The organism is Brevundimonas intermedia (assembly GCF_027922165.1).
In the GTDB taxonomy this organism is placed as follows: Bacteria; Pseudomonadota; Alphaproteobacteria; order Caulobacterales; family Caulobacteraceae; genus Brevundimonas; species Brevundimonas intermedia.
Map to the genome: position 1 here is coordinate 300,932 of NZ_BSFD01000001.1, position 55,847 is coordinate 356,778.

54 protein-coding genes, 1 tRNA gene and 1 riboswitch (2 of these 56 running past the window's edge) are annotated in these 55,847 nt (G+C 68.3%); of the genes, 30 read left to right on the forward strand and 25 right to left on the reverse strand.

The features are described from left to right. From PKE72_RS01425 to PKE72_RS01435, 3 genes are all read left to right on the forward strand, one after another. On the forward strand, window positions 1-1,621 hold the 3' portion of the coding sequence (locus tag PKE72_RS01425) for an Hsp70 family protein (protein WP_271163690.1). It extends 86 nt beyond the left edge of the window; the window shows 1,621 of its 1,707 coding nt (coding positions 87-1,707); the start codon falls outside the window, past its left edge; it ends in the stop codon at window positions 1,619-1,621. Further along, on the forward strand, window positions 1,612-3,405 hold the full coding sequence (locus tag PKE72_RS01430; protein ID WP_271163691.1) for a J domain-containing protein: 1,794 nt from the start codon (window positions 1,612-1,614) through the stop codon (window positions 3,403-3,405). The genes PKE72_RS01425 and PKE72_RS01430 overlap by 10 nt, the downstream gene beginning before the upstream one ends. A gap of 67 nt (window positions 3,406-3,472) precedes the next feature. Then, complete coding sequence (locus tag PKE72_RS01435) at window positions 3,473-5,299, forward strand: ABC-F family ATP-binding cassette domain-containing protein (protein ID WP_271163692.1); 1,827 nt, start codon at window positions 3,473-3,475, stop codon at window positions 5,297-5,299. 10 nt (window positions 5,300-5,309) lie between these two features. Here the strand turns inward: PKE72_RS01435 and PKE72_RS01440 are convergent, their stop codons facing one another. Then, complete coding sequence (locus PKE72_RS01440) at window positions 5,310-5,501, reverse strand: hypothetical protein (protein ID WP_271163693.1); 192 nt, start codon at window positions 5,499-5,501, stop codon at window positions 5,310-5,312. Here PKE72_RS01440 and PKE72_RS01445 point away from each other — a divergent pair. The 7 genes from PKE72_RS01445 (at window position 5,500) to PKE72_RS01475 (ending at window position 12,908) form a co-directional block, all read left to right on the forward strand. Further along, window positions 5,500-6,567 (forward strand): alpha/beta hydrolase, encoded by a 1,068-nt coding sequence (locus tag PKE72_RS01445; RefSeq protein ID WP_271163694.1) that lies wholly within the window; start codon window positions 5,500-5,502, stop codon window positions 6,565-6,567. The genes PKE72_RS01440 and PKE72_RS01445 overlap by 2 nt on opposite strands. Before the next feature lie 85 nt (window positions 6,568-6,652). Further along, window positions 6,653-7,645 carry a sensor histidine kinase gene (locus tag PKE72_RS01450; RefSeq protein ID WP_271163695.1) on the forward strand — a complete coding sequence of 331 codons (993 nt, stop codon included), beginning with the start codon at window positions 6,653-6,655 and terminating at the stop codon, window positions 7,643-7,645. A gap of 646 nt (window positions 7,646-8,291) precedes the next feature. Beyond that, window positions 8,292-9,335: an ABC transporter substrate-binding protein gene (locus PKE72_RS01455; RefSeq protein ID WP_271163696.1), complete on the forward strand. Its 1,044-nt coding sequence runs from the start codon at window positions 8,292-8,294 to the stop codon at window positions 9,333-9,335. Next, window positions 9,328-10,095, forward strand: a complete 768-nt coding sequence (locus tag PKE72_RS01460) for an ABC transporter ATP-binding protein (protein ID WP_271163697.1) — start codon at window positions 9,328-9,330, stop codon at window positions 10,093-10,095. Before PKE72_RS01455 ends, PKE72_RS01460 begins: the two co-directional genes overlap by 8 nt. Continuing rightward, entirely contained in the window at window positions 10,092-10,847 is a 756-nt protein-coding gene (locus PKE72_RS01465; protein WP_271163698.1) for an ABC transporter permease, read from the forward strand. The genes PKE72_RS01460 and PKE72_RS01465 overlap by 4 nt, the downstream gene beginning before the upstream one ends. Before the next feature lie 64 nt (window positions 10,848-10,911). After that, window positions 10,912-11,796, forward strand: a complete 885-nt coding sequence (locus tag PKE72_RS01470; protein ID WP_271163699.1) for a hypothetical protein — start codon at window positions 10,912-10,914, stop codon at window positions 11,794-11,796. Beyond that, window positions 11,793-12,908 carry a DUF2336 domain-containing protein gene (locus PKE72_RS01475; RefSeq protein WP_271163700.1) on the forward strand — a complete coding sequence of 372 codons (1,116 nt, stop codon included), beginning with the start codon at window positions 11,793-11,795 and terminating at the stop codon, window positions 12,906-12,908. Before PKE72_RS01470 ends, PKE72_RS01475 begins: the two co-directional genes overlap by 4 nt. Before the next feature lie 251 nt (window positions 12,909-13,159). On the opposite strand, the gene PKE72_RS01480 is transcribed toward PKE72_RS01475, so the two are convergent. The 5 genes from PKE72_RS01480 to PKE72_RS01500 all read right to left on the reverse strand — a co-directional run bounded on the left by PKE72_RS01480 (window position 13,160) and on the right by PKE72_RS01500 (window position 17,042). Continuing rightward, window positions 13,160-13,588, reverse strand: coding sequence for a Ros/MucR family transcriptional regulator (locus PKE72_RS01480; RefSeq protein ID WP_271163701.1), 429 nt, complete (start codon window positions 13,586-13,588; stop codon window positions 13,160-13,162). 148 nt (window positions 13,589-13,736) lie between these two features. Further along, on the reverse strand, window positions 13,737-14,954 hold the full coding sequence (locus PKE72_RS01485; protein ID WP_271163702.1) for a DUF2336 domain-containing protein: 1,218 nt from the start codon (window positions 14,952-14,954) through the stop codon (window positions 13,737-13,739). Between the two features lie 53 nt (window positions 14,955-15,007). Next, on the reverse strand, window positions 15,008-15,988 hold the full coding sequence (gene cysK, locus PKE72_RS01490) for a cysteine synthase A (RefSeq protein ID WP_271163703.1): 981 nt from the start codon (window positions 15,986-15,988) through the stop codon (window positions 15,008-15,010). A gap of 113 nt (window positions 15,989-16,101) precedes the next feature. After that, window positions 16,102-16,227: a hypothetical protein gene (locus PKE72_RS01495; RefSeq protein WP_271163704.1), complete on the reverse strand. Its 126-nt coding sequence runs from the start codon at window positions 16,225-16,227 to the stop codon at window positions 16,102-16,104. A 53-nt stretch (window positions 16,228-16,280) separates the two neighbouring features. Then, on the reverse strand, window positions 16,281-17,042 hold the full coding sequence (locus PKE72_RS01500; protein ID WP_271163705.1) for a LytTR family DNA-binding domain-containing protein: 762 nt from the start codon (window positions 17,040-17,042) through the stop codon (window positions 16,281-16,283). A 160-nt stretch (window positions 17,043-17,202) separates the two neighbouring features. On the opposite strand from PKE72_RS01500, the gene PKE72_RS01505 reads away from it, so the two are divergent. Continuing rightward, window positions 17,203-18,174, forward strand: a complete 972-nt coding sequence (locus PKE72_RS01505) for an alpha/beta hydrolase family protein (protein WP_271163706.1) — start codon at window positions 17,203-17,205, stop codon at window positions 18,172-18,174. A 1-nt stretch (window position 18,175) separates the two neighbouring features. Here PKE72_RS01505 and PKE72_RS01510 read toward each other — a convergent pair whose 3' ends face one another. Next, window positions 18,176-20,089 (reverse strand): HAMP domain-containing methyl-accepting chemotaxis protein, encoded by a 1,914-nt coding sequence (locus PKE72_RS01510; RefSeq protein WP_271163707.1) that lies wholly within the window; start codon window positions 20,087-20,089, stop codon window positions 18,176-18,178. A gap of 149 nt (window positions 20,090-20,238) precedes the next feature. Here PKE72_RS01510 and PKE72_RS01515 point away from each other — a divergent pair, with 149 nt between their 5' ends. After that, window positions 20,239-21,453: a carbohydrate porin gene (locus tag PKE72_RS01515; RefSeq protein ID WP_271163708.1), complete on the forward strand. Its 1,215-nt coding sequence runs from the start codon at window positions 20,239-20,241 to the stop codon at window positions 21,451-21,453. A 17-nt stretch (window positions 21,454-21,470) separates the two neighbouring features. Here PKE72_RS01515 and PKE72_RS01520 read toward each other — a convergent pair whose 3' ends face one another. Both PKE72_RS01520 and PKE72_RS01525 read right to left on the reverse strand, forming a co-directional pair. Then, window positions 21,471-22,199: a CPBP family intramembrane glutamic endopeptidase, BDIM_20840 family gene (locus PKE72_RS01520; protein ID WP_444979382.1), complete on the reverse strand. Its 729-nt coding sequence runs from the start codon at window positions 22,197-22,199 to the stop codon at window positions 21,471-21,473. A gap of 70 nt (window positions 22,200-22,269) precedes the next feature. Then, window positions 22,270-23,349, reverse strand: a complete 1,080-nt coding sequence (locus PKE72_RS01525; protein ID WP_271163710.1) for an AraC family transcriptional regulator — start codon at window positions 23,347-23,349, stop codon at window positions 22,270-22,272. Window positions 23,350-23,499: 150 nt separating this feature from the next. Here PKE72_RS01525 and PKE72_RS01530 point away from each other — a divergent pair, with 150 nt between their 5' ends. The 5 genes from PKE72_RS01530 to PKE72_RS01550 all read left to right on the forward strand — a co-directional run bounded on the left by PKE72_RS01530 (window position 23,500) and on the right by PKE72_RS01550 (window position 28,814). Further along, entirely contained in the window at window positions 23,500-25,200 is a 1,701-nt protein-coding gene (locus PKE72_RS01530; RefSeq protein WP_271163711.1) for an FAD/NAD(P)-binding protein, read from the forward strand. Next, a complete protein-coding gene (locus tag PKE72_RS01535) occupies window positions 25,200-25,706 on the forward strand; it encodes a DUF1543 domain-containing protein (RefSeq protein ID WP_271163712.1) in 507 nt (168 codons plus the stop codon). Before PKE72_RS01530 ends, PKE72_RS01535 begins: the two co-directional genes overlap by 1 nt. Before the next feature lie 107 nt (window positions 25,707-25,813). After that, on the forward strand, window positions 25,814-27,157 hold the full coding sequence (fliI, locus tag PKE72_RS01540) for a flagellar protein export ATPase FliI (protein WP_271163713.1): 1,344 nt from the start codon (window positions 25,814-25,816) through the stop codon (window positions 27,155-27,157). Window positions 27,158-27,164: 7 nt separating this feature from the next. Continuing rightward, entirely contained in the window at window positions 27,165-27,575 is a 411-nt protein-coding gene (locus PKE72_RS01545; protein WP_271163714.1) for a flagellar export protein FliJ, read from the forward strand. 183 nt (window positions 27,576-27,758) lie between these two features. Next, the gene (locus PKE72_RS01550) at window positions 27,759-28,814 is read left to right on the forward strand and encodes an endo-1,4-beta-xylanase (protein WP_271163715.1); all 1,056 of its coding nucleotides are present in this window, start codon (window positions 27,759-27,761) and stop codon (window positions 28,812-28,814) included. A gap of 221 nt (window positions 28,815-29,035) precedes the next feature. Here the strand turns inward: PKE72_RS01550 and ctrA are convergent, their stop codons facing one another. Then, window positions 29,036-29,737, reverse strand: coding sequence for a response regulator transcription factor CtrA (gene ctrA, locus PKE72_RS01555; protein WP_166622771.1), 702 nt, complete (start codon window positions 29,735-29,737; stop codon window positions 29,036-29,038). 367 nt (window positions 29,738-30,104) lie between these two features. Here ctrA and PKE72_RS01560 point away from each other — a divergent pair, with 367 nt between their 5' ends. From PKE72_RS01560 to PKE72_RS01570, 3 genes are all read left to right on the forward strand, one after another. Further along, window positions 30,105-30,458, forward strand: coding sequence for a chromosomal replication initiator DnaA (locus tag PKE72_RS01560; protein WP_271163716.1), 354 nt, complete (start codon window positions 30,105-30,107; stop codon window positions 30,456-30,458). Then, a complete protein-coding gene (locus PKE72_RS01565; protein WP_271163717.1) occupies window positions 30,455-31,168 on the forward strand; it encodes a DUF6456 domain-containing protein in 714 nt (237 codons plus the stop codon). Before PKE72_RS01560 ends, PKE72_RS01565 begins: the two co-directional genes overlap by 4 nt. 95 nt (window positions 31,169-31,263) lie before the next feature. Then, window positions 31,264-32,004: a hypothetical protein gene (locus PKE72_RS01570; RefSeq protein ID WP_271163718.1), complete on the forward strand. Its 741-nt coding sequence runs from the start codon at window positions 31,264-31,266 to the stop codon at window positions 32,002-32,004. Between the two features lie 4 nt (window positions 32,005-32,008). Here PKE72_RS01570 and PKE72_RS01575 read toward each other — a convergent pair whose 3' ends face one another. Together PKE72_RS01575 and PKE72_RS01580 are read right to left on the reverse strand one after the other, a co-directional pair. Beyond that, window positions 32,009-32,677 (reverse strand): hypothetical protein, encoded by a 669-nt coding sequence (locus tag PKE72_RS01575; RefSeq protein WP_271163719.1) that lies wholly within the window; start codon window positions 32,675-32,677, stop codon window positions 32,009-32,011. Window positions 32,678-32,747: 70 nt separating this feature from the next. Continuing rightward, window positions 32,748-33,200, reverse strand: coding sequence for a SufE family protein (locus PKE72_RS01580; protein ID WP_271163720.1), 453 nt, complete (start codon window positions 33,198-33,200; stop codon window positions 32,748-32,750). Between the two features lie 306 nt (window positions 33,201-33,506). Here PKE72_RS01580 and PKE72_RS01585 point away from each other — a divergent pair, with 306 nt between their 5' ends. Next, complete coding sequence (locus PKE72_RS01585) at window positions 33,507-35,108, forward strand: sensor histidine kinase (protein WP_444979383.1); 1,602 nt, start codon at window positions 33,507-33,509, stop codon at window positions 35,106-35,108. Here PKE72_RS01585 and PKE72_RS01590 read toward each other — a convergent pair. Continuing rightward, entirely contained in the window at window positions 35,105-35,962 is an 858-nt protein-coding gene (locus PKE72_RS01590) for a hypothetical protein (protein WP_271163722.1), read from the reverse strand. The two genes, PKE72_RS01585 and PKE72_RS01590, sit on opposite strands and share 4 nt — an antisense overlap. A 56-nt stretch (window positions 35,963-36,018) precedes the next feature. On the opposite strand from PKE72_RS01590, the gene PKE72_RS01595 reads away from it, so the two are divergent. Next, window positions 36,019-36,348 (forward strand): DUF1491 family protein, encoded by a 330-nt coding sequence (locus tag PKE72_RS01595; RefSeq protein WP_271163723.1) that lies wholly within the window; start codon window positions 36,019-36,021, stop codon window positions 36,346-36,348. A gap of 151 nt (window positions 36,349-36,499) precedes the next feature. Here the strand turns inward: PKE72_RS01595 and PKE72_RS01600 are convergent, their stop codons facing one another. After that, on the reverse strand, window positions 36,500-36,901 hold the full coding sequence (locus PKE72_RS01600; RefSeq protein ID WP_271163724.1) for a winged helix-turn-helix transcriptional regulator: 402 nt from the start codon (window positions 36,899-36,901) through the stop codon (window positions 36,500-36,502). Window positions 36,902-37,011: 110 nt separating this feature from the next. On the opposite strand from PKE72_RS01600, the gene PKE72_RS01605 reads away from it, so the two are divergent. Then, window positions 37,012-37,758 carry an SDR family oxidoreductase gene (locus tag PKE72_RS01605; protein ID WP_271163725.1) on the forward strand — a complete coding sequence of 249 codons (747 nt, stop codon included), beginning with the start codon at window positions 37,012-37,014 and terminating at the stop codon, window positions 37,756-37,758. A gap of 169 nt (window positions 37,759-37,927) precedes the next feature. On the opposite strand, the gene PKE72_RS01610 is transcribed toward PKE72_RS01605, so the two are convergent. Then, complete coding sequence (locus tag PKE72_RS01610) at window positions 37,928-38,875, reverse strand: aspartyl protease family protein (protein ID WP_271163726.1); 948 nt, start codon at window positions 38,873-38,875, stop codon at window positions 37,928-37,930. A gap of 188 nt (window positions 38,876-39,063) precedes the next feature. Here PKE72_RS01610 and thrC point away from each other — a divergent pair, with 188 nt between their 5' ends. Next, complete coding sequence (thrC, locus tag PKE72_RS01615) at window positions 39,064-40,446, forward strand: threonine synthase (RefSeq protein ID WP_271163727.1); 1,383 nt, start codon at window positions 39,064-39,066, stop codon at window positions 40,444-40,446. 180 nt (window positions 40,447-40,626) lie between these two features. Here thrC and PKE72_RS01620 read toward each other — a convergent pair whose 3' ends face one another. The 6 genes from PKE72_RS01620 to PKE72_RS01645 all read right to left on the reverse strand — a co-directional run bounded on the left by PKE72_RS01620 (window position 40,627) and on the right by PKE72_RS01645 (window position 45,419). Then, window positions 40,627-40,935, reverse strand: coding sequence for a CsbD family protein (locus PKE72_RS01620; protein WP_183196147.1), 309 nt, complete (start codon window positions 40,933-40,935; stop codon window positions 40,627-40,629). Window positions 40,936-41,102: 167 nt separating this feature from the next. Then, window positions 41,103-41,552, reverse strand: coding sequence for a hypothetical protein (locus PKE72_RS01625; protein ID WP_271163728.1), 450 nt, complete (start codon window positions 41,550-41,552; stop codon window positions 41,103-41,105). A 251-nt stretch (window positions 41,553-41,803) separates the two neighbouring features. Continuing rightward, a complete protein-coding gene (locus PKE72_RS01630) occupies window positions 41,804-42,109 on the reverse strand; it encodes a hypothetical protein (RefSeq protein WP_271163729.1) in 306 nt (101 codons plus the stop codon). 367 nt (window positions 42,110-42,476) lie between these two features. Further along, window positions 42,477-43,433: a homoserine kinase gene (thrB, locus tag PKE72_RS01635; RefSeq protein WP_271163730.1), complete on the reverse strand. Its 957-nt coding sequence runs from the start codon at window positions 43,431-43,433 to the stop codon at window positions 42,477-42,479. A 3-nt stretch (window positions 43,434-43,436) separates the two neighbouring features. Next, the gene (locus PKE72_RS01640) at window positions 43,437-45,173 is read right to left on the reverse strand and encodes an amino acid kinase family protein (protein WP_271163731.1); all 1,737 of its coding nucleotides are present in this window, start codon (window positions 45,171-45,173) and stop codon (window positions 43,437-43,439) included. Between the two features lie 102 nt (window positions 45,174-45,275). After that, on the reverse strand, window positions 45,276-45,419 hold the full coding sequence (locus PKE72_RS01645) for a hypothetical protein (protein ID WP_271163732.1): 144 nt from the start codon (window positions 45,417-45,419) through the stop codon (window positions 45,276-45,278). A gap of 169 nt (window positions 45,420-45,588) precedes the next feature. Then, window positions 45,589-45,701, forward strand: a riboswitch (SAM riboswitch). A 79-nt stretch (window positions 45,702-45,780) separates the two neighbouring features. Between PKE72_RS01645 and metX the strand changes: the two genes are divergently transcribed. The 4 genes from metX (at window position 45,781) to PKE72_RS01665 (ending at window position 48,605) form a co-directional block, all read left to right on the forward strand. Next, window positions 45,781-46,821 (forward strand): homoserine O-succinyltransferase MetX, encoded by a 1,041-nt coding sequence (gene metX, locus PKE72_RS01650; RefSeq protein ID WP_271163733.1) that lies wholly within the window; start codon window positions 45,781-45,783, stop codon window positions 46,819-46,821. Then, window positions 46,818-47,996: a cystathionine gamma-synthase gene (gene metB, locus PKE72_RS01655; protein WP_271163734.1), complete on the forward strand. Its 1,179-nt coding sequence runs from the start codon at window positions 46,818-46,820 to the stop codon at window positions 47,994-47,996. Before metX ends, metB begins: the two co-directional genes overlap by 4 nt. 52 nt (window positions 47,997-48,048) lie before the next feature. Beyond that, a tRNA-Glu gene (locus PKE72_RS01660) sits at window positions 48,049-48,123 on the forward strand. Window positions 48,124-48,338: 215 nt separating this feature from the next. Beyond that, entirely contained in the window at window positions 48,339-48,605 is a 267-nt protein-coding gene (locus PKE72_RS01665) for a hypothetical protein (protein ID WP_271163735.1), read from the forward strand. Here PKE72_RS01665 and PKE72_RS01670 read toward each other — a convergent pair. The 4 genes from PKE72_RS01670 to PKE72_RS01685 all read right to left on the reverse strand — a co-directional run bounded on the left by PKE72_RS01670 (window position 48,602) and on the right by PKE72_RS01685 (window position 54,044). Next, window positions 48,602-49,546 carry a hypothetical protein gene (locus tag PKE72_RS01670; protein ID WP_271163736.1) on the reverse strand — a complete coding sequence of 315 codons (945 nt, stop codon included), beginning with the start codon at window positions 49,544-49,546 and terminating at the stop codon, window positions 48,602-48,604. The genes PKE72_RS01665 and PKE72_RS01670 overlap by 4 nt on opposite strands. A gap of 4 nt (window positions 49,547-49,550) precedes the next feature. Continuing rightward, on the reverse strand, window positions 49,551-50,711 hold the full coding sequence (carA, locus tag PKE72_RS01675; protein ID WP_271163737.1) for a glutamine-hydrolyzing carbamoyl-phosphate synthase small subunit: 1,161 nt from the start codon (window positions 50,709-50,711) through the stop codon (window positions 49,551-49,553). Window positions 50,712-50,811: 100 nt separating this feature from the next. After that, window positions 50,812-53,031 (reverse strand): glycoside hydrolase family 3 N-terminal domain-containing protein, encoded by a 2,220-nt coding sequence (locus PKE72_RS01680; RefSeq protein WP_271163738.1) that lies wholly within the window; start codon window positions 53,029-53,031, stop codon window positions 50,812-50,814. A gap of 230 nt (window positions 53,032-53,261) precedes the next feature. Then, a complete protein-coding gene (locus tag PKE72_RS01685) occupies window positions 53,262-54,044 on the reverse strand; it encodes a ZIP family metal transporter (RefSeq protein ID WP_271163739.1) in 783 nt (260 codons plus the stop codon). Window positions 54,045-54,108: 64 nt separating this feature from the next. On the opposite strand from PKE72_RS01685, the gene proB reads away from it, so the two are divergent. Both proB and PKE72_RS01695 read left to right on the forward strand, forming a co-directional pair. After that, the gene (proB, locus tag PKE72_RS01690) at window positions 54,109-55,266 is read left to right on the forward strand and encodes a glutamate 5-kinase (protein WP_271163740.1); all 1,158 of its coding nucleotides are present in this window, start codon (window positions 54,109-54,111) and stop codon (window positions 55,264-55,266) included. Further along, a protein-coding gene (locus tag PKE72_RS01695; protein WP_271163741.1) for a glutamate-5-semialdehyde dehydrogenase crosses the window boundary here: on the forward strand, window positions 55,263-55,847 show its 5' end (the start). Its footprint extends 678 nt past the window's final position; the window shows 585 of its 1,263 coding nt (coding positions 1-585); it begins with the start codon at window positions 55,263-55,265; its stop codon lies off the right edge, out of view. The genes proB and PKE72_RS01695 overlap by 4 nt, the downstream gene beginning before the upstream one ends.

A 55,847-nucleotide genomic window follows, 5' to 3' on the forward strand; every position in this document is an offset into this window, starting at 1 on the left:
GGGTCATCTCCTCACGCCCTCGGCGGTCAGCCTGGATGAGACCACGGGGGAGGTCCTTGTTGGCTTGGCGGCTCGGGAACGACAATCGACCCATCCGGCCCTGACGGCGACCGCGTTCAAACGTTACATGGGCTCCAACCGCGTCACACGCCTGGGCAAAAAAGGCTTTTCACCGGAGGAGCTGTCGGCCCTGGTCTTGCGCCGCTTGGTCGACGACGCCCAGGTCTTCCTGGGACAGCCGGTGACCGAGGCGGTCATCACCGTGCCGGCCTATTTCAACGACAAGCAGCGAAAGGCCACGCGGCGCGCCGGCGAACTGGCCGGGCTCAAGGTCGAGCGCCTGCTGAACGAGCCCACGGCCGCCGCCCTCGCCTATGGCATCCATGAGTTGGACGACCAGAGCATGTTCCTGGTCTTCGACCTCGGCGGCGGCACCTTCGACGTCTCCGTTCTGGAAATCTTCGAGGGCGTGATTGAGGTGCGCGCCTCTACCGGCGACAATCGCCTGGGCGGCGAAGACTTCAACCAGGTCCTCATCGAGGACTTCGGCAAGGCGATCGGAGATCGCATTTCGACCGAAGACAGGGCCGATCCCGTCCTGCGCGAACGCATCCGGGCGGCGGCAGAAAGGGCGCGGCGCGGCCTGACCGACAGCGCCGAGGTCATCATGTCCGTGACCTGGAAGGACCAGGTGTTCGAGCATCGCTTCACCGCCGACCGTTTCGACACCCTCTGCTCTGGTCTGGTGACCCGAATGCGGGACCCGGTGCTGCGCGCGCTGCGCGATTCCGGTCTGCACGCCGGTCAGCTGAAGGAGATCGTCATGGTCGGCGGGGCGACCCGCATGCCGCTCGTTCGCCGCGCCGTGACAAAGATGTTCGGCCGCTTCCCCTCCAACGCCGTTGATCCGGACCAAGCCGTCGCCCTGGGCGCCGCCGTCCAGGCCGGCTTGAAGGCGCGCGACGTCGCTCTCAAGGAAGTCGTCCTGACCGACGTCTGCCCCTACACCCTGGGCGTAGAGGTCAGCGAACGCGGGCCCGGCAACATGATCCGCGGCGGCGTGTTCTCGCCGATCATCGAACGCAACACCGTCATCCCGGCCAGCCGGGTCCAGGTCTATTCGACCATGGAGGCGAACCAGAAGTTCGTGAAGTTGCCGATCTATCAGGGCGAGTCCCGCGCCGTGTCGGACAACATCCGCCTGGGCGAGGTGGAGATCGCGGTCCCTCCCGCCAAGGCCGGCGAGATCGCGGTCGAGGTGCGTTTCTCCTACGACATCAATGGCCTGCTTGAAGTGGACGTTCATGTCCCCGCAACGGGCGAACGGCGGGAACTGGTCATCGCCGACGAAGAGACGATGACGGCGCCCGAGTTCTCCCGACGCCGGGCCGAACTCGCCGAACTGAAGCATCACCCGCGCGACGCAGACCTGAACCGCGCCGCCTTGGCCCGAGCCGCCCGCTGCTACGAGGACTCTCTGGGCGATCAGCGGCAGTTCATCGGCCAGCACATGGATCGATTCAGCTTCATCTTGGAGCGACAGGACCCGCGCGAGATCGAGCACGCCCGCAAGGAACTGCTTCAGGTTCTCGACCAGTTCGAGGGCGCCACATGGCTGTAGATCGTTCGATCTGGCGCGAACTGGCGATTTCGCCGTCCACCGATGAGCGTGAGATTCGTCGCGCCTATGCGCGCCGGCTGAAGATCGTCCATCCCGAGGACGATCCCCAAGGCTTCCAGGCCCTGCGGGACGCCTACGAACAGGCGCTGCACCGCGCCCGACATGCCGCCTGGCAAGACCTGCAAAGCGCGGCGCCCGAAGCTGGACCAGATGCCGATCTCCATCAACCCGTCGATGAGGACCAGCCGGCGGACAGGGGCGAAACGCGCTTGGACGCCGTCGCGACGGATGATGTTCTGGCCGGAGAAATAGCGCGCGATCAGGCGGACCGTACCGAGCACCAACGACGCTGCGACGCCTTGTTGGCCGCCCTCAATCGCCCGACCGTGGACGAGGAATCGATCCTCAACGCCCTGATCGACGTCTTCCATTCGCGCGCCCTTGGCGCCTTGGACACCCACCAGTCGACGGAACACTGGCTCGGACAACTGGCGGCCCAGCGCAGCCCCGCCTTCGCCGTTCTGGTTGAACCCACCGTGGCCTTCTTCGGCTGGGATCGCCGCCCGGTCGGCGAACATTGGAGCCCAGGCCTCGGCGCGCTTCAACATCGCGAGGATCTGGATACGCTCAAGCGCCTGAGAAGTCCCGGCCACCCGGCCCACGCCTCCTTCGTCGCCCTGGCCAAGCCCATGAGGTTCAAGGATCGCGTGGCGGCCCGCTTCAGCCCAGATTTCCGCAAGCAGATCGGCGATCTTCTGGCCCGGATCGACTACGAGACGCCTTACGTCCTCAACTATCTGAACCCCAACTCCATCGCCTGGTGGCGCCAACACCTGTCGCGACCGCGTTTCGGCCTTTCCAGCCTGGCCCTGGTCATCATACCGGTCGCGATCTGCGCACTCATAGCTGCGGTGCAGAATGGAGCGGGGCGTTCGACCGTGCCTCCCCTAATCATGATTGCGGGCGGCCTGATCGGCGGCCTCCTTTCCGTTCTGGCCGGCCATTACTTCCTCATTCTGCCGCGCTGGAGACTATTGCAGTCCGGGCGGAGCTCCGACTTCTGGATTTCCTGCGGTTGGGCGGTCGCGGCGGCCGGTCTTGTGCTTCTCGCCGCTCTCGTCCCCCCCGGCCTGTCCGACGCGACCACTGGGGTTCTGGTCGTCAGCGTCGGCCTGATCGGTGCGGCTCTTGTCTGGTGGGCCGCGATCGTCCTGGACAACGACGGCTTCAAGACACGCCTGCAATGGCTCTTCACCTGGCCGCCGGTTTTCCTGCCGCTGTGGATCGTCGCCCAGTCCGCCTTGCTAGGCCGCCCCATGCTGTGGGTCTCTCTCTGGCTGTTGTTGCTGCTGTTCGCCATGGGCGCCGTCCACCTGGCCCGCCGCGCGTCGTCGACGCCCCAGACGCGCCGCACCGCCGACATCGGCCTTATCAGCCTGGCGGCGACCGGCGCCGCCCTGGCCCTGGCCTCCGATGTCCTTCCGTCCGCGCCCCTGGCGGTCGCCGTCCTTTATCTAGCGGCCGCTGGGGGCATCCTGGCCTCAGCGCACCAGTCGCTCCCCATGCTGCGGATAAGGCGCTGGGCGACGCCGATCGGCGTTGTCTTTCTTGCCCTCGTATCCTTTTCCGGGCCGGATACCGATGTTCAGACCACGGGGTCCACTCTCTTCGTCTGGGGCGGCGCCTGGATCGGCGGGCTGATCGCCCTGACCACCCTGGGCGACCGGATCGGTCTGTTCGTCAAAAAGAAGAAAAAGCCGAGACCACGTTCGCTCGCCGCCTGATCGACGACCACGGCCTATCCAAGTCAGCGGATGGCGGATTGACCTTCCCTCCTCTATATGGCCGCCCATGGCAGCCAGACCCCCCCTCGTCGCTCTCAAGGACGTCCGCCTTCAGGACGGCCAGCGCCCCCTCTTCGACGGCGTCGACCTCGCGGTCGAACCGCGCAGCCGCGCGGCCCTCGTCGGTCGCAACGGCGCCGGCAAGTCCACTCTAATGAAGGTGGTCATGGGTCTGATCGAGCCCGACAGCGGCGACCGCTCGATCCAGTCCGCCGTCCGCTTCGCCTATGTGCCGCAGGAACCCGTCATCACCGGCGAGACCCTGCTCGACTACGCTTCGTCCGGCGAGGCCGAGAGCTGGACCGCAGAAGCCTGGCTCGCCACCTTCGGTCTCGACCCCGAAAAATCCACGCAAGGATTATCCGGCGGCGAGACCCGCCGCGCCGCCCTGGCCAAGGCCTTCGCAGAAGAGCCCGATCTGCTGCTGCTGGACGAGCCGACCAACCACCTCGACATCCTGGCCATCGAACTGTTGGAGAACGAGCTGCTCCAGGCCCGGCTCGCCCTTCTGGTCGTCAGCCACGACCGCGCCTTCCTGAACCGCGTCACCAACACCGTTCACTGGCTAGAGAACCGCCGCGTCCGCACCCTGAACAAGGGCTTCGTCGAGTTCGACGAATGGTCGACCAAGGTCATGGAGGAAGAGGCCGAATCCCTGCGTCGCCTGACCAAGACCATCGAGCGCGAGACCGCCACCTTCTACAGCTCCATCACGGCCCGCCGCAGCCGCAACGAGGGCCGCGCCCGCTCGCTGAACGCCCTGCGCGCGGAACGCGCCGAGAAGATGAAGGACGCCCCGCGCGAGCTCTATCTCGGCGTCGATTCCGGCTCGACTTCGGGCAAGCTGGTCGCCGAGATCAAGGGCGTGTCCAAGGGCTTTAACGGCCGCACCCTGTTCAAGGACCTGACCACCCGCATCATCCGCGGCGACCGCCTGGGCATCGTCGGCCCCAACGGCGCGGGCAAGACCACCCTGGTCAAGACCCTGCTGGGCGAACTGCCGCCTGACGAGGGCACGGTCCGCATGGGCTCCAATCTGGAATCCGTCTATCTGGACCAGTCGCGCGAGGGGCTGAAGTCGGACATGACCCTGTGGGACGCCCTGACGCCCGGCGGCGGCGACAGCATCCTGGTGCGCGGCGTGTCCAAACACGTCGCCGCCTACGCCAAAGACTTCCTCTTTTCCGAAGCCCAACTGCGCCAGCCGATCTCGACCCTGTCGGGCGGCGAGCGCAACCGCCTGCTGCTGGCTCGCGCCCTGGCCAAGCCCGCAAACCTGCTGATCCTCGACGAACCGACCAACGACCTGGACATGGATACGCTCGACAAGCTGGAAGAGCTGCTCGAGAATTATGACGGCACCCTGATCCTGGTCTCCCACGACCGTGACTTCATCGACCGGCTGTCGACCTCGACCCTGGCCCTCAACGGGCGCGGCGACATCGTCGAGACCCCCGGCGGCTGGACCGACTTCATTCGCCAGAACCCCGGCTTCCTCCAGCCGGGCTCGAACCCTCGCCCCCAGGACAAGGCCGCCGCCCAGCGCGCCGCCGACAACCCCGCGCCCGCCGTCGCCCAGGCCGCCGTCAAGAAAACCGTCAAACTCTCGTTCAAGGACGCCCACCGCCTGAAGGAACTGGAGGCCCTGATCGACAGTCTTCCCGCCGTCATCGCCAAACACGACGTCACCCTGGCCGACCCCAACCTCTACACCCGAGACCCCAAGGCCTTCGACGCCGCCATGAAGGCGGCCGACAAGGCCCGCGCCGACCTGGAAGCCGCCGAATTGGAATGGCTGGAGCTGGAAGAGAAAAAGGCCGCCCTGGCGGGGTGAGGGTCGCGGCCTAAACCTCCGTTTCGCCGTCTTTCGCCTCACCGTCCTGTTCGGCAGGCTTCGGGGCCTCGCGCCGGTTCTGCATGACGCCCACGACGATGAAGGCGACAATCCCGAAGGCGAACCAAAGGCCGAAATTCTTGGTCAGCAGGCCGATCAGGCCAAAGATCAGCAAGACGCCAAAGGGTGTGAGCCGTTTCATGGCGCCGACCTTACGGCGGCTTTCGGCGTTTGGCGAATTGGCCGACGCCCGCGCCCTTGAAACCAAACCCGCCCTCGCCCACTCCAGCAGCATGACCCTGCGCACACACGTCGTCGACTTCCCCCCGCCCCAGCAGGCGGCGGTGCGGCGCATCAACGCCGTCCTGGCCCGCGCGCCGCGCCTGCGCACCGACGCCTGGCGCATCGAGGCCGGCCAACGCCTGTCGGTCTGGCTGGACGCCGCCGCCGGCGCCGTGACCGTGCCGCGCCTGCGCAAACGCGGCGTCGCGGTAGAGATCCTCCAGACCGACGGCGACCACGCCGTTCCCCTTCGCATCCTCCGCCCCGAGGGGCCGCCTCGCGCCGTTGTTCTGGACATCCATGGCGGCGGCTGGGTCCTGGGCAGCGCCGGCCTGAATGATCGGCTCAACGCCCATCTCGCCCGCCACGGCTTCTGCGTCGTTTCGGTCGATTACCGTCTGCTGTCCGAGCGCCGCCAGGTCTATATCGACGCCGCCATCGCCGATTGCTTGGCCGCCGCCCACTGGACTGTGACCCATGTGGACCGCCTGGGCGCCGCGACCGTCTTCCTGACCGGCGAGTCCGCCGGCGCCCATCTGGCGGCCCTGACCGCCGTGGCCCTGCGCGACCAGGGGCTGATTGATCGGGTGGCGGGCTGCGTCTTCACCTATGGGGTCTTCGACCTGTCAGGGACCGAAAGCGTCCGCTCCGCCGACCCGGACACCCTGTTGTTCAACGGCCCCACCATGCAGGCCGACCTTGCCCGCCTTGCCCCCGACCGCGACGAGGCGGGCCTTCGTCGGCCCGACGTCTCGCCCCTCTATGCCGACCTGACCGGCCTGCCTCCCGCCCTTTTCCTGGCCGGCGAATACGACCCCCTGTTCGAAGACAGCCTCTTGATGGCCACGCGATGGGGAGAGGTCGCCGAGGCTGACCTGATCCGCGTGCCCGAGACGCCGCATGGCTTCCTCCACTTCGGCGGCCCCGCCGCCCGTGGCGCACGGGGCGCCGTTCGCGCCTGGTTGAACAACCGGCTCACAAGCTGAACCATTTCACGATTGTCGCAACGACGGATTTCCCTTACCGCAGAAACCTTCACCGCCGCGCAGTCCATACGCAGGAAAGAAGAGGATGCGGCTTTTGAGTTCGGCGTGGTTTCGCAGCAATCCGATCTATGGCTACGGCTTGGCGATTTGCGCCTGGCTAACGGCCTTCGGCGTCCGCATGGCTCTGGCCGACTGGTTTCCGCCCGGCTTCCCCTACCTGACTTTCTTCCCGGCAGTCGTCGTCGCCACCTATTTCGCGGGCCTGAAGCCCGCGGTGCTGACCGCCGTCCTGTCAGGTCTCAGCGCCTGGTGGTTCTGGATTGGCGCGCCCGGTTTCGACTGGAGCTTGGCGACGGGGATGGCCCTGGCCTTTTACGTCTTCGTGGTCGCCGTCGACATCTTCTTCATCATCGGCATGAACTCCGCGACCGACAATCTACGGCGCGAGGTGGCGCGCAACGCCGCCTTGGCCGAGAGCCGCGACCTGCTGCTGAAAGAAGTCCAGCACCGCGTCTCTAACAACATCCAAGTCGTCAGCAGCCTGCTGCGGCTCGAGGCCGGAATGTCGAAGGATCCCGCGGCCCGCCGCGCCCTGTCTGAGGCCTCGGCCCGCACCGCCATGATCGCCAATGTCCAGCGCAGCCTGCTCGACGCCGACGGCGCGGCCGCGCCCTTCGACGACCTGGCGCGTCGCCTGGTCTGTGACGCCCTGAACGCCGCCGGTCGCACCGACGTGACGGTGGTGGTCGAGGACGCCCGCCACGCCCTGACGGCGGAAGAGGCGACGCCGGTCGTGCTAATCCTGCTGGAGTGCGTCAACAACGCCCTGGAACACGCCTTCCCCGGCCGCCCCGGCCGGATCGACGTCCGCCTGTATGAAGAGGGGCCCGAGCGTCGGCTCGAGGTGCGCGACGACGGCGATGGCCCCCCGCCGAACTTCGATCCCGCCAAGGGGGGCAGCCTGGGCCTGCGGATCGTCCTGGGTCTGGCCGAACAGTTGCACGGCCGCTTCAGCATCATCGACGCCGGTCCAGGCGCGCTCTGCGTTCTCAGCTATCCCAGAACGCCAGAGCACTGACATCCCGTTTCTGTGGACAAGACAAAACACTGATCCGCAAAAGCGAATTCAATCCGTCCACCGATGTTCACAGGTTTGTCCACCGCCGCCGGGCCAATCATGCACATAGGGGCGAGTTCGGGCGCTTGCCTCATACCGGGTTTCGCGAGAACGTCAACAGGCCGAGGGACACGGCGGCGCGGAAATCGGGGGAGACCCCGGCTTCAAGCGAACCGGCCCGGCTCTACGACCCGGCGCGAACGGGCGGTCTTCGGATCGTAACGGGCGACGGGCGGGATCCACGGCCCAGGCTTTAGACGATCTTCGGATCGACGGCGGCAGGGGAACCGGATCGGGATCGACGGACGACGCGGACGCAATGCCGTGGGACGCCTGAGACCCGGAGCGCGACAGGATACAGCCGACCGTCCTCGCGGGTTCGCCCCCGACGACGCCCAGGCCGAGGCCCTGACCCAACCGGCCAAGTCCAACCCGGACTTGGCGAGGGGACGAAGTTCACGGGTTCCCCCTGAACGCTTCGTCCCCTCGCTCAATTCGGGCCTGCGTCACGCCAGACCGCTTCCCTTGAGGCCCTCAGCCCCCAATCAATGCGCCGTCGCTCGCCCCCCGCCTTCCCAAGGCCGTCGTCCCCTCGTAAAGCAGGGCCATGATCCAGCGTGGGAATCGCCTGCTGACCCGACGCCGCGCCCTGCTCGCGGGCGGCGCGGCCGTGGTGGGGGGGGCGGCGCTCGGCCTGCGCGCCTGCACGCGGTCCGAAGCGCCGGTGGACGAACAGGGCCGGGTAAGGTTGCGCTTCGCCACCGACTGGCGCGCCCAGGCGGAACAGGGCGGTTTCTATCAAGCCCTGGCGACCGGCGCCTATGAGAAGCGCGGGCTGAACGTCGAGATAATCCAGGGCGGGCCCGGCGTGAACGTGCCGCAGCTGCTGGCCTCGGGCGCCGTCGAACTGGGCATGGGGTCCAACAGCTTCATCCCGATGAACCTGGTCGCCGCCGGCGCCCCGGTGAAGGCCGTCGCCGCCTTCTTCCAGAAGGATCCCCAGGTCCTGATCGCCCACCCCGATCCAGCGCTGGAAACCATCGCCGATCTGGCCGGCCGGCCGATCCTGCTGGCCGACGCCTCGATCAACGCCTTCTGGGTCTGGCTGAAGGCCAAATACGGCTTCACCGACGACCAGGTGCGCAAATACACCTTCAACCTGGCGCCCTTCCTGGCCGACGAGCGGGCGGTGCAGCAGGGCTATCTGACGAGCGAACCCTACACCATCGAACAGGAGGCGGGGTTCGAGCCCAAGGTCTTCCTGCTGGCCGACGAGGGCTATCCGTCCTACGCGACCATGGTCCTGGCCCCCAACGCCTTCGCGCGGGACAACGCCACCGCCCTGCGCAGTTTCATCGCCGCCTCGGCCGAGGGCTGGCGCGACTATCTGCGGGGCGATGCGGCGCCGGGCGACGCCTTGATCCGCAAGGACAATCCGGAAATGACCCAGGCCATCCTGGATCAGGCCCGGCAAAAGCTGCGCGACAACGCCATCGTCGACGGCGGGGATGCGGCCCTTTACGGCCTGGGGGCCATGACCGCCGACCGCTGGCAGGCCTTCTTCGAGGTCACCAGCCAGGCGGGCGTCTTTGATCCCGGCCTGAACTGGCGCGAGGCCTTCACCGACAACTACCTGCCGGGTCGTGGCTGAGTTCATCGCCGCGCTGCGGGGGGTGACGGTCGATCTGGCCGGTCGCGCCCCGCTGGGCCCCATCGACCTGACCGTGGCGCGGGGCGAGATCCTGGCCCTGGTCGGCGCCTCGGGCGCGGGCAAGTCGACGACCTTGCGGCTGCTGGCCGGGCTTCAGACCGCGAGCGCCGGCGAGCTGACGCGCGCCGCCGGCGTCGGCCGCACCGGCTTCGTCTTCCAGAGCCCCACCCTGACGCCCTGGGCCGACGCTCTGTCCAACGTCGCCCTGCCGCTGGAGCTGGCGGGCGTATCCAGGTCCCAGGCCCGCGACCGCGCCGCCGCCGCCCTGGCGGCCGTCGGCCTGAGCGACCGGCTGAACGCCCCCCCGTCCCAGCTGTCGGGCGGCATGGCCATGCGCGCCGCCCTGGCCCGCGCCCTGGTGACGGCGCCCGACCTGCTGCTGCTCGACGAGCCCTTCGCCGCCCTGGACAGCGTGACCCGGCGTCGCCTGATCGAGGATCTGCACGCCCTGTGGGCCACGGCCGCCCCCAGGCCCGCCGTCGTTTTCGTCACCCATGACGTCGAGGAGGCCGTCTATCTGGCCCAACGGGTCGTGGTGCTGGACGCCGCGAGCGGCCGCCCCGTCGCCGACCTGCCCACGCCCGGCGCCCCGCCGCGTCCCGACCGTTGGCGCGCCGACCCCGCCTTTCGCCAGACGGTGGAGGCGGTCGTCGACGCCCTGGAGGCCGCCATGGCCCCTCAAGCGGATACGGCGGCATGAGACGCCTCGCCGACCTCGCCCCGCCCCTGCTGCTGACCGCCCTGCTGCTGGCGGCCTGGGAGACGGCCTGCCGCCTCGCGGACCTGCCGGTCTACGTTCTGCCGCCGCCCAGCGCCGTGGCCCTGGCCCTGGTCGAAGCGGGCCCGCGCCTGGCCGCCTCGGCCTGGATCACCTTCGGCATGGCGGTTCAGGCCCTGATCCTGGCCGGCCTGATCGGCGGCGGCCTGGCCCTGGCGGTGTCGCTTCATCCGGGGGCCGAGCGGGCCGTGCGCCCCCTGGCCGTGGCGCTTCAGGTCACGCCCGTCGTCGCCGTCGCCCCCCTGGTGCTGATCTGGGCCGGGCTGGACCACGCTGACCGGGCCGTCGTGGCCCTGGCGGCCCTGGTCGCCTTCTTCCCCCTGTTTTCGGGCGTCCTGACCGGGCTGAAGTCGGCCGATCCCGATCTGGAGCGACTGTTCGACCTCTATGGCGCCACGCCTCTGCAAAGGCTGTGGCGGCTGCGGCTGCCCTCGGCTGTGCCGTTCGCCCTAGAAGGTCTGCGGGTCGCCGCGGGCCTCGCTGTCATCGGCGCCGTGGTCGCCGAGTTCGTTTCAGGCTCAGGCGCGACCCAGGGCCTGGCCTGGCGGCTGCTGGAGGCTGGCAACAGACTGCGCACCGCCGAAATGCTGGCGGGCGTCCTGTGTCTTACCGTGTTGGGCCTGGTTTTGAACGCGGCGGTCGCCTTGACCGCGCGATTCCTTCTGCGCCGTTAGCGGCGGGTTAAGCGATGAGCGCCTAGCGTGTGGGCTGTCTATCAATCGCGTGAGAACCGCCCCTTTGCGACGCGCCCTGATCCTGTCGAGTGTCCTGGTCGCCGCCTCTGCGACGTCGGGCGCCGCCATGGCTCAAGCCCAAGGTCAAACGCAGACCACAGCCGATGGCCTGCGCTACCTGTCCTGGCCGGGCAAGGTTAGGACCGGGCAGGCAGCCGCCCCGCGCGCTGCGGCGCCTTCGCCCACCCCGGTCGGTCGGTCGATTCCGCTGCCCCGGATCGCCACCCCGGCGCCCGCCGTCTCCCCGACCCGTCGCGGCCTGACCCCCGCCAGCGACTGGACGACGCCGCCAGCCGCCGCGTCCAGTGCGACGCTCCAACCCTATATTCCGTCGCGCGAGCCAGCGGCCCATGTGCCGACGCCGCCCGTCCACGCCCAGACAGCCGCAGCTTCTTCTCCCGCCCCCAGCGCGCTTCCCGAACAGGTTCTGGTAGAGGCCCAAGGTCAAGCCGAGGCCGCATCGGTCGCCGCCGTCTTCGACCCGATGGCCCCCCGACGCGACGCGCCGATCTTCCGGCTGCAGGCGCAGCCGGAAGCGCAGCCGCCCGTGGAAGCCCCGCTTCCGGCCTCCGAGAAGTCCGGTGCCAGCCCGGCCCCCGCACCCCAACCCCGTCCCCAGAACGGCGCCCAGCCGGAGATCGTCCAGGCCGTTCTGTCTTCCGGCCCCGTCCTGGGCGCCCGCTTCTACTCCGTCCACCGTCAGGCCGGCCGCAAACCCGACCCGATCGCCCCGGCTCAGCCCATCTATCTGGACGCCCTGCCGGTCGAGATGATCCAGACCCCGTCGTCCGCCGACCTCGCTCGACCCGACGGGCCGCCGGCCCTGCTGCGCAACAGCGACGGTACGGTCCGCGCCGCGCCCCAGACCACGGAGGACGATCTGCCGTGACCGACGCCTCCTCTACCGAACAAGACATCATTCTGTCCTCGCGCCTACCCGACCTCATCGCCCTCGCCAACGAGACCTCCAGCGAGAAGCGTCGGCTGCTGCTGCGCGAACTGTCCGACCACTTCCTTGGCGGGATCGAGCACAGCGCCGCCGAGACCGAGCTCTACGGCTCGGTGCTCGAGACCCTGTCCGACGAAATGGAGACGGCCGTCCGCGCCGAGCTGGCCGCCCGGTTCGCCACCGCGCCCAATGCGCCGGCCAGCCTGATCCGGCGTCTCGCCGAAGACCAGATCGAGGTCGCCGGCCCTGTGCTGCGCGGCTCCGCGCTGTTGACGGACGCCGACCTGATCGGCGTGGTCAGCCGCCAGGGTCAGGACCATATGCGCGCCGTCTCCGGCCGGACCGAAGTCTCCGAAGCCGTATCGGAAATCATTGTCGAACGCGGCGACGACCAGACCCTGGGCGTCCTGCTCCGCAACGACGGCGCCCAGCTGTCGCGCGCGGCGTCCGAGACCGCCGTGGAACGGGCCAAGAGCAATCCCGAGCTTCACGCTCCCGCTGTCGAACGCAAGGGCCTGCCCGCCGATCTGCTGAACGACATGTATTTCGTCGTCGAGGCCCGGCTGCGCCAGCAGATCCTCGAACAGAACGCACAGATGGACCCGGAACTGCTGGAGGCGGCCCTCGCCGCCGGCCGGACCCGCGTCGCCACCGACGACGGCGCCCTGCCCCCCGACTACGCCGACAGCCAGGCCTATGTCGAAGAGCTTTACGCCGCCGGCCAGCTGACGCCGCAGATGCTGATCCGCTTCCTGCGCTCCAAGGGCCGCACCCCCTTCCTGATCGCCCTGTCGCGCCTGTCGGACGTAGACTTCCACACCGCGCGCAGCATCGTTGATCGTCGTGACTTGGACGCGCTGTCGATCATCTGCAAGGCCGCCGACATCGACCGGGCCATCTTCCTGACCTATGCGGTGTCGCTGCTGGGGGCCGACTCCAACCCGATGGGCAAGGCCGCCGCCTATGGTAGGATGTACGGCGAACTGACCCGTGAGGCCGCCATGCGCACCCTCCGCTTCTGGCGCATGCGCCGCGTCGCCCAGGCGGCTTAAAACTCACTATATCTCCCTCCCCCTGCGGGGGAGGGGCGTCGCGCCAGCGACGGGGTGGGGGCGGCAAGGCAATAGCGCGCCGATCTAAATCTCGCCTGGTTTGCGATGCGTCGCCCGGCCCCGCCCACCCGGCTTCGCTGCGCTACGCCCCCCTCCCCAGCTGGGGGAGGGAGAGGTCCGGCCCGTACCTCCAAGCAAAAACGCCCGCCTCCTTGCGGAAGCGGGCGTCTTCTACTGGTGCAGACCGGCTCTTACTTCTTGGCGCGCGTGGCGCGGGCGGGTTTGCGGCCGCCCTGGCCCAGGCCCATCTGCTTGGCCAGTTCCGAACGGGCCTTGGCGTAGTTGGGCGCGACCATCGGATAGTCTTTCGGCAGACCCCATTTGGCGCGGTAATCTTCGGGGCTCATGTCGTACTTGGTGCGCAGGTGACGCTTCAGCGACTTGAACTTGCGACCGTCTTCCAGGCAGATCAGGAAGTCCGCATTGATCGACTTGCGGATCGGCACCGCCGGCTCTTTCGGCTCGGGCTCGACCTCGACAGGACCGTTCGAAACGCCCGACAGCGCGGCGTGAATATTGGCGATCAACGCCGGCAGGGCTTCAGCCGTGACGGTGTTGTTGCCGACATAGGCCGACACGATGTCGGCGGTCATTTCGAGCAGTTCGGGCTTCTCTTCCATTCGCGGCGTCTCTTTCGTGATCTATTTCATTCGACTGAAACGCCAGTCGAACGTTGATGCCGGGTCTTAGGGTTGTTTGGCGTTAAAAGCAATCCAGCGAAATACGTGCATTTCGCATCAGTGTCGTAACACTTACAGTGGCGCTGATCTAACGACCGAAGTCTTCGGCCAAAGCCATCATGGCCGCTCGCTCAGGAGCCGAATATTCATCAACTGCGTCATCCTCGCCCTCGCGGATCGCGCGCAAGAGATTTGGCGTCAGCGCTGACGACAGAGACCAGTTCCAGTAACGCAATACGGTCTGGGCCCGGTCCACCGCCAGAATTTCATAGGTGATCTGCACGCGATCCAGATCCGGGTGCACCGCGCCTTCGGTCGTCGTCTCGGGCCGCCGCATCGAGCGCCACAGGTTGAGCAGATCGACACGCGACAGGCCTGTGGCCTTGCACAGGATCGCCAAGGGCTCCCCCCCCGGATCACCCAGGATCTTGGCCCCGGTCAGCGGCTTCACCCCCGCCAGAAAGGCGATCTCCGACGCCAGTTCTCGCGACAGGCCGTCCTGCGCGGCGACAGCGATGGCGTGCTCCAGTCCGTCATAGGGACTTTTCTCGATCGCGGCGCGGTTGCGTTGCCGCCGCTCGATGAACTGCAACGCCTTGCGCGACACCGGATCCGACCAGGCCTCGTCCGCCGCCATGGCGAAGACGTCCTCGGACACCTCCTGCATCAACTCCCGCGACACAGCGAACCGCTGCAGGATGATGCGCCGATCGTCTGCCCCGCACCACCAGAACATCACATAGGCGCCCGACGGCCTCAGCTCGGGCCGTTTCAGCAGCAGGCCGCACAGCCGGGGCTGTTTACGGCTCAGCGCGACCACCGACTCGATTCCCACCTGGGACAGTCGCGCGCTGGAATTGCGCAGCACCGCCTCGATGGTCTCAACCTCGCCGAAGCCGAACAGGGTCTCGGTCACGATCTCGGACAGGCCGCGCCGTCCGGCCATGATCAGCCGATGTTCGGGCCCGGCGTCCCTTGCGCAGCCAACCAGGTCGGCGTCGCTCAGGGCGGCGCACTGCTCGATCAGCAGGCCCGCGACCTCGGGGGCATCGCGCAGCAGCAGTCGCGCCACACTGTCGGGCAGCTCGGCCAACGGCGTCAGGCGCGCAGCGACGCGCCGACGCTCCTGCGGCGAGGCCTGGCGCAGCATCTCAACCAGCAGGTCGCCGGTGACCGCCCGTTCGAAGGCGTTGATCCGGCTTGCCGGAAGAGACACGACGTCGGCCAGCCGCTTCAGCAGCGCATGCCGGGCCTTCAGCGCCGGCGGCGCCGCATCGTCGTCATCCAGGGCTGTCGCCTCGTTCATGGCTCCAGACTAGGGCGGCGCGGGTTAACCCGACGTATCGCCGTCCCGTTCGGTCACAGGCCTTCGAACAGGGCCGTGGACAGATAGCGTTCGGCGAAGGACGGGATGATCACCACAATGGTCTTGCCCGCATTCTCGTCGCGCGCCGCCAGGCGGAAGGCGGCGGTCAGGGCCGCGCCCGAGCTGATGCCCACCGGAATACCCTCCGTGCGGGCCGCCTTGCGCGCCATGTCGAAGGCGTCGTCGTTCGACACCTGTTCGACCCCATCGACCACCGATCCGTCATAGATGGCCGGAACAAAACCCGCCCCAATGCCCTGGATTTTGTGCGGCCCCGGCGCCCCGCCCGACAGGACCGGCGAGGCCTCGGGCTCGACCGCGATCATCTGGATCGAAGCCTTGCGGGCCTTCAGCGCCTGACCGACGCCCGAGATGGTGCCGCCGGTGCCGACGCCGGCCACGATCACGTCCACGGCGCCGTCGGTGTCGTTCCAGATTTCCTCAGCCGTGGTCGCGCGGTGGATGGCCGGATTGGCCAGGTTCTCGAACTGCGACGGGCTGACGGCGTTCGGCGTCGAGGCCAGCAGTTCCTCAGCCCGGGCGATAGCGCCCTTCATACCCTTCTCGGCGGGCGTCAGCTCCAGCTGCGCGCCCAGCAGGGCGAGCATTTTCCGCCGCTCTATCGACATGCTCTCCGGCATGCACAAGATTAGCCTCAGCCCCTTGGCGGCGGCGACGAAGGCCAGGGCGATGCCGGTGTTGCCGCTGGTTGGTTCGATCAGAACCGTGTCCGAATTGATCTTGCCCGCCGCCTCTAGCGCCTCGACCATGGCCACGCCGATCCGGTCCTTGACCGAGGCGATGGGGTTGAAGAACTCCAGCTTGGCCAGAACCGTCGCCTTCGCCCCATATTCGGCCGACAGACGCGGCAGGCGTACGATGGGGGTGTCGCCGATGGTGTCGATGATCGAGTCATAGACCTTGCCCCGCCCCTTCTTCAGATGGCGGGACGCGTCGTAGCTGAAGTCGGACATGGGGGGGCTCCGGTCGGTTCGGGTCGTTCAGTCTATGTAACAGATAGGCGGCGAGACCGATCCGCAAGGGGTCAGGGACGATGATTTCTCTCCGCCGCACTCAGATCCGGCGCCTAGCCGAAGAAGACCCCGAACATAGCGATGGCGAACAGGACGAAGATGCTGACGAACGACACCGCCGCAGCGACGGCCCCCAGCCCGAGCACGATCATAAGCAGACGGTCGGATTTGCTGGCCATGCGTCCAGCCTAACGACGCGATCCCTGGACGTCGAGCTGACGCCTGGCCGCGCCTAGAACCATCCCGCCGCCCGCAGCGGCGCGACCCGCGCCCGCGACACCGGCGCCGTCAGCCCGCCCTTCAGCCTCAGGCTCAGATTGCGGCCGTTCTCCGCCGCGCCGACGACGGCCGCTCGCGCCACCCACCAGGACCGATGGGTCTGACCCCCTTCGACCCCCGTCAGCCCCGCCATGGCCTGCGACAACGACATCAGCACGAGGTCGGACCCCAGGGGCGTGTGGACGCGCACATAGTGATCCTCCATCTGCAGACAGATCACCTCGCGCCCCAGATGCACGGGCAGTCGGTCGCGGGGATCGGCCGACAGCGGCGCTGCCGCAGCCGTCCCGGCGGCGGCGGGCGGGCGCGACATCAGCCATAGGATGGCTCCGGTCGCCACGGCGCTGACGATCAGGCTCTGGCCGAACCATTCCAGCAGCCCGACCTCGAAAGTGCGCCCCCAGACCATCTGCGCGAGGGCGCGACTGATCAGCGTCATCGGGGCCGCCAGCAGCACGACCGAAGGCGGCGCCCACAGCCACGGCGACAGCCCCCGCCGCATCGCCTGTCTGGCCAGCAGGGGCAGGGTCAGGCCGAACAAGGCCCAGCCGGCCCAGAGGCTGACCACCCAGTAAAGAACCCGCATCGGCGCCGCGCCGTTCATATAGGAGCCGAACGGCCCGACCAGACCCAGCAGCACGCCAAGACCGGTGGCCACGGCCAGCCCCAGCCGCGCCGCCCGCCCTACGCCCCATCGCGAATCCCCGATCTTCATGCGCCCTTCCTAGCCGTTCGGCGGCCGTTGCGGAATCGCCGCGCGGCACCCGGTCGCCGGATCGCGAACCCGTTCGCCCACTGGCGCAAAGCCGGTGGCGCGGGCCGGTCGGCGCACGGCAGGAAACCGGCTCTCGACCCGCTGACAGACGAAGGCTTCCATGTCCCTGATCGCCGCCCTTGTTCCTACCCTGGCCGCCCTGACCCTCCAGGCCGCCCCCCTCCCCGACGCGCGCCCGGCGTCCGTTCCATCCGCAAGCCCCTCCGTCGATCGGTCTCTCCCGCAGGCCGTGGCCTTCGCCCGGCTGGAGATCCCGGACGGCGCCGGCCCCGCCCTAGAGGCCGGGGTCTGGACGCCCGCCCCCAAGACCGAGACCCGCCTGCCGCTGATCGTCATCTCCCACGGCAACGGCGGCGATTTCCGCAGCCACGAAGCCACCGCCCGCGCCCTGGCCCAGGCCGGGTTCGCGGTCGCCGCCCTGACCCACACCGGCGACAACTGGAGGGATCAGAGCCAGGCCACCGACGTCGCCCAGCGTCCGCGCCAGCTTCACGTCCTGATCGACTACATGACGACCCAATGGGACGGGCGTAGCGGCATCGATCCGAACCGCATCGGCGCCTTCGGCTTCTCCTCCGGCGGCTTCACCGTTCTGGCGGCGGCGGGCGGCGAACCCGACCTGGGGCGCGTCCTCGATCACTGCCGCGCCCACCCCGAATTCTACGACTGCGGCCTGGTGGCGACGCACGGCGCGCCGCCGTCTGTCATGGACCAGACCTGGGTACATGACGCGCGGATCAGGTCGGTCGTAGCCGCAGCCCCGGCCCTGGGCTTCACCTTCACGCGCAAGGGCCTTTCAGGCCTGACCCAGCCGGTCCAGCTTTGGCGGGCCGAGCGCGACCGCGTCCTGCCCAGCCCCTTCTACGCCGAGCCGGTGCGCGACGCCCTGCCTCGCCCGCCAGAGTATCGCTCGGTTCCAGGCGCCGACCATTTCGACTTCCTGCCGCCCTGCTCGACCCGGTTGGCCGCGCTCGCGCCTATGATCTGCACGCCGACGCCCGGCTTCGACCGGACGGCTTTCCAGGCCGATTTCAACCGGCAGGTCATCGACTTCTTCAGCCGGACCCTGTGACCTAAAAGGACTCCCACCCGTCGGCGTCTGGCGCTGAAACCGGCGCCGGCGCCGCGCCGCCGCGGCCGACGGTCTTCAGGGCGGCGACGGGCTGACGCGGAGGGGCGGCGGCCGCCACGCGGGTCGCGCGAGCGCCGCCCACCTGGAACCGGGACACCGCAGCGGCCAAACCGTCGGCTTCCTGGGACAGCGAGTGGCTGGCGGCGGTGGATTCCTCGACCATCGCGGCATTCTGCTGCGTCATCTGGTCCATCTGGTTGACCGCCGTATTGACCTGCTGGAGCCCCGTCGCCTGTTCGGCGGCCGAGGACGAGATCTCCGTCACCAGGCCTTCGATCTGGGCCACGTGGGCCACGATCCGGTCCAGCGCCTGCCCGGTCTCGGTCACCAGTTTCACCCCCGACCCGACCTGCACGGTCGATTGCCCGATCAGGGCCTTGATCTCCTTGGCGGCCTGGGCCGACCGTTCGGCCAAGGCCCGCACTTCCGAGGCGACGACCGCGAAGCCGCGGCCGGATTCGCCGGCCCGCGCCGCCTCGACCCCGGCGTTCAGCGCCAGAAGATTGGTCTGGAAGGCGATCTCGTCGATGACGCCGATGATCTGATTGATCTCGCTGGAAGAGCGTTCGATCTCGCCCATGGCGGCGACGGCGTCACGCACCACCGCACCGCTCTTGTCGGCGTCATTCCGGGCGGCCTGAACCGCGCCGGCGGCCTGGACCGCGCCCGAGGCGGTGGCCTTGACCGTGGCCGTGACCTCATCCAGGGCGGCGGCGGTCTCTTCCAGACTGGCGGCCTGTTGCTCAGTGCGGCGCGACAGCTCGTCAGCGGCCTTGGCGATCTCGGCCGCCCCGGCGTTGATGGCGCCCGTATTGGCGGCGATGGTGCCGATGGCCTCCTGCAGCCCCTCGACGGCCGCATTGAAGTTGGTGCGCAGCTGTTCGTAGGCCGGCGGGAAGGCGTCGGTGATGCGGACCGTCAGATCCGCCTGCGCCAGGGCGTCCAGGCCCCGGGTCAGACCAGAGACGACGACGGCCTGCTCGCGCGCGGCGGCCTCACGCGACTGATCGCCCACGGCGCGGTCCTCCTCCTCCTTCGCTCGACGTCGGTCGGCCTCGGCTCCCTCGGCCTCAGCGCGGGCCAGGATGAGGGCCTGAATGTCGACGACGGCGCGGGCGATATCGCCGACCTCGTCCTTGCGGCGCGCCTCGCTCAGCTTCACCTCGGTCTGCCCTTGGGCCATGCTGCGCAGATCGCCGGTCAGGCGACGGATCGGAGCGACCAGACCACGCGAACCAGCGACCATGACGCCGAGGCTGATGGCCAGGGCGGCGAGCATGGCGGCGATCATCACCACGCGCCCGGTCGTGGCTGCGGCTTCAGCGGCCACGCGGTTCTGTTCAGCGGTGGCTTCGATCTTGTCCGCCGCCGTGCTCATGGCCGTTTCCAGCGCAGTGAACTGCACCTGAAAGTCCGCCATCTTGCCTTGCGCCGCAACAATGTCGCGTTCCGCCAGATCCACGATCTCCGCCGCCGCGGCGATATAGGCCTGAAGCGGCGCCTCGACTGCGCCCAGCGCCGCCTGCATCTCCGGCTCGGTCGCCAGCGCCTTGTTTTCGGCTATGGATGTCTGGAAGATTTCCCGATGCTCAGCCAGATCGGCCTTCACCGCATCGATCTCGACGCCATTGGCCGGATCGGGCGCCAGCATGGCTCCGAAGACATCCGACCTCAGGGCGTCGTGCATCATGTCGGCCTGCATATGATTGCGCAGAATCGACGATGAAACGGACGCGCGGCGCAGCGCCTCGCCCAGCTGTTCGTTCATGACCAGGCCGACGCCCGCCGTCCCGACCGACAGCAGCAATACGGCGATCCCGGTCGCCGCCACCTTCTTGCCGATCGTTAAACGCATGCCGCCGCTTCCCCTCGGACCTTATCCGAACATCGATACGCAGACAGGGTTAACACCGTCTTTGCACACGCCTACGTCGTTTCCCCACGCCACCCTAAGGACGATTTTCACCGGTCTTGGCCTAGATCTACCGTCGAACAGAACGGACCATGGCCATGCAGAACGCCCAGCCGGAAACAGTGAAGACCCGCCTCGTCGCCGCCTTCGGCGCCGCGCTACTCGCCCTTCCGACCGCCGCCCAGGCTGCCGACCCCGAGCCGACCTGGACCCTGTCGGCGGAGTACACGTCCGACGTCACCGGCGTCGTATCCGGCGGTGCGAAACACGCCGGCCGGTATCTGGATAATCTGAGCGTCAATCTGGACGGCGATCTCGAACAAGCCTGGGGCTGGCGCGGCGCGCGACTGCATATGTCGGGTCTCTATAACGGCGGCGGCGAGCCCAACGCCCTGGCCGGAACCCTGCAAGGCGTCGACAATATCGAGGTCGCAGCGCAGGGCGCCCGCCTGTTCGAGGCCTGGATCGAGCAGGATCTGGGCGGCTCCGCCACCCTGCTGGCCGGCCTGTATGATCTCAACAGCGAGTTCTACGCCACCGAGGCCTCCGGCCTGCTGATCTCGCCGCCGTTCGGCATCGGTTCGGAACTGGCCTCGACCGGCCCGAACGGCCCGGCCATCTTCCCCTCCTCGTCACTGGCGGCGCGCCTGCGGGTCGGCGACACGGACCGAACCTATGTCCAGGTCGCCGTCGTCAACGCCGACGCCCGCACCATCGGCGACCACGGCGGAGTGGACACGGACCTGGACCACGGCGTCCTGGCCATCGCCGAGGTCGGCGGCCACGCCCCCGTCGGCGCCGCCCCCGTCCGTTACGCCTTAGGCGTCTGGCGCTACAACCAGCGCCAGGACGACATTCGCGACCTGACGCCGGCCGGCGACCCCGCCCACAGCATCGCCCAGGGCGCCTACGCCCTGACCGAGGGTCAGATCTGGGGCGCCGCCGCCCCCGACGGCCCCCAGGTCGACGCCTTCGCCCGGCTGGGCCTGTCGGACGGCGACACCACCGACTTCAAGGGCGGCTGGCAGGCCGGCCTGTTGGTGCGCCAGGTCTTCGCCGCCCGCCCCGACAGCCAGCTGTCCTTCGGCGTGCACCAGGGCTGGCTGTCCGACAAGGCCCGCGCCAACCTGGCCGACACGCCCGCCGATCCCGCCCGCTACGAAGAAGGCTTGGAGTTGACCTACGCCGACCGCATCGGTCGTTTCACGATCCAGCCGGACATCCAGCTAATCCGCAATCCCGGCGGCCTGAAGGACGCCGACGACGTGGTGGTGGTGTCGCTGCGCGTGATTACGCCGCTGTTCTGAGCACCGTCGGGGGCGGATCAGATCATCAGCATGATCGCGTTCCCGAAGTTGTGCAGCAGGACCGGCAGAAGAAGGCTGCGTGTTTTCAGCACAAGCCATACCGCGATCAAAGACGGTAGCGCCGTCAGCGCCATGGTCATGAGATCGAACGAAAAACGCCCGTCGTTGTAGCCGAAGGCGTGAGCCAGGCCGAACAGGGCGCACGACAAGACGGCGCCGAGTCCCCAGTCCACCCCCAGGATCCTCACCCGTCCTGCGAAGGCCTCGCCGAGCGCGACCAGCAAGACGCCGCGATAGAAGGCTTCCTCCTCCAAACCGGGCATCGTCAGCTGAAAAGCGAGGGTTTCAGGCCCGGCGGGTTCGTTCGGAAATACCATGGCCAGAACCAGGAACAGGCCGACATAGAGGCCGGCCACGGGCAATACCGTTTTCAGGCTTCCCGCGGCCTGCTGCAGAGTCAGCCCAGAGCGGCGGCGGCCAAAGGCCGGCAGGGCGCCGACGGCCAGGGTCGCGACAAGCGCCAGGATCTTGCCCTGCCAATTCCAGTCGCTTTTAGGGAGCAGGTCGGGAAACAGGCCATAGCCGTTCGTCAGCATCAGGTCGTTGAGCAAGACCAGGCCGGCGGCGACCAAAAGCCAGCGCCAGGACAGCCGCCCCGGCAGACCCCATCCCAACAGCCCGCCGACGCCGAGCAACAGGGCGATCACGCCCAGAATTCCAATAAAGCCGTCCACAGTTCGCTCCATGCCTCAAGAAGAGGCCGGATCATGCGACGCAGGCGGCGGGTCGGCTTCTCGAAACCCGGCGAAAAGACCCTCAGAACCCGGCGTCGCGGCCCCTATCGTTCTGCGCCGCAGGGTCGGCCAGCATCGCGCGTCGATAGGCGCTGGGCGCCATTCCCTCGACCGACTGGAAGATGCGGTTGAAGGAAGGCAGGGACGCAAAGCCGCTGTCCATGGCGATGACGATCAGCTTATCCCCGCGTCGCGATGGATCGGCCAGCAGACGCCGCGCCTCGTCCATCCGTTGGGCGTTCACAAAAGTCCGGAAATGGTCGTAGCCGAGCTGATGATTGATCAACTGGCGCACCGCCCGCTCGGAGGCGCCCATCGCGCGCACGAAGGTCGCGAGGTCGAGCGACGGATCGAGATAGATTTTCTCGACCTCCACCAGGTGGCGCAGCCGGGCGCCAAGGCCGGTCGCCTCGTTTGGTGAAACGACGGGCGTCTGGCTTGTCGGCGCGAAACCTAGCGCTTCCAGGGGTGGGCGATCTGCCGTCAAAGCCAGAAGCCAGGCCGCGAAGGCCAGGCAGACCGTGTTCTGCGCAATGGCGTAGATCTGGGAGCTCCACCCCAGGCCCAGAATGACGTCAGCGGCCATATCGACGATCAGCAAGCCCGCCAGAAGGACCACGACCCCCAGGCGCGAGCGACGCCTCCGATCCAAAAGATCGCCATCCCGATCAAGGTACAGCCGCCCGGCCAGATGCCCCATCATGACGAAGCCGAAGACGATGAGGAGCCAGGGCAGGCCCCGGCTCTCCAGCGCCGGACCAAAGACGCCCCGGTCGGCGGCGGCGACGACGATCCACCCCAGACCCAGGGCCAACACGGGGCCTCGGGGCCTGAAGGTCCAGTCGAACACGGCCAGACAGAACCACCACAGAAAGACGGCGGTGAAGCCGCTCAGCAGGACGGCGACATGACCCAGCGCGCCTGAAAGCTGAAGCGCGGATTCCGTCGTATTGCCCGCCAGATAGCCGCAGAGACAGGCCGCGAAGGGGGCGAAGAAGCGATTGTCCGCTCGCCGCCCACGCCGCCACAGAACGACCGCCGCGACGATGAGGAGGGTCGCCCCGGCGACGCGGACAATGATGTCGAATTGGTGCACGGCCACGCTGTCGTCCTGTAGTCCGCCTACGGAAAATCATCAAATCCGTCGCTATCGTGCGCCGTGAGACCAGGCGATGGGATCCGGCGGTCCGCTGCGTCGGAAATAAAACCCCACGACTGCGGCGCCATATCCGGACAAGCGCATTTGCCTCGAATGACGTTATCGATTGCGTTCGTCGGCGCCGGTCCGACCACACTTTACACCCTGGCGGCGCTGCTGCCGGCGGCGCGGGCGGGGCTGACGGTCACGGTGTTTGAGGAGGCGGCGACGGCCGGGCTGGGCAGTCCCTATCGTCCCGGCTGGAACGACCCGGCCATGCTGTCGAACATCGCCAGTATCGAAATCCCGCCCGTCAGCGAAACCTTGCTGTCCTGGCTGCGCCGTCTGCCCCGGTCCGAGTGCGACGCCCTGGGCCTGGATCCCGAGACGGCGGATGAGCGGACGTTTGTCCCACGCGTGGCCCTGGGCGCCTATTTCCGAGACCAGTTCGCCGTTCTGGCCGAGGACCTGCGGGCGCGCGGGGCCGAGGTCGAGGTTCTGACGGGCGCCCGCGTCATCGACGCCGCCATACTGGAAGCCGGGATCCGCCTGACGGTCGCGACGCCCCGCTCGCCCGCCCAGGACCGGCTCTTCGACTACGCCGTCCTCGCGACAGGCCACCAGTGGCCCAGCCGCCAGGAGGCGCGACCGGGCTATTTCACCAGCCCCTGGCCTGCCGTCGGCCTGTCGCAGATCGGACCGGTCGCGGTCGGCATACGCGGTTCGGCCCTGACCGCCATCGACGCCGCCATTGCGGTCGCCGCCGCCCACGGTCGGTTCGAACGTCGCGACGGCCGCCTTGTGTATGCGACCAAGCCGGGGGCGGAGGGGTTCGGCGTCACCATGATGTCCCGAAAGGGATTGCTGCCCGAAGCCGACTTCTTCTTCCCCCTGCCACATGCGCCCCTGTCGATCCTCACGCCCGAGGCGATGACCGCCCTGACCGCTCAGGCCGACGACCGCCTGCTGGATAACGCCTTTGATCTGTTCAAGCGCGAGCTGACGCTCGCCGATCCTGCCTACGCCGCGGACATCGGGCTTGAGGACGCCGATCTCGAGACCTTCTCCGAACGCTATTTCCAACGCCGGACCGCCGTCGATCCTTTCCAATGGGCCGAGGCGAACCTGGAAGAGGCGCGGTTCAACCATGCGAACCGCATCACCGTGGCATGGCGCGACGCCATCCTGCGCATGCACGAGGTGATGGCCGCCATCGCGCCGTATCTGACCGGCGACGCCTTCGCTCGGTTCAATACTCACCTGAAGCCGGTCTTCGTCGACAACTACAGTTCGGTTCCCCATGAATCGATCGAGCGCATGTTGGCGCTCCACCGCGCCGGCCGGCTGGACGTCCGGGCCCTGGGCGACGATCACCAGATCGACACCCGCCCGCCCGAAGGCGGCGCCGTGCTGATGACGGCAGATGGCCGGCGACGCCATTTCCCGGCCTTCATCGAGGCCACCGGCCAGAGGGCGCTGTCCGGCCTGCAATTCCCCTTCCTGACCTTGCTGGAACAGGGGGTTGTTCAGGACCAGGTCCAGGACGAGGGCGCGCCGGCGACGCGCGGGATCCGCATCGACGCCCGTTTCCGCCCCGTCGCGGCCTCGGGCCCGGTCGAGCGCCTGTTCTGTCTGAGCCTGCCCTTCATCATGGGCCGTCATCCCTTTGTTCAGGGGGTCACCAGTTCGCATCACATCGGCCAGATCGTCGGGGCGACACTGGCCGGGTTCGTCACCGGGATCGGGCCTGATCGCGAGAGCGAGATCGGCGCCGGGATTGGCGCCTTCGGCCCCCTGACGGTAGAGGCGGCCTGATGAAACTGTTTGCGATCTACATCGGCGGCGAACATCCCCGCGCCAATATCGAGGTCCACGACATGCGGTTCGTGGTCGCCCCGTCCATCGAGGACACCTACGACGCCCTGCGGGCTCAGTGGTGGGGCAAGCCCGGCAGCCTGCACATCGACTGCTGGTCCGAAATCAGCCAGGCCGACGGCTATGAGGTGGCCTTGCGCGACACGCCGTTTCAGGGGGATGCGCGCCTCTACTACGTCAATCTGGGCGGCTACGACGGGATCGATTTTGCGGAGAAGCACCGCAATATCTTCGTCGTCGCCGACACCCTGGCCCAGGCCAAGACCCGCGCAATCAAACGGGCCAAGGGCTGGGACGCGCCCCACCGGGACGAGATGTTCGAGGCGGAACAGGCCTTTGCCTTGGACGAGGCAGCCGCGGCCGAGCGGCTGTATATTCACCTGACGCCCAGCCTGCTGACCGGCGACGCGCCCTTCACCTGCCACTACACCCCCATCAGGGACTAGCCGCATTTCCATCGTCGGCGCGGTGAACCGGCTCGGTCTTTAACCTGCGTCAACACGCCGTTAACCATGATGCCCCATTTGGTTAACACCTGTTCCTGGGGTCCGTTTTGCACAATCTCGTCGCCGCCGTCGAAGCGATCGACCCGCTGGTCGTCACCGGCAAGGTCGCGGGCGTCTCGGGTCTGCTGATCGAGTCGCGCGGCGGCCTGTCGCGTCTGGCCGTCGGCGCCCGGGCCGAGATCGGCCGCCGCGGGCTGGAGCCCCTGCCGGCCGAGGTGGTGGGCTTCCGCGACGCCAAGGCCCTGCTGATGCCGTTCGGCCCGGTCGAGGGCGTCGCCCCCGGCGCCGAGATCCGCATCATCGACCAGGCCGCCAGCGTGCGCCCGACCACCGCCTGGCTGGGCCGGATCATCGACGCCTTCGGCAATCCCATCGACGGCAAGGGCCCCCTGCCCCAGGGCCAGGCTCCCTATCCGCTGCGCGCCCCCCCGCCCCCGGCCCATTCGCGCGGCCGGGTGGGCGAGCGGCTGGACCTGGGCGTGCGGGCCATGGACGTCTTCACCACCACCTGCCGGGGCCAGCGCCTCGGCATCTTCGCCGGCTCGGGCGTGGGCAAGTCGGTGCTGCTGTCCATGCTGGCGCGCCAGGCCACCTGCGACGCCGTCGTGGTGGGGCTGATCGGCGAACGGGGCCGCGAGGTGCGCGAGTTCGTGGAAGAGACCCTGGGCGAAGAGGGGCTGAAACGCGCCGTCGTCGTGGTCGCCACCTCGGACGAGCCGGCCCTGAAACGCCGCCAGTCGGCCTATATGACCATGGCCATCGCCGAATATCTGCGCGACCAGGACCTGGAGGTCCTGTGCCTGATGGACAGCGTCACCCGCTTCGCCATGGCCCAGCGCGAGATCGGTCTGGCGGCGGGCGAACCCCCGACGACCAAGGGCTACACCCCCACCGTCTTCACCGAACTGCCCAAGCTGCTGGAGCGCGCCGGACCGGGACCAGTGCGGCCCGACGGCACCACGGCGGCGCCCATCACCGCCCTGTTCACCGTCCTGGTGGACGGCGGCGACCATGACGAGCCCATCGCCGACGCCGTGCGCGGTATTCTGGACGGCCATATCGTGATGGACCGCAAGATCGCCGAGCGCGGCCGTTTCCCCGCCATCGACGTGCTGAAATCCGTCAGCCGCACCATGCCCGCCTGCCAGACCCCGCCCGAGCGCGAACTGAACAAGCGCGCCCGCCAGTCCCTGTCGGCCTATGCGAACATGGAAGAGCTGATCAAGATCGGCGCCTATCGCACCGGGGCCGATCCCATCGTGGACCGCGCCATCGCGCTGAACCCCGCGCTGGAAGATTTTTTAAGCCAGGACAAGGACGACGCCACGCGTCTTACCGATTCCTTTACCCGGCTCGAGCAAATCCTGAACCAAGGCATGATCAGGGAGTGAATACGAAATGACCGCTTGGGCCCAATCCCTGATCCGCATCTCCAACTACGAGGTCGAGACGCTGCAGAAGCGCCTGGCCGAGATCACGGCCCGCCGCGCCACCGCCGAGATGCGTCTCGCCGTGCTGGACGCCGAGGTCGAGATCGAACGCGAGCGCGCCCGAATGGACGCCGACGCCGGCATGATGCTGGGCGCCTATCTGAACGGCTGGAAGGCCCGCAAGGCCGCCGCCGAAGGCGATCTGACCGTCGTCGACGCCGAGGAGGCCGGCGCCCGCGACGCCCTGACCGGCGCCTTCGAAGAGCTGAAGAAGTTCGAACACGTCGCCGAAACCACCCGCCTGAACACCCTGCTCGCCATCGCCAAGCGCGAAACCGCCGCCTTCGACGAGCTGGGCCTGCGGAAACGTGCGGTCTAGCGGCCGACAAACCTCTCCCTCCCCCTGCGGGGGAGGGGCGTCGCGTAGCGACGGGGTGGGGGCGGCAAGGCGCCGCCGCACAAATTTGAGACTAAACAGGTCTCTGGAACCTTGCCCGGCCCGGCCCACCCGGCTTCGGCTACGCCTTCGCCCCCCTCCCCCGCAGGGGGAGGGGGAAACCCCATGATCTCCCGCCGCGCCGTCCTCGCCTCCGCCGTCGCCGTCGCCGCCTGCGGCCCCACCTCGGCCGAACCGACCCCGCCGAACGTCCCCCCGCTGAAATCCGTCGCCCCCTGCCCCTTCGGCACAGCGATCAAGGCGATGCAGATCGACGACCCCGACTGGGTCGCCCTGGCCCGCGCCAATGTCTCCCAACTGACGCCAGAGTGGGAAATGAAGATGGAATATGTCCTGGCCGACGGCCTGGACCGCCCCCGCTTCGACCGCACGGACCGCATCGCCGCCTTCGCCGCCGCCAACGGCATGGCCCTGCACGGCCACACCCTGATCTGGTACGCGCAAGGCAAAGAAGTGTTCGAGGGCCTGTCCGGCGCCGCCTTCGACCGCGCCTTCGACGGCTATATCGCCGCCATGGCCGGTCGCTACCGCGGCAAGGTCCGCAGCTGGGACGTGGTCAACGAACCGATCCTCGACGACGGCTCGGGCCTGCGTGACTGCCACTGGAGCGCCCGCTACGGCCACGACGGCTACATCCTGCGCGCCTTCGAACAGGCCCGGCTCGCCGATCCCGAGGCCGTCCTGTTCCTCAATGAATACAATCAGGAATCCATCCCGGCCAAGGGCGCCCAGTTCCTGAAACTGGTCGAACGCCTGCTAAAGGCCGGCTGTCCGCTCCAGGGTCTGGGGCTTCAGTCCCACCTGTGGATCGACGTGAAGGAAGGGGCCATAGCCGCCTACATGCGCGAGATCGCCCAGTTCGGCCTGCCGATCCACATCTCCGAACTGGACTGCACCCTGCGCACCGACAACCGGCTGGATCTGCGCTCCCAGGCCGACCGGCTGGCGCTTCAGACCGCCCGCGTCACCGAGATGGCCGAGGCCTTCATGGCCCTGCCTCCGGCCCAGCGGTTCGCCTTCACCGTCTGGGGCCTGCGCGACACCGACAGCTGGCATCGCCAGGGCGACAAGGACGACGGCCGCGACAAGCCCCTGCCCTTCGACAGTTTCGGCCGGCCCAATCCGATGGCCGCCGCCTTGGCGACGGCGTTCCAGCGGTAGGGCCTCTCTCCCTCCCACTGCGGGGGAGGGGCGTCGCGCAGCGACGGGGTGGGGGCGGCAGGGCGAAGTCGCACGGATCTGTCGAAGTCAGCGCTCGGTCACCCGGCCCTTCCCACCCGGCTTCGGCTCCGCCTTCGCCCCCCTCCCCCGCAGGGGGAGGGAGAAACGCAAAACGCCCGCCGTTTCCGGCGGGCGTTTCAAACTTGCAGACCCTCGAAGGGTCAGGCGGCGACGCTGTTGCCGGCTTCGGCCGGGTCGCGCAACACATAGCCGCGGCCCCAGACGGTCTCGATATAGTGTTTGCCGTCGGCGGCGGTGGCCAGCTTCTTGCGCAGCTTGCAGATGAAGACGTCGATGATCTTCAGCTCGGGCTCGTCCATGCCGCCATACAGGTGGTTCAGGAACATTTCCTTGGTCAGGGTCGTGCCCTTGCGGAGCGAGAGCAGCTCCAGCATCTGGTATTCCTTGCCCGTCAGGTGCACGCGGTGACCGTTCACCTCCACCGTCTTGGCGTCCAGGTTCACGGCGATCTCTCCGGTGTGGATGATGGCCTGGGCGTGACCCTTGGAGCGGCGGACCACGGCGTGGGTGCGCGCGATCAGTTCGTCCTTGTGGAAAGGCTTGGTCAGGTAGTCGTCGGCGCCGCCGCCGAAGGTCTTGACCTTGGTTTCGATCTCGTGGCTGCCAGACAGGATCATGACAGGCGTATTGATCTTGCCGACGCGCAGCTGGCGCAGAACCTCAAGACCGCTCATGTCCGGCAGGTTCAGGTCCAGCAGAATGAGGTCGTAGTCATAGATCTTACCCAGATCGATGCCTTCTTCGCCCAGGTCGGTCGTATAGACATTGAAGCCTTCCGACTTAAGCATCAGCTCGATGCTTTGGGCAGTTGCGTGATCGTCTTCAATCAACAGGACGCGCATTCGTGCCCCTCCAGGCAAAAGCTTTGCGGTAACCACCCAGCCGCACGACCGGGTAACCTTGTTCGCAGGTTAAGACCCGAAAACCTTAAGAAGGGTTAATGCCGGGCGATTGAGTCGTTCCTAAGCTGATTTGCGAATCGCCGTCGAGAGTCCGGAGTCAATGATTCGAAATTTATTAACCATATTCGCCGCCCGCCGCTTCTGATCGCCACCGCCTCACCCGCCCCGCGCTCACAATCCCCACGTCGCAACCTCAAGTCCGCAAAGGCCGCACGTCCGCTTCTGACGTTTGATAGGACGATATTCCTATCACAGGCGCCCGCCGATCTAGGATGGGGCATCTAAGGTTTGTGATGGGAGGCATGTGATGCTGGAGGAATACAGGGCGCCGGTCGGCGACGACGATCGGCGCAAGGCGGGTCTGGCCATACATCTGGTGGCGGTGCGCACCAGCGCCCTGCCCGAGCGAATGACGGCGCGCGGGCGCTTGGACCCGCTCAGCTCCCGCGCCCGCCGCATGGCCATGTATTTGTCCCATGTGGCCTTTGGCTGGACGCTGGAGCGGGTGGGCCATGTCTTCGGCGTAAACCGCGCCACCGCCGGAGCCGCCTGCCGCTGGGCCGAGGACGAGCGCGACGTGCGCGAGGTCGACGATCTGCTGAACCAGTTGGAGGCCTGTATCTCGGGCCTCTATGCGCCGCGCGCGGAACGTCAGCCATGAGCCGATCCGTTGAACGCGCCCGCGCCCTCCTGGACAGATCAGGGGCTTGGTTGGCGGCCGAGAACGGGGTCTACGCCCTGCGTCTGGGGCCCGACCGACGCGGCCGCATCAGCCTGACCCTGGCCGAGCCCGAGTTCCGCGCCCTGATCGACCGTCCCGGCCTGCGCCGCCGCCCCCAGGGGGGATGGACCGCTCGCCCCGCCGCGCCCGAAACAGGCTCGAACCCGCAGCCCGGACGCCCCGGAGTCATCGACGGCCAACGCGACCTGATCGGCCCCGACGGCCGGATGACGCGCCACGCCGCCAATCTGGGCGAAAGCCCGATCGCCTGGCTGGCCCGCCGCAAGGACGCCGTGGGCCGCCCCTGGCTGTCCCCGGCTCAGGCCGCCGCCGGCGAACGCCTGCGGGCCGACATCGAACAGGCCCGCTCCGGCCCGTCTCTGACCATGCGCTGGGACGCCCTGCCCCGGGTCGGGTCGGGATCGGCCGAACGGTTCGAGCCCGGCGACCGCGCCCTGAGCGCCGCCCGACGGGTCGAAGAGGCCCTGCGCGCCGTCGGCCCCCGCCTGCGCCCGATGCTGACCCGGATCTGCGTCCATGGCGACAGTCTGAAACTGGCCGAAACAGGCCTCGGTCTGCGCCGCCGCCAAGGCAAGACACTGCTCAAACAGGCTTTGGAGGCTCTGGCCGAACACTACGGGATCGGGTGAGGCTGTCCCGCGCCGCCGGATCGTGTCGAGGGTCTTTGAAACCACTCCGAGGTTGCGACGTTCATCGACCACGATTCCCTACAGGAGATGCGTCGATGTCCCGCCCCCTGGCCTGCGCTGTATCGACACTCATGCTGGCGACGGCGCTGCCGGCGTCCGCCCAGACGCCTTCCTCCCTGAACGATCTGGTCGGCGCCCGCGCCGGTCAGGCCGAGGGCGAGCTGACCCGTCGCGGCTACCAGACCACGGATCGGTCCGAGGTCGTCGGCGACGGTCGCATGACCTATTGGCGGCGCGGCGATGATTGCGTGTCCATTATGACGCGTGACGGCCGCTACGCCTCGATCAACCAGGCGGGCCGCAGCGAATGCGGGTCGGGCGGGTCGGATCGGTCCAACGCCACGGCGATCGCGGCAGGTGTGGCCATCGTCGGTCTGGCCGCCGCCATCGCCGCCCACAACAACCGCCACCGCGACGCCGATTCCGATCACGACCGGGAATACCAACGCGGCTATGAGGCCGCCCTGCACGGCGCAGACTATGACGCCCGCCATGAGACCGAGGGCTATCACGAAGGCTTCCTGGCCGGTGAAGACGAAGGCCGGAACCGCCGTCACGCCAACAGCAGCTGGATGCAGACCGCCCCCTATGCGGCGCGCCAGGCCTGCGCGCGTCGCGCCGACGAGTTCCAGAACCGCCCCTATGGCTCCAGCGTGCCCATCGGCGTGCGCGACCTCGGTCGCGGAGACTACGAGCTGACCATGGCGACGGGTTCGTATCGTTCGCGCTGCACCGTCTCGGCCTCAGGCGACGTCCGCGCCATGGAACCTTACTGAGACTTCACAGGGAGGCGATCGGGATCAGGATCGCCAACAGATAGACCAGCGCCCGAACCATCGCCCAGACCGCGACGCCCACCCCATTGATGACGGAGAGGTTCAGACGCCGTGAGAACCACCGCGACTGGACGAACAGGAACCACAGGCTCCCCCCGATCATGATCGCAGCGCCCACCAGATTGGGCAGTTCCGGCCTCTGGAAGACGGCCCCGCCGACCGAGACGAAGGCGACGCAGACGGCCGCCAGATAGCATTGCGCGTAGAATGGCGCGCGCAGGGTCTCGCGACTGATCCGCCGCTTCTGACGGCGCAGCAGGGTCACGGCGGCCACGAGCGGAATCAGACTGAAGGCCAGGGAGCGGAACAGGATCAGGTTCTGTTGCGACGCGTAAACGACCTTCGTCAACTCCGTAGACTCCGGCGCCGGCGGCACGTGCAGGGCCAGGGAGATCAGATTTGTCAGGACGATGGTCGCCAGCAGGAACAGGGGCGGGCTCAACGTATCGTCATAACGATGCTCCTCGCTGTCGCTCTGTTCGCGGTCCGAATAGTCCATCGCGGCCAACGGCCCCCGAAGGATCCGCCACAGGGTCAGGGGATAGAAGACCAGCCAGCTGACGGCCTCGAAGAGAAACTCCTCGAAACTGCGTAGGATCTTCAGCAGGTCCATTCCGCCTCACTCCTCCAGACCCGCGATGGTGGTCGGCGCAGAGCCCGGAGGCAAGCGTAGCGGTTTCAGGTCACCCGGTCGCCGTCCCGTCCGCCGCCATCGCCGCCTCCCGGATCCGCCCCACCATGCTGTTCAGGCCGTTGGCGCGTTGGCGCGTCAGGGCCGAGGGCAGGCCCAGTCGGTCCAGTGCCGCCTTGGCGTCGAAGGCCAGGATCTCGTCGGGCGTACGGCCGGAATAGAGTTTCAGCAGCAGGGCGATATTGCCCTTCGACAGGGCGCTGTCACTGTCCGCTGCGAACCACAGACGCCCGCCGTCAGACGCGGTCGCCAGCCAGACCTGGGCCGCGCAGCCCGGCACCTTGTTGGCCTCGACCCGGTCGGCCTCGTTCAGAGGCGACAGTCCCTTGCCCAGTTCGATCACATATTCGATCCGCTGTTCCCAGTCGCCCAGCAGGTCGAAGTCCTCAGCCAGCTCCGCCAGAGTCTGGTCCAGGCTTTCGGTCGGGGGCGTGCGATCATTCATGGTCGCCAGATAAGGCGCGCCGCCGTTAACGACAACCGGCCGTTTTGTCCCCCGGTATTCATGGTGAACGCCCGTCAGCATCTCGCCTGGAACGGGAGCGGCCTCGCGCCGACTCGTCCGTCGGGCTAGGGTTTGAGCGAGAAAAACGGCTTCACGCGCTTGCACGTCCACACCCGACAACCCCGGCAAAGCCTGCCCCCGACGGACGCCCCGCGCCCGTCGACGGCGCCGCCGTCGCTGTCGCCCCCCTCTTTGGCCGCCCCCAACTTGCTCGCCCCCTCCCTGCTGGCCCCCTCCCTGCTGGCCATGTGGCACGCCTGCTGGGCGGTGGCGGTCTGCTTCACCGCCTTCATCGGCGAAAGTCTCGGCGGCCTGCGGGGCGAGGTTCTGGCCGCCCTGGTGATCATGGCCCTGCCCGGCGTCGGCGGGGTGGCCCTGATGGCGCGGGACTCCGTCGGCCTGCGCTTCGCCCTGATGGCGGCCTGGCTGCTGGCCTCTGTGGCGGCGGCGGGCCTGACGGGCGGCGCGACCGGCGCGGTTCCGGGCCTGCTGGTCATGCCGCTGGCGGCGGGGATCGCGCTGGATCATCCCCGTATCGGCGACGGCCGACTGACCAAGGTGGGCATCGCCGCTCTGAGCCTGCCCCTGGCGTCGGGTCTGATCTCGGCCCTGCTGAACGGCGCCGCCCCCCAGCCCCCGGTTCTGGCGGCCCTGTCCGGCCTGCTGGCCCTGGCCGCGACCGCCGCCGCCATCCGCCTGACCTGGGGCCAGCGCCAACTTCGGCTGAGCGCCGCCGAGACGAACAGCAGCCGCGTCGAAGCGGTGCTGAACGCCCAGCCGGGCCTGACCCTGCTGCTCGATCCTGCGGGCCACGCCGTCGCCGCCTGGGGAACGCCCCCCCCGTCCCTGTCGGTCGAGGCCCTGTTTGACCAGGGGCTGATCGCCGCCGTCCACGCCCCCGACCGTCCCGCCGTCGGCGCCGCCCTGCAACGCGCCCTGGCCGGCCAGCCCGCCGAGATCCTGTTCAGCCCCCGCGTCGCCCTGGACCGCCGTGTGGTCATGATACTGCGCCGTTTCGACCATGCGGGGGACCGCCCCCAGTTGATCGCCCAGGCCTTCGACGGCACGGCTCAGTTCGCGCGCGAACTGGGGCTTGAGAGCGCCCGTGTCGAGGCCGAAGCCCAGAGCGCCGGCAAGACCCGCTTCCTCGCCAATATGAGCCACGAACTGCGCACGCCCCTGAACGCCGTGATCGGTTTCGCAGACATCATGCGCGAACGCCTGTTCGGCCCCCTGCCCGACCGTTACGCCGGTTACGCCGACTCGATCCACCAGGCCGGCGGCCATCTGCTGGACCTGATCAACGACGTTCTGGACCTGTCGAAGATCGAGGCGGAACGCTACGAACTGTCGCTGGAAAACCTGGACTCGCGCGACCCCGTCTCGGCCGCGGTCGCCCTGATCCGCGTCCAGGCCGACGAAAAGGGCGTCGACCTGGCCCCGGTCCTGCCGCCCACCCCTTTGATGGTTCAGGCCGACGCCCGCGCCCTGAAGCAGATGGCCCTGAACCTGCTGTCCAACGCGCTGAAGTTCACCCCCTCAGGCGGCTCCGTGACCCTGACCCTGGACGGGGTCGGGCCCTATCTGGAGTTGGTGGTGTCGGACACCGGCGTCGGCATCGCCCCGGAAGACCTGCAACGCATCGGCCGCCCGTTCGAACAGGCCGGCGACGCCGACCAGAAGGCGCGCGGCACGGGCCTGGGCCTGTCGCTGGTCCGCTCGCTCACCGAACTCCACGGCGGCCGCATGACCATCGACAGCACCCTGGGCGAAGGCACCGCCGTGATGATCCGCCTGCCGGTGATCCCGGTGGTTGTTCCGGCAGAAACGCCGAGCGAAGCCTCTTAAGCCCGCCCCATCGACAAAAATGCGCGGCCGGCGGCGAAGTCGCCGGTCTCGAAGCTCGAGCGCGCCACGCTGCCGTCGCGGAACAGGAATTCGACGACGAATATCTCGCGCGGATCCAGGGCCGAGACGGCGTCCGCCGCCGTAGCGGGGAACAGCCACATCTGCCCCGTCTTGCGTCCCTCGACCAGCAGGCCGGCGTCAGCCGCCTCGACTCCCGCCGCCCAGATCGAGCGACGCTGCGAAACCGGCGGCAGTTCGCGCGCCAGCCAGGGCCGGGGCGCCACATTGGCGTCGCGCAGGATGATCCGCACCCCGGTCGGGCGCGACCGCCCGTGCCAGGACACCACGGCCGCCAACTGGTCGGGCCGGTCCATCCCGCCGATCACCCCGAACCGCACAGGCGAGGCCCCGGTTCGCGTACCCTGCATCAGTCGCCAGGTCGGCCGGGCGTAGGCCGCGCGATCTGCGCTCCAACCCGCCCGTTCGCCAGGAAAATTCATCCGCGCCATCCGCGACCAGCCGGAAAAGGCGTCGCGCACCCGGCCGCTGACCGTCTTCAGATCGGCGGAATCGCACCGCGTCGCCGCCGCCCGCGCCCGGGCCCGCGTCGCCGTATCGGCCAGATCGCGGTCATTGCCCCCCGCCCGCAGGGCCGCGCCGCGCGCCTGCCAGGCGGCGGCGGTCAGGGCGGCGGTCAGTTGCGGCTGGAAGAGACCACACCGGGCGTTGGCGGCCAGAACGAAACTGCGCTCGTAATAGCGATCAACCGGCGCCGCGCCCGCCAGAGTCGGGACGGCGATCAGCGCGGCGGCGATCAGGGCTTGGGTTCGCCGGGTGGAAAGGCCTATCCTCATTCCCCGATCCTGGCACATCCCGCCTTTGGGTCTGGTTTCCGTACAGGGTTAGCGAATTGCTTCTATCCAGCGACCTGTGGGTCAGCGCCCTGATCCGCCGGGCCGAGATCGAGGGCGCCTATGCGACCGTCGTCAAGAAGGGCGATGACCGCGCCGGCTCGGTCATCGTCAAGGCCTACGACACCTCGACCCGCACGGCCAAACTCTACACCGAGGCCTTCGGAAACGACGGCGAACGCCTGTGGATCCAGCCCGTATCCAGCGACAGCGAGTCCGAACTGGACGCCTATATCGCCCGCCAGCGCGGCTACGACCCCGACCTCTGGGTGGTCGAGATCGAAGACAAGCAGGGACGGCATTTCATCACGGAGAAGGTGCAGGGGTAGCCCCTCTCCCTCCCCCTTATGGGGAGGGACGGCGCAGCGTAGCGCAGCCCGGGTGGGGTCGTTCCAGCCGCCCCGCTCGCGCCCTTACGGGCCCCGCCCTGATCGCTGTGCGATCGTCCCTCTCCATATAGGGCAGGGAGAATGAGCCCCCTTACTTTCGCCCGTCGAATTCCGCCCGCGCCGCCTCGATCCGGTCGATGTTCGTCTCCGCCCAGGTCCACACCCCGCAAAACGCCTCGGCCAGGGTGAAGCCCAGGTCGGTCAGGCGATACTCCACCTTCGGGGGAATGACCGGATGGACCGTGCGCACCACCAGTCCGTCGCGCTCCATCTGGCGCAGGGTCTGGGTCAACATCTTCTGACTGATCCCGCCGACCAGTTCGCCCACGCGCGTGAACCGGGTTTCGCCGTGCTCGGCCAGCACCTCCAGGATCAGCATGGTCCACTTGTCCGCGACCCGCCCGATTACCTCGTTGACCAGGGCCTCTACCCGTGGGTCGGCGACCTCTCCGGTCTCGGGATGTGAAATTCTTGCGGGCGGAACGGCCGTCATATCCATTTCTTCCTTCGCAGTAAGTATGGCGGTTTCCAGTGCCTACTTTCCAATGGAGAGTGACCGTCATAACTGAGTTTCCGCACTGACGCCCCCCTGAGGAGAGCCCCATGAACATCAGCGGAAACACCATCCTGATCACCGGCGGCGGCACCGGTATCGGCCGCGCCCTGGCCCAAGCCCTGCACGCCCGCGGCAATCAGATCATCATCACCGGCCGTCGCGAAGACGTGCTGAAGGACGTCGCCGCCGCCAATCCCGGCATGGCTTGGGCGACCCTGGACGTCGCCGACTCCGCCGCCGTCGCCGCCTTCGGCGAACAGATCGTCAGGGACCATCCCGCCCTGAACGCCGTCATCCTGAACGCCGGAATCATGAAGCCCGAAGACCTGACGGCCCGCCCGTTCGACTTCGCCACGGTCGAGGCCACCATCGCCACCAATCTGCTGGGCCCGATCCGGCTGACGGCGGCCCTGCTGCCGCACCTCCAGGCCCAGCCCGCCGCGACGATCGTGACCGTCACCTCCGGCCTGGCCTTCATCCCCCTGGCCGCGACCCCGACCTATAACGCCACCAAGGCGGCCATCCACTCCTGGACCGAGTCCCTGCGCCATCAACTGCGGGACACCGCCGTCGAGGTGCTGGAGCTGGCCCCGCCCGCCGTCGCCACCGACCTGATGCCGGGCCATGCGCAGAACCCCAACTCCATGCCCCTGGCCGACTATACGGCCGAGGTCATCGGCCTGATCGAGCGCGGAAACACCCCGCGCGGCGAAATCCTGGTCGAACGGGTCAAGCCCCTGCGCTTCGCCGAGGCGAACGGCTACGAAGCCGTGTTCCAGATGCTGAACGGCTGAGGCGCACCCTCTCCCTCCCCCTGCGGGGGAGGGGGGCGGAGGCGGGGCCGGGTGGGAAGGGCCGGGCGACTCATCACAGGCTTGCAAAACCAGGTGCGCCCGCACCCTGCCGCCCCCACCCCGTCGCTGGGGCGACGCCCCTCCCCCGCAGGGGGAGGGAAAGTTCAGCTCACCGCCCCACCGTGATCTCCAGCGGCCGCGACATGAACAGCCGCACACCGCCCAGGTCCAGCGCCAGCCGCCGGTCCTCGAACGCCCCCATGCCGATCAGGGCCTTGGGGAAACCCGGCACGGGGACGTCGTCATAGATCGCCACTTCCGCATTGCGGTACAGCTCGTCGCCAAACGTCAGTGTACGGACTGTAACCGCCTCAGCCCGCACCGTCCCGCCCAGCACGATGCTGCGCCCCGGCGTCCGTTCGCGCCCGTCCAGCAGCCCCGCCGCCTGAGCCGTCTCGCGCGTCACGGCCAGGACAGCCGAGGCGCCGGTGTCGATCACCGCATCCACCGTCGCCCCCTCGACAGTGATCGCCGCCTGCAGCGCCTTGCCCGCCCGGGTCACGGCGACGGCGGCCAGATCCGGCGTCGGCGCCCAGCCCTCCCGCGCCAGAAACCGCATCCGCCGTCGCCCCGTATCCAGTTCCAGCACCAGTTCGCGCAACACGTCCTGCCCCAGGATCAGCGGCGCTCCCAGGCCTTGGTCGCCGGCCAGCGGCCCCAGCTCCAAAATCGCCGCCCGCAACCCGTCCAGCCTCAGTCCCCCGACAGCGACATCCAGCGCCGTCCCCCGGCCCATCTGCGGTTCGCCGCCGACGCCATAGGCGACCATCGGAATGCTGAAGACGTCGGTCAGACCCAGCCGCTGCACCAGCGACCGGTCGATTACCGAATATTGCGCCCCGGAATCCACCAGGGCCCGCACGCCCACGCCATTGACCGTCACCGCCACCGTCGGGGTCGGCGCCCGCCGCTCGGCATAGTCCAGCCAGCCGGACGAGCCTTCCGCCGCAAACCCCACGAACGGCCCCTTCCACAGCACATGGTCGCGCAGCCACCAGGCCCCGCCTACGGCCCCGGCGACCAGGCCCAGCCGGATCAGAAGATCGCGTCGTCTCATCCCCCAGACATGGACCGTCCCGCGCTTCGGCGCCAGCGGGGACGATGGTCGCAGGGGGTAGGCGCGAACCGGACCGGCATGAATTTGTCGCACAAGCCGCCCACCCGTCGCCGCGCCGACAATTTCATCCCCCGAACGACCAGAAACCGGGTGACGACGCCGCCCCGGCTGGTTACGACCAGACCATTATGAGCACCTCCAGCGCCCGTTACGTCTCCACCCGCGGCCAAGCCCCCGAGACCGACTTCACCGACGCCCTGCTGCGCGGCATCGCGCCCGACGGCGGCCTCTATATGCCGACCGCCTGGCCCACACTCTCGCCCTCCGCCTGGGACGCGACCGCCGACTACAAGTCCATCGCCCTGCAAGCCATCGCCCCCTTCATCGGCGACACGCTTCCCGCCGGCGCGCTCGACCGCGCCCTGGACCGCCTGACCGCCGGCTTCGCCAATCCGGCCGTCACCCCCCTGGTGGAGCTTGAGCCCGGCCTGTTCGTGCTGGAGCTGTTCCACGGCCCCACCGCCGCCTTCAAGGACCTGGCGATGCAGCTGGTCGCCGCCCTGACGGACGAGGCCCTGGCCGCCTCGGGCGAGCGTCTGACCATCCTGACCGCCACCTCGGGCGACACCGGCGCCGCCGCCGTCCGCGCCTTCGCCGGGGCCAAGTCGGTCGATCTGGTCGTCCTCCACCCGCTGGACCGCGTCTCCCCGGTTCAGCGCAAGCAGATGACCACGGTCCAGGCCGACAATGTGCTGAACCTGGCCGTGCGTGGCGATTTCGACGACTGCCAGCGTCTGGTGAAGGGGCTGCTGGCCGAGGAGTCCCTGCGCGAGCGCGGCCGTCTGTCCTCGGTCAATTCGATCAACTGGGCCCGGCTGGCGGGCCAGATTCCCTATTATGTCTCGGCCACGGCCCAGCTGGGCGGCCCGGCGACCTTCGTCGTCCCGACCGGCAATTTCGGCGACGCCTTCGCCGGCATCGCCGCCACGAAAATGGGTCTGCCGTCGAACGGCTTCGTCGCCGCGGTGAACCAGAACGACGCCCTGGCCCGCGCCATCAACGACGGGATCTATTCCCGCCGTCCTGCGGTCGAAAGCGGCAGCGTCTCCATGGACGTCCAGGCCCCGTCCAACTTCGAACGCCTGGTCTATGAGGCCACCGGCCGTGACGGCGACCGCACCCGCGCGGTGTTCGAAACCTTCGCCCGCGACGGCGCCGTGACCTTTGATCCCGACCTGCTGGCCGCCCTGCGCGCCGCCGTCTCGGCCGTCTCCATCGACGAGACCGAAACCCGCGCCGAGATCGCCCACGCCTATAAAACCTGGGGCCGCGTCGTCTGCCCCCACACGGCCGTGGCCCTCGCCGCCGCCCGCCGCCAGGACCGCTCGAACGGCCCCGTCGTCGCCCTGTCCACCGCCCACCCGTCCAAGTTCGGCGCCTTCGTCTCCGCCGTCCTCGGCTTCGAACCCGAACCCGCGCCGGTTATCGCCGCCCTGGGCGACCAGGCGGAGCGGATGACGATCATCGACGGCACGATGGACGCAGCCCTGGCCGCGATTCGCGCGCGCTGACACAAAATCTCCCTCCCCCGCGGGGGAGGGGCGTCGCGCAGCGACGGGGTGGGGGCGGCAGGGCGACACCGCACCGACCCAATTTAACAGAGATCTGTGGGGCCTTGCCTTGCCCGCCCCACCCGGCTTCGCTTCGCTTCGCCCCCCTCCCCCGCAGGGGGAGGGAGAGCATTTCATTACCTACCGCCGACGCGTCAGCATCCCGACCAGCATCAGGCCCACGCCCGCCACCGACAGCGTCGTCACCAGCGGCCGCTTGCGCGCCTCGCCGGCCACGGCCCGCGCCTTGTCGCGATAATCGACCGGGGCCTTCTCGACCAGCCGATCCACCGCATCCATCGCCTTGCCGAAGGTGTCCAGCGACCGGCCCTTGGCGTCCTCGAACGCCCCTTCGACCTGCAGCTTCTGGTCGCCGACCAGCTTTCCAAAACCCTTTTTCGTCTTACCGGTCGCCTGATACGCGGCGCCCTCGATCCGTTCGTCGGTCATGTCTCTCATCCTCGGGGAGCACGGCCCTCATGGCCGCGTGACGATGAAAATCCCGGAACCCGCTTCCGTTCCAGCGACAATTTCACCGCCCGCTTTTCTCCCTCCCCCTGCGGGGGAGGGGCGTCGCGTAGCGACGGGGTGGGGGCGGCCTGGCAAGGCCGCATTGCTCACACCGCTTCCAACCCCGCGTCACCACCTGAGGCGGCGGCCGCCAGGCCCACGAACCCGATCAGAATGCCGAAGGCGACCTCGGCGTAGGCCAGATTGACGGTCCACCGCCAAACATCCCCGTCAAAACCAGGCCACGCCGGCAAGCCTTCAGCATAATACCCGAATAAGCTCACCCCCCAGACCACCGGCAAGCCCACGAGGACGACGGCGACCATCAACAGCCGACTGCCGATCCCGTATCTAAGGACATAGGCCGCCACGCCGCACGCGCCGAAGATCACCCATGCGACGATGACATGGAGGGGCGCGAAAACCACAGTCTTCCAAAGCAGGTCGAAGCGCACCGCGCCTCCGTTCAGGCCGGCCAGCACAAAGCCAGCATAGGCGGCCGCAGAGACCGCCGCACCACCCCACCCGAACAACCCCACCGCCTGCGTCTTGGTCATGTCTGAGCTTACGACGAAAAGACCCAGCTTGCCTCTCTTTCTCCCTCCCCTTCATGGGGAGGGACGGCGCAGCGCAGCGCAGCGGAGCCCGGGTGGGGCCGTTCCAACCGCCACGCTCCTGCCCCTTCGAACCCCACCCCGATCACTCCGTGATCGCCCCTCCCCATGAAGGGGAGGGAGAAGCCGTCTCGCTCATCAGCGCTAAAAGGCGATGAGGCGGATTGACGCCAATGATCTGCTCCCCTGCAAATCTACAGCGTCAGATACAAGATGATCGCGTCGACTAAGGCCATTGGAACCCCGACCACAAAACTGAAAGCCACGGACCGAGCGAGATTCACTTTCGCCGTCGGAATATGGCGTTCTGCCACGCCTTGCTTCCGAAGCCTGTCATTGATCCGAATGATGCAAGCCCCGAACAAGGCCGGGAACGCAGATGTAACCGCCCACCCTGTCCACGGCGCTGGAGAAAGAACGTCGAACATCAACAAGGTGAAGACCGCTGCGCCGAAAGCTGCGACCGCCCAGCAGGCGTTCATTATGACGGCTCGGATCATGGCGCGCTCGTTTGGTGATATCGGCTTTGATCCCAAGGGCGGCGATCAACGAGTGGCAATATTCCAGGACTTCTAGCCCTCGCGGCCTCAAATACGGACGCATCCCCAAATGCGGGGGGCGGACAGCTTGCGATCCTAATTCCGCAATCAAACCCCCGCCTTTTCAACCCCCTGGCGCCCGCAAACGCCCCTCTACTCAGCGCCCCTCAAAACCGTGCCATACTCCCTGCCCGGTCTTTGAAAACTGAACCCCAGCCGCCCCAGCGAAATTGCACTCTTTTGCACATTGCACCGTCTTTTCCGCCCGGTGCAGTTTCACCCGCGCGAAAGAATAGACGAAAATAGACTCCTTTTTTTCGGAGTCTAATCATGCATTTTCCAGCGCCCGCCAGTGGTCCATGCGGCGCAGGAAGACCGCCGGATCCTTGGGCGTGACCAGTTTGGACGGGTCGTGGAAGATGCGGTCGTGCAGGCGGGTGACCGTGAACCGCAGCGCCGCCGCCTCGCCCAGTCGCGGCAGGGCCGCGCGTTCGGCCTCGCTCAGCGGCCGCACCGCCTCATAGCCGCGCTGGAAGGCGGCCAGGGCCTCGGGCATCGCCCGCCCCTCGGCGTCGAACCCCCAGGCCGACAGGGCGATGGCCAGGTCATAGACCAGCGGCCCGGTGCAGCCGAAATAGAAGTCGATCACCGCCGACACCGCCCCCTCCTCGAACAGGATATTGTCGGGGAAATAGTCGGCATGAATGGCCCCGACCGGCAAATCATCCGTAAACGGATCATCCAACCGCGCGAGCGCCGCCTCGACCTGGTCGAGCAGGCTCCGGTCCTCGCCCGAAGCCCCCGCCGCGCACCGGTCCGCCAGCCGTCGCCACATCGCCGGTCCGACCGGGTTGTCGCGCCGCCCGGCGAACCCGGACGCCGTCTGGTGCAACCGCGCCAGCACCGCCCCCGCCGCCGCCTGATCGGCCTGCGACGGGGTGCGCAGCCAGGCGCCGGTCTTCCATTCGATCACCGCCGCCGCCCGGCCGTTCAGCCGGCCAAGCCAGCCGCCCGACCGGTCCTCGATCGGCGTCGGACAGGGAAAGCCCCGGCCCGCCAGATGCGCCGTCAGCCCCAGGCAGAAGGGCAGCGACGCCTCGTCCGTCCGCGCCTCGAACAGGGTCAGGACGAACCGCCGCCGGGCCGAGCCTTGCCGGGTCTCCAGCCGGTAGTTGGTGTTCTCCACCCCCTCGGCGATGGCCGCCAACTCGACCACCTCGCCCAGGTCGTAGCCGGCCAGGAACCGCCTGGCCTCGTCCAGCGAGACGGGAGTGAAGACGGCCATGGCCTAGTTCAGGCCCGCGTCGGCGCGGCGCGCGCGCACGATCTCGGCCAGGTCGGCCATGATGCTCTCGGTCGTGGCCCAGCGGCCGGCGCCCCGTCCCCGGCAGCGCCAGACCCGGCCGTCAGCGCCGTAAACCTTCAAGGCGTTGCCCTCGCCGCGCAGGCTGGAGAACAGCGGGTCGCCGTGCTCGGCCGTCAGCTTGACCGACGGCGCGATGACCCCGTCCTTCAGATGGGCGGCGCCGATCTGGCGCACCCCGCCGTCGGCCGATGTGGCCTCGGTCAGATGGTCGCGCGGGATCTCGCCGTCGGGCGAGCGGCCAAAGGCCTCGTGGCACAGCAGCCGCACCTTGGCGGCGGCGTCCAGCCCCTCCAGATCCGCCGACGGGTCCTCCTCGGCAAAGCCCGCCGCGCGGGCGTCAGCCAGGGCCTCATTGAAGGCCGCGCCGTCGCCCAGCCGCTCCAACATGAAGTTGACCGTGCCGTTCAGCACCGCCTCGAACCCGACCACCTCGCCGGCGGCGCGGGCCCCCCGCACCGTCTCGATCATCGGCGAACCGCCCCCGACCGAGGCCGACCAGAAGATCCGCCGGCCCTTGGCCTTGGCCAGCTCCTGCAAGCCGCCGGGATCACGGCTGACCGCCTGTTTGTTGGCGCTGGCCACGTCGCAGCCGGCCTCCAGCGCGGCGCGGATGACCGCATGGCCCGCCTCGCCTTCCGACAGGGCCTCAAGGACGATGTCCGGCTTCTTGGCCCAGAGGACGGCCGGATCGGCGGTGAACAGGGATTGCGGACAGGCCACATCGCGGACCTTCTTCGGATCGCGCACCAGCACCCCGACCACGTCATAGCGCGGATCGCTGAGCAGCCGGGCCAGGACCCCGCCGCCCACCACGCCGCAGCCGGCGACCGCCACCTTCAGCGGCGGCAGGGCCGGCGCCGGTCCAGGGGGGGCCGACTTCTTGCCGATGACGGTGCCGTCGGCCCGGTCCAGGGCCGCGACCTCGATCTCCACGCCCCGGCTCTCGCCCAGGTCGATGGCGTCGTGCTGGACCAGGGCGCCGCCCAGCTTGCGCGCCACGTCCCAGGACGCGCGGCGATAGCGCAGGGCCGGGGCCGTCCGGTCGTTCGGATCATGGTCGTACAGGCCGTCGACATCCTTCACCAGCCGCACCTTCTTCAGGCCCAGCTCGGCCGCGAGGAAGACCGCCGTCAGGTCCGATCCGCCCCGGCCCAGCAGGGCGATCCGCCCGTCCGGCCGCACGGCGCCGAAGCCGGGCACCACCACCACCTCGTGGCGGTCCAGCGCCTGTTTCAGATGGTCGGGCCGCAGGCCGCAGGGGCGCGAATGCTCCGGCTCGCCCTCAGCGACGATGCCCAGTTCGCGCACCGACAGGGCGCAGGCGTCCAGGCCGATCCGGTCGCAGGCGATGGCCACCAGGGCCGCCGACTTCTCCTCGCCCAGGGCCACATAGCCGGGCAGCAGATCGTTGGAATGGGCCAGGCCGAGCGCCCGCGCCTCGCCCAGCATCTGGTCCGTCGCCCCGCCGAAGGCCGAGACCACCGCCACCACCTTCCGCCCTGCCCGCACATGGCCATAGACGGCCGAGGCCACCAGCGGCGCCTCCGCCGCGCTGCGCAGGATCGACGACCCGAACTTCAGCACCACCACCTCGGGCGCGGGCTGATTACTGGGATCTGGGTTCTCGGACTTCTCTACGACGGCGAGGGAGACGGACATTGCGGTTTCTCGGGGATGTTCGAAGGGGGTGGGGTGAATAGAAAAACCCCGCCAGGCGGACCGGGCGGGGTTCGGGTTCTGCGGTTGCCGGGGTTCGGCGCGCTAAACTCGTCCCGCCCGTAAGGGCATGGTGGTGGTGGTGCCGGTGGTGCCAATAATCATGCCGAGACGCGTCGCGGCGAGGCCGGCGACGGTCGAAACTTCGGCGATGATGACGCGCTGTTGCACGGGGCGATTCCGGTTCAAATCTAACCCTAGGGTGCTCGGACCACCCCCACAGTGTCAAGTCGTGTTGGATGATTTTTTCACGACAGCCGTTTTTGGGTCCGTTTCAGACCCCCTTCGTCCAACACAGACCGTGACAAGGGTCGAATTTTTCCCTTGACCGGCGCCGCCTGTTTGATCAACGTAAGATCACTCATCAAGACCGGCTGAGGGATTAGGCCCTTTGACGCCGGGGCAACCATCGGGTTCCGCCCGAAACGGTGCCAACTCCTGCGGGGTCCTTCGGGCCGCGAGAGATGAGTGGAGCATCGACGAGGCGACGCTCCACGATCTGTCACCGCATCGAGCCTTGCTGAGGCGAGAACGATGCGGACGACGATAGATGACCCTGGCTGAAACATCCCTGCTCGAAGAGCCCGCCTGTCGGCCCCAGCCGGCCTCGACGCCCGTGCGCGAACGCGGCGGCGCCCGCGACGTCATCGTCCCCATTCCCGCAGACTTCCGCCTCGCCTCAGGCGAACGGCTGAACCAGCCCAATGTCGTAGGCCGCATCCACGGCCGCGCCGGCGCTCCCGTCGTCGTCGTCGCCGGCGGCATATCAGCCGGCCGCTTTGTCCACCGCACCGAGACCAATGGCCTGGGCTGGTGGTCCGGCGCCGTGTCGGTGCGCGGCCCTATCGATCTGTCCCGCCTACAGGTTCTCGCCGTCGATTTCGCCCCCGGCGCCGAATTCTCCGACACCCCGGTGACCATCACCACCCACGATCAGGCCCGCCTGCTGGCCCTGGTGCTGAACCATCTGAAGATCGAGCAGGTCGCGGCCTTCGTCGGCTGCTCCTACGGCGGCATGGTCGGCCTGGCCTTTGCCGAACTTTATCCCGACTGGGCCGAGCAGTTGATCGTGGTCTCGGCCGCCCACCGCGCCCACCCCCAGGCCACCGCCTGGCGCGGCATCCAGCGTCGCATCCTTCAGTTCGCCGTCGCCGCCGGCCGCCCCGAGGAAGGCGTCGCCCTGGCCCGCGAACTGGCCATGACCACCTATCGTACAGCCGAAGAGTTCAACGACCGGTTCGACACCACCGCGCCCCAGGCCGTCGGCGGCGCCTATCCGGTCTGTGACTACCTGACGGCGCGGGGCCAGGCCTACCGCACCCACACCACCCCTGCCCGCTGGCTGTCGATGTCCGATTCCCTGGACCGCCACAGCGTGACGCCCGAGGCCATAACCACCCCCGTCACCCTGATCGGCTTCACTTCCGACCGGCTGGTGCCGATCGACGACATCCGCGAACTGGCCGCGCGGCTGCCGACCCTGTGGCGCTTCGTCGAAGCCCCCTCCCTCTATGGCCACGACGCCTTTCTGAAGGAGGACGCCTTCGTCGGCGACATCCTCCGCGCCGCTTTCAAGGACATCAAAGCATGACCCGTATCGCCAATCCGCACACCATCGCCGCCCGCACGGGCGTGGACTCGGACACGGCCCACGGCGCGGTCATGCCGCCGCTCTATCTGTCGTCCAACTATTCATTCGCCGGCTTCGAACAGAAGCGGAAGTACGACTACAGCCGGTCGGGCAATCCGACCCGCGACGTCCTGGCCGAGACCCTGGCCGAGTTGGAGAGCGGCGCCGGCTGCGTCATCACCGCCACCGGCATGGCCGCCGTCGATCTGCCTCTGGCCTTGCTGGAGCCCGGCGACCTGCTGATCGCGCCGCACGATTGCTACGGCGGCACCTGCCGCCTGCTGAACGCCCGCGCCAAGAAGGGCCATTTCGATCTGCTGCTGGTCGACCAGGGCGATCCCGCCGCCTTCGAGGCCGCCCTGGCGCTGAAGCCCAAGCTGGTCCTGGTCGAGACCCCGTCCAACCCCCTGCTGCGTCTGGTGGACGTCGCCGACATCTGCACCCGCGCCCATGCCGCAGGCGCCAAGGTCGTCTGCGACAACACCTTCTTGTCGCCGGCGCTTCAGAACCCGATCAAGCTGGGCGCCGACTTCGTCGTCCACTCCACGACCAAGTTCATCAACGGCCACTCCGACGTGGTCGGCGGCGCCGTGATCTCCGCCGACGCCGAGGATCATCAGACCCTGGCCTGGTGGGCCAACTGCACCGGCGTGACCGGCTCGCCCTTCGACGCCTATCTGACCCTGCGGGGCGTGCGCACCCTGTTCGCCCGCATCGAGCGGCAACAGGCCACCGCGGGCAGGATCGCCGAAAAGCTGGCCGCCCACCCGGCGGTCAAGGCCGTCCACTACCCCGGCCTGAAGTCGCACCCCAACCACGCTCTGGTCGCCGCACAGCAGGCCGGTCCGGGCGCCATGCTCAGCTTCGAGCTGGAAGGCGGGACTGAGGCCGTACGCGACCTGGTCGAGGCGCTGGAGATCTTCACCCTGGCGGAATCCCTGGGCGGGGTCGAAAGCCTGATCGCCCACCCCGCCACCATGACCCACGCCGCCATGACGCCGGAGCAGCGCGCGACCGCCGGCATCTGCGACGGCCTGGTGCGGCTGTCGGTCGGACTGGAGCATGTCGAGGACCTGATCGCCGACCTATTCCCGGCCCTGGACGCCGTCATCCCGGCCAAGGCCGAGGCCGCCTGATTTTTTGCTTGCAGGAGGGACCGATCCGGGGCAAATGCGCCGCCCCGGCCGCGGTCCCTTCGTCTATCGGTTAGGACGTCAGGTTTTCAACCTGAAAAGAGGGGTTCGACTCCCCTAGGGACTGCCACCGGCGGCCAATCTTCGGCCAAGTGAAGAGGGCGTATTTGAGCGATCGCTCCGCCCCGATTAAGATTTCAGTAACCATTTTGTTCGGAAGCGGACGATAAGCCTCTCGATTCATGGACTTTTTTCGGTCTCACTCAGGAACTATCCACAGACACTGTGGTTAACCCGCAGTTACCTCGGCGCAGAAGCGCCTCTCCCTCCTGAACCGAGACACCCATGTTCATCGCCATCGCCCGCCCGGCGGTGGAGCCCCAAGGCCCCGACGCCGTCGCCGTCCCCGGCTCTCCCGCCATCGCCGAACTGTCGCCCCGCGCCCTGCACGCGCGCCTTCTGGAAAACGCCGCCCTCAGACGGAGGCGCGGCCTCGAACGTCGACGCGAACGTCGGCTCGAAGACGCCGACTATTGGCTGCACGCCGCCCCCATGGCGGTCCAAAAAGCCAGCGCGCTGCGCGAGCACACAAGCTTCGCACCCCTGCCCTAACGCAGTTCGGGCATCCGCCGACGGAGCGACGCCTTCAGCTTGTCTACCCGCTGGCCTGCCGACTTGGGGCGGACCCGCTCACGATGCTCGAAGCCGCCGCCCCAGCGATCATGGACGGCCGTGGCGAGATGGGGATGTCGATCGTGCTGGTGGACGATGGGGCTGACCGTACCGTCTGGATTGACCACCCTGCCATCCTGGAAGGCCAAGCGATCACCGGGCGTGAGGCCCAGGGTCGCCACCCGGCCGTAATTCGGCTGGATAGCCGCCGCCGTCAGTCCCTGGTGGATCGCCATGTTGAAGGCGGCCTGGTCGGCGCCGAAGGCCCCGCCGATCTCGGACCGGGGCGTCGCCGCCAGAGACAGGATCAGCCGCGACAGCCGCGCCACCTCGGGCCGCGGCCCCAGGACCGTTCCGACACAGAGGCAGGCTTGGCCGCCCAATTGTCGCGCCTGCGCCTCGCCAAACAGGGCGCGCAGATACTTCATGTTGAAGGCGTGGTCGCAGAGCGGCGCCTCGGCCTCGATGAAGGCTTCCAATCCCACCGGAGCGGGCGCGAACGGCGCGGCCTGGAAGATCACGTCGCGCACATCGCAGGCCAGGGCGGCGCCGGGCCGGTCGCCCAGCAGGCCGGCGAAGGCGACGAACCTCTGCATCACCGGATGGGGCGCCCAACCGCGCCAGACCGGGGCATCGACGGCGATCACGTCATTCCGGGCCAGGAAGGCGCGCAGGTCAGGATTCGCATCAACCACGAGGGCGACGGGCCCGTCGAACACCGCCCGCAGCGACAGCACGAACGGCGCAATGTCGGCGGCGTCATACCCGGTGGCGTAGCCGACCACCGCGTCGCCGTCGGGCAAGGGCGTGATCTCGCGTCCGACCTCCAGCGCCTGGGCCAGCCAGTCCAGATAGTTCGACCGGACCGCCCCCTGTTTCATGGCGTCAGCGCGGTCCCATCAGATCGGCGAACCGGTCGAACAGGTACAGGCTGTCGGCCGGGCCGGGCGAGGCCTCGGGGTGGTGCTGGACGCTGAAGATCGGCTTGTCCTTGACGGCGATGCCGCAGTTGGTGCCGTCGAACAGGCTGACGTGGGTTTCGGTCACGGCGTCGGGCAGGCTGTCGCGATCGACGGTAAAGCCGTGGTTCATCGACACGATCTCGACCTTGCCGGTGGTCAGATCCTTGACCGGATGGTTGGCGCCGTGGTGGCCCTGTTCCATCTTCACCGTCCTCGCGCCCAGGGCCAAGGCCAGCATCTGGTGACCCAGGCAGATGCCCATCAGGGGCTTGCCGCTGGCGACCAGTTTCTGGATTTCCGGCACGGCGTATTCGCCGGTCGCGGCCGGATCGCCCGGCCCGTTCGACAGGACGACGCCGTCGGGATTGCGGGCCAGAACCTCTTCCGCCGTCGTCGTGGCCGGCACCACGGTGATCCGGGCGCCTGTCGAGGCCAGGGCGCGCAAGATGTTGCGCTTCACCCCATAGTCAATGACCACGACGTCCTTGCGGCCCTGGGTCTTGGGGTGGCCCTCCGGCCATTCCCACAGACCCTCGTCCCATTCGAACGCCTGAAGCGTCGAGGCGGGCTTGGCCAGGTCCAGGCCGACAAGGCCGGTCCATTCCCGCGCCTGGGCGACCAGGGCCTCCAGGTCGAACTGGCCGTCCGGATTATGGGCGATGACCGCGTGGGGGGCGCCTTTGTCGCGGATGATCTTGGTCAGGGCGCGGGTGTCGACGCCGGCCAGACCGACCACGCCGCGCCGCTTCATCCAGTCGTCGAAGCTCGAGTCCGAACGATAGTTGGCCGGATCAGTCGGCACGTCACGGAAGATGGCGCCCCGCGCCGAGGTGTCCGAACCGCCGCCCATCTGTTCGATGTCTTCGACATTGGTGCCGGTGTTGCCGACGTGCGGGAAGGTGAAGGCCAAGATCTGGCTCATGTAGGACGGGTCGGTCAGGATCTCCTGATAGCCGGTCATGGCGGTGTTGAAGACCACCTCGCCCAGGGCCGATCCGACAGCGCCGACGCCGATCCCTTGCAGGACCGTGCCGTCGGCGAGCGCGAGGACGCCCGTGGCGCCCGGAAGGATCTTGGTCGTCATGGGCGCGCTCCTACACACGAATCCGGCCCAAACGGAGGCCGGAGACAAACGGCGGGGTCGTTAAGCCCTGCCGTGCGCCGGGTCAACGACCATCCGCATCCTAAGCCGGGCCGACCAGCCGGAACTGGGCCGTCGAACCGCCCTGAGCATGGGGCGCCAGCCACAGATCGAACAGGCCCGGCTCGATCCGATAGGTGTTGTCCTCGCCGATAAAGCCCAGCTGGCGGGCGTTCAGGCTGAAGCGCACCGTCTCGCTCTGGCCCGGCCGCAGCGTCACCCGCTTGAAGTCCTTCAACAGCCGCCCCGGCTGGGTCAGGCTGGCGACCCGGTCGTGGATATAGAGCTGCACCAGCTCCTCGGCGACATGGGCGCCCTGGTTGATGACGGTCACGGCCACGTCCAGCGTCCCGGCCCAGGCCAGTTGATCGCTCGCCATCTGGACCGGACCATAGGCCACCTCGCCATAGGTCAGGCCATAGCCGAACGGATACAGGGCCGTATTGGTCGTCTCGCGATAGCGGGCCTTGTATTCCTCGATCGGCAGGTCCGGATTGGCCGGCCGGCCGGTGTTCTTGTGGTCGTAGGAATAGGGCTGCTGGCCCGACTTGTGCGGGAAGCTGATCGGCAGGCGGGCCGAAGGGCCGTGATCGCCGAAGAGGACGTCGGCGACGGCGTTGCCCATCTGCTCGCCCAGGAACCAGGTGACGACGATGGCCTGGGCGTTCTTGACATTGCCCTCCAGCGCCAGGGCTCGCCCGTTGCGCAGCAGGATGACCATGGGCTTGCCGGTGGCGGCCATGGCGTCGACCAGGGCCTGTTGCGGGGCCGGGACGACGATCTCGGTGCGCGACTGGGCCTCGCCGGACATCTTCTGGCTCTCGCCGATGGCCAGGACGATGACGTCGGCGTTTGCGGCGGCGCGAATGGCCTCTTCGATGCCGCCGTCCAGCGGGGTCTCAATACCCGAGCCGCGCGCGACAGTCAGGCCTTGCGGATCGGTCATGGCGGCGCGGAAACCGGCCTCCAGCGACACCCGGCGCTCAGGCGCGCCCCAGATGGTCCACGGTCCCCAGACATTGTCCACGTCGTCGGCAAAGGGCCCGACCAGGGCGATCTTCTGGTTCTTGTTCAGCGGCAGGATCTGGTTGTCGTTCTTCAGCAGCACCACAGCCTTGCGGCCCGCCTCGCGCGACAGATCGATGTGTTCGCGCGACCCGACCACGGCCTTTTCACGCACGGGGTCCGTGCCCCGATACGGGTCGTCAAACAGACCGAGGGCCGCCTTGGTCGTCAGAAGGCGGCGCACCGCCTCGTCCAGCCGAGCCATCGACACCTCGCCGCTCGCCACCAGGCTGGGCAGGTGTTCGAGATAGAGGCCCGAGACCATCGACACATCGACACCGGCGTTGAAAGCAATACGCGCGGCGTCGCGGCCGTCCTCGGCGAAGCCGTGGGCGACCAGCTCCTGTTCAGAGGTGTAGTCGGAGACGACGAAGCCTTCGAAACCCCATTCGCCGCGCAGGATGTCGGTCAGCAGTTTGCGGCTGCCCGATGCGGGCACGCCGTTCACGTCGTTGAAGGCGCTCATGATCGACAGGGCGCCGGCGTCCACCGAGGCCTTGAACGGCGGCAGATAGACCCCGCGCAGCGTCTGTTCGCTCATGTCGGTGGTGTTGTACTCGACCCCGCCAATGGCGCCCGAATAGGCGGCCATGTGTTTGGCGGTGGCCAGGACGGCGTCGCGATCGTCCAGACCCTTGTCGCCCTGGAAGCCGCGCACCCGGGCGGCGGCCAGCAGATTGTTCAGCAGCACGTCCTCGCCGGCGCCCTCGACATTGCGGCCCCAGCGTTGGTCGCGCGCCACGTCCACCATGGGGGCGTAGGTCTGGTGGACAGCCGAGGCGGCCGTCTCTACCGCCGCCGCACGCGCGGTGCGGCGCGCCAAGTCGGTGTCGAAAGCCGCAGCCTCGGCCAGGGGCACGGGGAAGATGGTGGACAGGCCGTGGATCACGTCCGCCGCAAACAGCAGCGGAATTTTCAGACGCGACTCCTCAACCGCCACCTGCTGGATACGGCGGCCGGTCTCGGCGCCGATGCCGTTGAACAGGGAGCCCACCTTGCCTTCGCGGATCATGGCGGTGACGCGCGCGGGGTCGCCCGTGCCGTCCAACGGGTTGACCGCGGTCGGCATCCAGCGGAACGGATCGGCCAACAGGTTCAGCTGCCCCGCCTTCTCTTCGACCGTCATCGCCGCGATCAGATCCTCGATCCTCTGGCGGTGACGTTGAACGGTGCGCGAGATTTCAGCGGAAACAGGCATGGGGAAGACTCCGGCGCCCATCAGGGCGAGAAGCCCCAGGCCAGACAAGAAGTTTCGACGGGAAGCCGAAGGCTTTATAGGTCGCGTCTTAATGGGGCGCTCCTTCGGGAAGTTCAGGCGGGGAAGACCAGACTACGAGTTCGTGGCCTAACCTCTGGCGACGGGCGCCGTCCAGACCCGCGTCGGATGTAAATGATGTAACTGCCCCAACGTCGACCACGACAGGCGGCTCAACCCAGGGCTATGTCCAGGAACATCATACCGACCAGACCGATCATCAGCCCGATCATCGAGCTGTCACCCTTGGACTGTTCACGGGTCTGCGGAATGATCTCGGCGGTAACGACATAGATCATCGCGCCGGCGGCAAGACCCAAGCCCCAGGGCAGGGCGCCGGGCAGCATCCCTACGACGCCGGCCCCGATCAGACCACCGACAGGCTCGACCAGACCCGAGGCAAGCGCGCCCAGGAAGGCGGGCCCACGACCGTAGCCCAGCGAAGCCATAGCGGCCGAGACCGCCAGGCCTTCAGGCATGTTCTGGATGCCTATCCCCAGGGCCGTCGCAAGCCCCTGGTGCATGTCGCCACCACCGAAACTGACGCCCACAGCCGCGCCTTCGGGGAAGTTGTGCAGGGTGATGGCGATGATGAACAGCCAGATCCGGCGGGCCAGATGTTTCGATTGGGCCGGGCCGATGGCCAGCATGTCCACCGGCGCGAACCGGTTCATCAGACCGATAGCCGTCGCCCCGATCAGCACCGCCGCCGCCATTGTTCCCGCCGCCCAGGCCTGGGAAGCGCCGCCGGCCTGGAGCACGTCCACGCCGGGAATGATCAGCGAAAAGAACGAGGCCGCCAGCATGACCCCGGCGGCGAAGCCCAGCAGGACGCTCTGGGTCTGCTCGCTCGGCTTCTTGAGGAACAGCATGGGCACGGCGCCCACCGCCGTCATCATGCCCGCCGCAAGACTGCCCAGGGCGCCCGCAGCGATCGGGGAAAGGGATTCCATCATTCGCCTGCTGTGACGGCCGACACGGCAAGAGACAAGCCCGAACAGCCGCGTTAGAGAAACCTTCATGTCCCAGGTCGCCTCCCCAGCCCCGCGCCCGGACGCCGCTTCCGCGCTGGAGGCGGCGCGCCGGGTCGTGGTCAAGATCGGATCCTCGCTGCTGATCGACGTCGAGACGCGGCGGCCGACGCACGACTGGCTGGCGGCCGTGGCCCGTGACTTGGCGACCTTGAAGGCGCAGGGGCGCGAGGTCATCGTCGTCTCGTCCGGCTCCATCGCCCTGGGGCGGGGCCGTCTGCCAAACCTGGGGATCCGACTGGAGGATAAACAGGCGGCCGCCTCGGTCGGTCAGTCCCTGCTGATGGCCGCATGGTCCGAGGCCCTGGCGCCCCACGATCTGGTCGTGGGCCAGGTGCTGCTGACGCGCGACGACACGGAACGCCGCCGTCGCTGGCTGAACGCCCGCGCCACGGTCGAGGCCCTACTGGGCCACGGGGTCATCCCCATCGTCAACGAGAACGACACCGTTGCGACGGAAGAGATCCGCTATGGCGACAACGACCGGCTGGCGGCGCGCACGGCCCAGTTGGCGCGGGCCGATCTGTTGATCCTGCTGTCGGATGTGGACGGTCTCTACACCGCCGATCCGCGCCGCGATCCCAAGGCTGCCCATCTGCCGCTCATCGAGAGCCTCAGCCCCGATATCATGGCCATGGGCGGCGGCGCGAACGCTCAGGCCGGGGTCGGGACCGGCGGCATGGCGACCAAGCTGGCGGCGGCCCAGATCGCCCGCTCGGCCGGTTGCGCCACCATCATCGCCTCGGGCCAGACGCTATCGCCGCTGAACGCTGTCCGGGCGGGCGGGCGGGCCACCCTGATCACCGCTCCCGACGGCCCTATGGCCGCCTACAAGCAGTGGATCGCCGGCAGTCTGTCGCCGGCGGGATCCCTGGCGCTGGACGCCGGCGCCGTCGCCGCGCTGAGAGCGGGCAAGAGCCTGCTGCCCGCAGGGGTGACGGCGGTGGCCGGCGACTTTGAAAAAGGCGACTGCGTGCGCCTGACCGACGCCGAAGGCCGGGCGGTCGGCGTCGGCCTGGCCGCCTATGCCGCTGACGAGGCCGCCCGCATCCGGGGGCGCCGCAGCGACGAGATCGAGACGACCCTGGGCTATCGCGGGCCCTCGGTTCTGATCCACCGCGACGACATGGTTTTGGACGACCGATGACCGACGTTAAGACCCAGATGCTGGAAAGAGGCCGCCGCGCCCGCGCCGCCGCCGCCCAACTGCGCGACGCTCCTGCGGCCGGCCGTACGCGCGTGCTGGAGATCCTGGCTGAAAAACTTGCCGCCGCCGAAGCCGACATTCTGGCGGCCAACGCCCGTGACGTGGACGCCGCGCGCGCCAACGGCATGACCGAAGCCCTGATCGATCGGCTGTCGCTGACGCCCGCCCGCATCGCCGGCATGGCGCAGGCCGTGACGACCATCGCCGCCGTCCCCGACCCCCTGGGCGTCGAGACCGAACGCTGGACGCCCGCCAACGGCCTGGACATCGCCCGGGTTCGCACCCCCATCGGCGTGCTGGGCGTAATCTACGAAAGCCGGCCCAATGTCACCGCCGACGCCGCCGCCCTGTGCGTCCGTTCTGGGAATGCGGCCATCCTCCGCTGCGGTTCCGACTGTCTCCAGTCGTCCCTGGCCATTGCCGCCCTGATCGCCGAAGCCCTGGCCGAGGCCGGCCTGTCCGCCGATGCGATCCAACTGGTCGATACGCCGGACCGCGAAGCCGTCGGCCTGATGCTGACC

Coding starts and splice junctions, on each gene's coding strand:
- PKE72_RS01530 (WP_271163711.1), top strand. CDS start 23,500: ATGACGTTATCGATTGCGTTCGTCGGCGCCGGTCCGACCACACTTTAC.
- PKE72_RS01500 (WP_271163705.1), bottom strand. CDS start 17,042: ATGAAGATCGGGGATTCGCGATGGGGCGTAGGGCGGGCGGCGCGGCTG.
- PKE72_RS01630 (WP_271163729.1), bottom strand. CDS start 42,109: ATGATCCGAGCCGTCATAATGAACGCCTGCTGGGCGGTCGCAGCTTTC.
- PKE72_RS01505 (WP_271163706.1), top strand. CDS start 17,203: ATGTCCCTGATCGCCGCCCTTGTTCCTACCCTGGCCGCCCTGACCCTC.
- PKE72_RS01485 (WP_271163702.1), bottom strand. CDS start 14,954: ATGAACGAGGCGACAGCCCTGGATGACGACGATGCGGCGCCGCCGGCG.
- PKE72_RS01445 (WP_271163694.1), top strand. CDS start 5,500: ATGGCGCCGACCTTACGGCGGCTTTCGGCGTTTGGCGAATTGGCCGAC.
- PKE72_RS01685 (WP_271163739.1), bottom strand. CDS start 54,044: ATGATGGAATCCCTTTCCCCGATCGCTGCGGGCGCCCTGGGCAGTCTT.
- PKE72_RS01600 (WP_271163724.1), bottom strand. CDS start 36,901: ATGACGGCCGTTCCGCCCGCAAGAATTTCACATCCCGAGACCGGAGAG.
- PKE72_RS01585 (WP_444979383.1), top strand. CDS start 33,507: ATGTGGCACGCCTGCTGGGCGGTGGCGGTCTGCTTCACCGCCTTCATC.
- metX (WP_271163733.1), top strand. CDS start 45,781: ATGACCCTGGCTGAAACATCCCTGCTCGAAGAGCCCGCCTGTCGGCCC.
- PKE72_RS01440 (WP_271163693.1), bottom strand. CDS start 5,501: ATGAAACGGCTCACACCCTTTGGCGTCTTGCTGATCTTTGGCCTGATC.
- PKE72_RS01575 (WP_271163719.1), bottom strand. CDS start 32,677: ATGGACCTGCTGAAGATCCTACGCAGTTTCGAGGAGTTTCTCTTCGAG.
- PKE72_RS01590 (WP_271163722.1), bottom strand. CDS start 35,962: ATGAGGATAGGCCTTTCCACCCGGCGAACCCAAGCCCTGATCGCCGCC.
- PKE72_RS01545 (WP_271163714.1), top strand. CDS start 27,165: ATGACCGCTTGGGCCCAATCCCTGATCCGCATCTCCAACTACGAGGTC.
- PKE72_RS01620 (WP_183196147.1), bottom strand. CDS start 40,935: ATGACCGACGAACGGATCGAGGGCGCCGCGTATCAGGCGACCGGTAAG.
- PKE72_RS01665 (WP_271163735.1), top strand. CDS start 48,339: ATGTTCATCGCCATCGCCCGCCCGGCGGTGGAGCCCCAAGGCCCCGAC.
- PKE72_RS01430 (WP_271163691.1), top strand. CDS start 1,612: ATGGCTGTAGATCGTTCGATCTGGCGCGAACTGGCGATTTCGCCGTCC.
- thrC (WP_271163727.1), top strand. CDS start 39,064: ATGAGCACCTCCAGCGCCCGTTACGTCTCCACCCGCGGCCAAGCCCCC.
- PKE72_RS01570 (WP_271163718.1), top strand. CDS start 31,264: ATGTCCCGCCCCCTGGCCTGCGCTGTATCGACACTCATGCTGGCGACG.
- PKE72_RS01610 (WP_271163726.1), bottom strand. CDS start 38,875: ATGAGACGACGCGATCTTCTGATCCGGCTGGGCCTGGTCGCCGGGGCC.
- PKE72_RS01480 (WP_271163701.1), bottom strand. CDS start 13,588: ATGGAAGAGAAGCCCGAACTGCTCGAAATGACCGCCGACATCGTGTCG.
- PKE72_RS01515 (WP_271163708.1), top strand. CDS start 20,239: ATGGCCATGCAGAACGCCCAGCCGGAAACAGTGAAGACCCGCCTCGTC.
- cysK (WP_271163703.1), bottom strand. CDS start 15,988: ATGTCCGACTTCAGCTACGACGCGTCCCGCCATCTGAAGAAGGGGCGG.
- PKE72_RS01580 (WP_271163720.1), bottom strand. CDS start 33,200: ATGAATGATCGCACGCCCCCGACCGAAAGCCTGGACCAGACTCTGGCG.
- PKE72_RS01550 (WP_271163715.1), top strand. CDS start 27,759: ATGATCTCCCGCCGCGCCGTCCTCGCCTCCGCCGTCGCCGTCGCCGCC.
- PKE72_RS01565 (WP_271163717.1), top strand. CDS start 30,455: ATGAGCCGATCCGTTGAACGCGCCCGCGCCCTCCTGGACAGATCAGGG.
- PKE72_RS01450 (WP_271163695.1), top strand. CDS start 6,653: ATGCGGCTTTTGAGTTCGGCGTGGTTTCGCAGCAATCCGATCTATGGC.
- thrB (WP_271163730.1), bottom strand. CDS start 43,433: ATGGCCGTCTTCACTCCCGTCTCGCTGGACGAGGCCAGGCGGTTCCTG.
- PKE72_RS01520 (WP_444979382.1), bottom strand. CDS start 22,199: ATGGAGCGAACTGTGGACGGCTTTATTGGAATTCTGGGCGTGATCGCC.
- PKE72_RS01465 (WP_271163698.1), top strand. CDS start 10,092: ATGAGACGCCTCGCCGACCTCGCCCCGCCCCTGCTGCTGACCGCCCTG.
- PKE72_RS01455 (WP_271163696.1), top strand. CDS start 8,292: ATGATCCAGCGTGGGAATCGCCTGCTGACCCGACGCCGCGCCCTGCTC.
- PKE72_RS01535 (WP_271163712.1), top strand. CDS start 25,200: ATGAAACTGTTTGCGATCTACATCGGCGGCGAACATCCCCGCGCCAAT.
- PKE72_RS01510 (WP_271163707.1), bottom strand. CDS start 20,089: ATGCGTTTAACGATCGGCAAGAAGGTGGCGGCGACCGGGATCGCCGTA.
- metB (WP_271163734.1), top strand. CDS start 46,818: ATGACCCGTATCGCCAATCCGCACACCATCGCCGCCCGCACGGGCGTG.
- PKE72_RS01435 (WP_271163692.1), top strand. CDS start 3,473: ATGGCAGCCAGACCCCCCCTCGTCGCTCTCAAGGACGTCCGCCTTCAG.
- PKE72_RS01625 (WP_271163728.1), bottom strand. CDS start 41,552: ATGACCAAGACGCAGGCGGTGGGGTTGTTCGGGTGGGGTGGTGCGGCG.
- PKE72_RS01495 (WP_271163704.1), bottom strand. CDS start 16,227: ATGGCCAGCAAATCCGACCGTCTGCTTATGATCGTGCTCGGGCTGGGG.
- carA (WP_271163737.1), bottom strand. CDS start 50,711: ATGACGACCAAGATCCTTCCGGGCGCCACGGGCGTCCTCGCGCTCGCC.
- PKE72_RS01605 (WP_271163725.1), top strand. CDS start 37,012: ATGAACATCAGCGGAAACACCATCCTGATCACCGGCGGCGGCACCGGT.
- PKE72_RS01670 (WP_271163736.1), bottom strand. CDS start 49,546: ATGAAACAGGGGGCGGTCCGGTCGAACTATCTGGACTGGCTGGCCCAG.
- PKE72_RS01680 (WP_271163738.1), bottom strand. CDS start 53,031: ATGCCTGTTTCCGCTGAAATCTCGCGCACCGTTCAACGTCACCGCCAG.
- PKE72_RS01560 (WP_271163716.1), top strand. CDS start 30,105: ATGCTGGAGGAATACAGGGCGCCGGTCGGCGACGACGATCGGCGCAAG.
- PKE72_RS01640 (WP_271163731.1), bottom strand. CDS start 45,173: ATGTCCGTCTCCCTCGCCGTCGTAGAGAAGTCCGAGAACCCAGATCCC.
- proB (WP_271163740.1), top strand. CDS start 54,109: ATGTCCCAGGTCGCCTCCCCAGCCCCGCGCCCGGACGCCGCTTCCGCG.
- ctrA (WP_166622771.1), bottom strand. CDS start 29,737: ATGCGCGTCCTGTTGATTGAAGACGATCACGCAACTGCCCAAAGCATC.